General features: G+C 68.1%; 51 protein-coding genes (1 of these 51 cut by a window edge). 34 read left to right on the top strand and 17 right to left on the bottom strand.

All coding sequences use genetic code 11. From position 1 onward, the window contains the following. Positions 1-240 precede the first annotated feature (240 nt). The gene (locus ABNF93_RS27050; RefSeq protein WP_349331013.1) at positions 241-4,062 is read left to right on the top strand and encodes an ABC transporter ATP-binding protein; all 3,822 of its coding nucleotides are present in this window, start codon (positions 241-243) and stop codon (positions 4,060-4,062) included. 70 nt (positions 4,063-4,132) lie between these two features. Then, positions 4,133-4,786, top strand: coding sequence for a hypothetical protein (locus tag ABNF93_RS27055; RefSeq protein ID WP_349331014.1), 654 nt, complete (start codon positions 4,133-4,135; stop codon positions 4,784-4,786). 52 nt (positions 4,787-4,838) lie between these two features. On the opposite strand, the gene ABNF93_RS27060 is transcribed toward ABNF93_RS27055, so the two are convergent. Continuing rightward, the gene (locus ABNF93_RS27060) at positions 4,839-7,655 is read right to left on the bottom strand and encodes an AfsR/SARP family transcriptional regulator (RefSeq protein ID WP_349331015.1); all 2,817 of its coding nucleotides are present in this window, start codon (positions 7,653-7,655) and stop codon (positions 4,839-4,841) included. A gap of 243 nt (positions 7,656-7,898) precedes the next feature. Here ABNF93_RS27060 and ABNF93_RS27065 point away from each other — a divergent pair, with 243 nt between their 5' ends. Next, positions 7,899-9,020 (top strand): hypothetical protein, encoded by a 1,122-nt coding sequence (locus ABNF93_RS27065; protein WP_349331016.1) that lies wholly within the window; start codon positions 7,899-7,901, stop codon positions 9,018-9,020. Between the two features lie 26 nt (positions 9,021-9,046). On the opposite strand, the gene ABNF93_RS27070 is transcribed toward ABNF93_RS27065, so the two are convergent. Then, a complete protein-coding gene (locus tag ABNF93_RS27070; protein WP_349331017.1) occupies positions 9,047-10,174 on the bottom strand; it encodes a hypothetical protein in 1,128 nt (375 codons plus the stop codon). Positions 10,175-10,619: 445 nt separating this feature from the next. On the opposite strand from ABNF93_RS27070, the gene ABNF93_RS27075 reads away from it, so the two are divergent. The 3 genes from ABNF93_RS27075 (at position 10,620) to ABNF93_RS27085 (ending at position 14,042) form a co-directional block, all read left to right on the top strand. Next, positions 10,620-11,141: a DinB family protein gene (locus ABNF93_RS27075; RefSeq protein ID WP_349331018.1), complete on the top strand. Its 522-nt coding sequence runs from the start codon at positions 10,620-10,622 to the stop codon at positions 11,139-11,141. Positions 11,142-11,234: 93 nt separating this feature from the next. After that, on the top strand, positions 11,235-12,443 hold the full coding sequence (locus tag ABNF93_RS27080) for a winged helix-turn-helix domain-containing protein (RefSeq protein ID WP_349331019.1): 1,209 nt from the start codon (positions 11,235-11,237) through the stop codon (positions 12,441-12,443). A 309-nt stretch (positions 12,444-12,752) separates the two neighbouring features. After that, positions 12,753-14,042, top strand: coding sequence for an ArsB/NhaD family transporter (locus ABNF93_RS27085; protein WP_349331020.1), 1,290 nt, complete (start codon positions 12,753-12,755; stop codon positions 14,040-14,042). Here ABNF93_RS27085 and ABNF93_RS27090 read toward each other — a convergent pair. Beyond that, the gene (locus ABNF93_RS27090; protein ID WP_349331021.1) at positions 14,030-15,223 is read right to left on the bottom strand and encodes an MFS transporter; all 1,194 of its coding nucleotides are present in this window, start codon (positions 15,221-15,223) and stop codon (positions 14,030-14,032) included. The genes ABNF93_RS27085 and ABNF93_RS27090 overlap by 13 nt on opposite strands. A gap of 102 nt (positions 15,224-15,325) precedes the next feature. On the opposite strand from ABNF93_RS27090, the gene ABNF93_RS27095 reads away from it, so the two are divergent. The 10 genes from ABNF93_RS27095 (at position 15,326) to ABNF93_RS27140 (ending at position 22,099) form a co-directional block, all read left to right on the top strand. Further along, positions 15,326-15,955: a nucleoside/nucleotide kinase family protein gene (locus tag ABNF93_RS27095; RefSeq protein WP_349331022.1), complete on the top strand. Its 630-nt coding sequence runs from the start codon at positions 15,326-15,328 to the stop codon at positions 15,953-15,955. A gap of 240 nt (positions 15,956-16,195) precedes the next feature. Then, positions 16,196-16,522, top strand: coding sequence for a gas vesicle protein GvpO (gene gvpO, locus ABNF93_RS27100; protein ID WP_349331023.1), 327 nt, complete (start codon positions 16,196-16,198; stop codon positions 16,520-16,522). A gap of 38 nt (positions 16,523-16,560) precedes the next feature. Next, positions 16,561-16,926, top strand: a complete 366-nt coding sequence (locus tag ABNF93_RS27105) for a gas vesicle protein (protein WP_349331121.1) — start codon at positions 16,561-16,563, stop codon at positions 16,924-16,926. Further along, the gene (locus ABNF93_RS27110; RefSeq protein WP_349331024.1) at positions 16,919-18,106 is read left to right on the top strand and encodes a GvpL/GvpF family gas vesicle protein; all 1,188 of its coding nucleotides are present in this window, start codon (positions 16,919-16,921) and stop codon (positions 18,104-18,106) included. Before ABNF93_RS27105 ends, ABNF93_RS27110 begins: the two co-directional genes overlap by 8 nt. Next, a complete protein-coding gene (gene gvpJ / locus ABNF93_RS27115; RefSeq protein ID WP_349331025.1) occupies positions 18,103-18,909 on the top strand; it encodes a gas vesicle protein GvpJ in 807 nt (268 codons plus the stop codon). The genes ABNF93_RS27110 and gvpJ overlap by 4 nt, the downstream gene beginning before the upstream one ends. Next, positions 18,906-19,349, top strand: coding sequence for a gas vesicle structural protein GvpA (locus tag ABNF93_RS27120; protein WP_502877630.1), 444 nt, complete (start codon positions 18,906-18,908; stop codon positions 19,347-19,349). Before gvpJ ends, ABNF93_RS27120 begins: the two co-directional genes overlap by 4 nt. Further along, positions 19,342-20,097, top strand: coding sequence for a GvpL/GvpF family gas vesicle protein (locus ABNF93_RS27125; RefSeq protein WP_349331026.1), 756 nt, complete (start codon positions 19,342-19,344; stop codon positions 20,095-20,097). The genes ABNF93_RS27120 and ABNF93_RS27125 overlap by 8 nt, the downstream gene beginning before the upstream one ends. A gap of 7 nt (positions 20,098-20,104) precedes the next feature. Further along, positions 20,105-20,350, top strand: coding sequence for a gas vesicle protein GvpG (locus tag ABNF93_RS27130; protein ID WP_349331027.1), 246 nt, complete (start codon positions 20,105-20,107; stop codon positions 20,348-20,350). A gap of 28 nt (positions 20,351-20,378) precedes the next feature. Continuing rightward, entirely contained in the window at positions 20,379-20,990 is a 612-nt protein-coding gene (locus tag ABNF93_RS27135; RefSeq protein WP_349331028.1) for a hypothetical protein, read from the top strand. Positions 20,991-21,010: 20 nt separating this feature from the next. Further along, entirely contained in the window at positions 21,011-22,099 is a 1,089-nt protein-coding gene (locus ABNF93_RS27140; protein ID WP_349331029.1) for an SRPBCC family protein, read from the top strand. A gap of 19 nt (positions 22,100-22,118) precedes the next feature. Here ABNF93_RS27140 and ABNF93_RS27145 read toward each other — a convergent pair whose 3' ends face one another. Both ABNF93_RS27145 and ABNF93_RS27150 read right to left on the bottom strand, forming a co-directional pair. Further along, entirely contained in the window at positions 22,119-23,144 is a 1,026-nt protein-coding gene (locus tag ABNF93_RS27145) for a VIT1/CCC1 transporter family protein (protein ID WP_349331030.1), read from the bottom strand. Between the two features lie 123 nt (positions 23,145-23,267). Further along, entirely contained in the window at positions 23,268-24,605 is a 1,338-nt protein-coding gene (locus tag ABNF93_RS27150; protein ID WP_349331031.1) for an Nramp family divalent metal transporter, read from the bottom strand. Between the two features lie 242 nt (positions 24,606-24,847). On the opposite strand from ABNF93_RS27150, the gene ABNF93_RS27155 reads away from it, so the two are divergent. Next, on the top strand, positions 24,848-25,348 hold the full coding sequence (locus ABNF93_RS27155; protein WP_349331032.1) for a GAF domain-containing protein: 501 nt from the start codon (positions 24,848-24,850) through the stop codon (positions 25,346-25,348). Between the two features lie 61 nt (positions 25,349-25,409). On the opposite strand, the gene ABNF93_RS27160 is transcribed toward ABNF93_RS27155, so the two are convergent. The 5 genes from ABNF93_RS27160 to trpB all read right to left on the bottom strand — a co-directional run bounded on the left by ABNF93_RS27160 (position 25,410) and on the right by trpB (position 29,922). Then, positions 25,410-25,904 (bottom strand): NUDIX domain-containing protein, encoded by a 495-nt coding sequence (locus ABNF93_RS27160; protein WP_349331033.1) that lies wholly within the window; start codon positions 25,902-25,904, stop codon positions 25,410-25,412. Between the two features lie 53 nt (positions 25,905-25,957). Then, positions 25,958-26,872, bottom strand: coding sequence for a helix-turn-helix domain-containing protein (locus tag ABNF93_RS27165; RefSeq protein ID WP_349331034.1), 915 nt, complete (start codon positions 26,870-26,872; stop codon positions 25,958-25,960). Positions 26,873-27,072: 200 nt separating this feature from the next. Next, positions 27,073-27,828 (bottom strand): GntR family transcriptional regulator, encoded by a 756-nt coding sequence (locus tag ABNF93_RS27170; protein WP_349331035.1) that lies wholly within the window; start codon positions 27,826-27,828, stop codon positions 27,073-27,075. Between the two features lie 40 nt (positions 27,829-27,868). Next, complete coding sequence (trpA, locus tag ABNF93_RS27175; protein ID WP_349331036.1) at positions 27,869-28,711, bottom strand: tryptophan synthase subunit alpha; 843 nt, start codon at positions 28,709-28,711, stop codon at positions 27,869-27,871. After that, entirely contained in the window at positions 28,708-29,922 is a 1,215-nt protein-coding gene (gene trpB, locus ABNF93_RS27180; protein WP_502877631.1) for a tryptophan synthase subunit beta, read from the bottom strand. The genes trpA and trpB overlap by 4 nt, the downstream gene beginning before the upstream one ends. 265 nt (positions 29,923-30,187) lie before the next feature. Here trpB and nuoF point away from each other — a divergent pair, with 265 nt between their 5' ends. Continuing rightward, the gene (nuoF, locus tag ABNF93_RS27185; protein ID WP_349331037.1) at positions 30,188-31,486 is read left to right on the top strand and encodes an NADH-quinone oxidoreductase subunit NuoF; all 1,299 of its coding nucleotides are present in this window, start codon (positions 30,188-30,190) and stop codon (positions 31,484-31,486) included. Positions 31,487-31,693: 207 nt separating this feature from the next. Next, positions 31,694-32,488 carry a phosphotransferase family protein gene (locus ABNF93_RS27190; RefSeq protein WP_349331038.1) on the top strand — a complete coding sequence of 265 codons (795 nt, stop codon included), beginning with the start codon at positions 31,694-31,696 and terminating at the stop codon, positions 32,486-32,488. 117 nt (positions 32,489-32,605) lie between these two features. On the opposite strand, the gene ABNF93_RS27195 is transcribed toward ABNF93_RS27190, so the two are convergent. Further along, positions 32,606-32,959: an MmcQ/YjbR family DNA-binding protein gene (locus ABNF93_RS27195; protein WP_349331039.1), complete on the bottom strand. Its 354-nt coding sequence runs from the start codon at positions 32,957-32,959 to the stop codon at positions 32,606-32,608. Between the two features lie 314 nt (positions 32,960-33,273). On the opposite strand from ABNF93_RS27195, the gene ABNF93_RS27200 reads away from it, so the two are divergent. Continuing rightward, a complete protein-coding gene (locus tag ABNF93_RS27200; protein ID WP_349331040.1) occupies positions 33,274-34,836 on the top strand; it encodes a globin domain-containing protein in 1,563 nt (520 codons plus the stop codon). Positions 34,837-34,857: 21 nt separating this feature from the next. On the opposite strand, the gene ABNF93_RS27205 is transcribed toward ABNF93_RS27200, so the two are convergent. Continuing rightward, the gene (locus ABNF93_RS27205; protein ID WP_349331041.1) at positions 34,858-35,610 is read right to left on the bottom strand and encodes an SAM-dependent methyltransferase; all 753 of its coding nucleotides are present in this window, start codon (positions 35,608-35,610) and stop codon (positions 34,858-34,860) included. Between the two features lie 144 nt (positions 35,611-35,754). On the opposite strand from ABNF93_RS27205, the gene ABNF93_RS27210 reads away from it, so the two are divergent. Further along, the gene (locus ABNF93_RS27210) at positions 35,755-36,477 is read left to right on the top strand and encodes an HAD family hydrolase (RefSeq protein ID WP_349331042.1); all 723 of its coding nucleotides are present in this window, start codon (positions 35,755-35,757) and stop codon (positions 36,475-36,477) included. Between the two features lie 32 nt (positions 36,478-36,509). Here ABNF93_RS27210 and ABNF93_RS27215 read toward each other — a convergent pair whose 3' ends face one another. Beyond that, positions 36,510-38,318, bottom strand: coding sequence for a DUF429 domain-containing protein (locus ABNF93_RS27215; RefSeq protein ID WP_349331043.1), 1,809 nt, complete (start codon positions 38,316-38,318; stop codon positions 36,510-36,512). A 186-nt stretch (positions 38,319-38,504) separates the two neighbouring features. Between ABNF93_RS27215 and ABNF93_RS27220 the strand changes: the two genes are divergently transcribed. The 6 genes from ABNF93_RS27220 (at position 38,505) to ABNF93_RS27245 (ending at position 45,645) form a co-directional block, all read left to right on the top strand. After that, positions 38,505-39,305 (top strand): class I SAM-dependent methyltransferase, encoded by an 801-nt coding sequence (locus tag ABNF93_RS27220; protein ID WP_349331044.1) that lies wholly within the window; start codon positions 38,505-38,507, stop codon positions 39,303-39,305. A 175-nt stretch (positions 39,306-39,480) separates the two neighbouring features. After that, positions 39,481-42,546, top strand: a complete 3,066-nt coding sequence (locus tag ABNF93_RS27225; RefSeq protein ID WP_349331045.1) for an alpha/beta fold hydrolase — start codon at positions 39,481-39,483, stop codon at positions 42,544-42,546. Beyond that, positions 42,540-43,343, top strand: coding sequence for an ABC transporter permease (locus tag ABNF93_RS27230; RefSeq protein WP_349331046.1), 804 nt, complete (start codon positions 42,540-42,542; stop codon positions 43,341-43,343). The genes ABNF93_RS27225 and ABNF93_RS27230 overlap by 7 nt, the downstream gene beginning before the upstream one ends. Before the next feature lie 206 nt (positions 43,344-43,549). Further along, the gene (locus ABNF93_RS27235) at positions 43,550-44,032 is read left to right on the top strand and encodes a VOC family protein (RefSeq protein ID WP_349331047.1); all 483 of its coding nucleotides are present in this window, start codon (positions 43,550-43,552) and stop codon (positions 44,030-44,032) included. Positions 44,033-44,101: 69 nt separating this feature from the next. Continuing rightward, positions 44,102-44,443, top strand: a complete 342-nt coding sequence (locus ABNF93_RS27240) for a YciI family protein (protein ID WP_349331048.1) — start codon at positions 44,102-44,104, stop codon at positions 44,441-44,443. After that, a complete protein-coding gene (locus ABNF93_RS27245) occupies positions 44,440-45,645 on the top strand; it encodes an RNA polymerase sigma factor (RefSeq protein WP_349331049.1) in 1,206 nt (401 codons plus the stop codon). Before ABNF93_RS27240 ends, ABNF93_RS27245 begins: the two co-directional genes overlap by 4 nt. A 17-nt stretch (positions 45,646-45,662) precedes the next feature. Here the strand turns inward: ABNF93_RS27245 and ABNF93_RS27250 are convergent, their stop codons facing one another. Further along, on the bottom strand, positions 45,663-46,367 hold the full coding sequence (locus tag ABNF93_RS27250; protein ID WP_349331050.1) for a M15 family metallopeptidase: 705 nt from the start codon (positions 46,365-46,367) through the stop codon (positions 45,663-45,665). Positions 46,368-46,454: 87 nt separating this feature from the next. Between ABNF93_RS27250 and ABNF93_RS27255 the strand changes: the two genes are divergently transcribed. Both ABNF93_RS27255 and ABNF93_RS27260 read left to right on the top strand, forming a co-directional pair. Continuing rightward, positions 46,455-47,150, top strand: coding sequence for a response regulator transcription factor (locus ABNF93_RS27255; RefSeq protein WP_349331051.1), 696 nt, complete (start codon positions 46,455-46,457; stop codon positions 47,148-47,150). After that, a complete protein-coding gene (locus ABNF93_RS27260) occupies positions 47,143-48,285 on the top strand; it encodes a sensor histidine kinase (RefSeq protein ID WP_502877633.1) in 1,143 nt (380 codons plus the stop codon). Before ABNF93_RS27255 ends, ABNF93_RS27260 begins: the two co-directional genes overlap by 8 nt. Before the next feature lie 9 nt (positions 48,286-48,294). On the opposite strand, the gene ABNF93_RS27265 is transcribed toward ABNF93_RS27260, so the two are convergent. Next, positions 48,295-48,744, bottom strand: a complete 450-nt coding sequence (locus ABNF93_RS27265; RefSeq protein ID WP_349331053.1) for a pyridoxamine 5'-phosphate oxidase family protein — start codon at positions 48,742-48,744, stop codon at positions 48,295-48,297. A 120-nt stretch (positions 48,745-48,864) separates the two neighbouring features. On the opposite strand from ABNF93_RS27265, the gene ABNF93_RS27270 reads away from it, so the two are divergent. Further along, positions 48,865-49,809: an AraC family transcriptional regulator gene (locus tag ABNF93_RS27270; RefSeq protein WP_349331054.1), complete on the top strand. Its 945-nt coding sequence runs from the start codon at positions 48,865-48,867 to the stop codon at positions 49,807-49,809. A 116-nt stretch (positions 49,810-49,925) separates the two neighbouring features. Then, positions 49,926-51,068: an FAD-dependent oxidoreductase gene (locus tag ABNF93_RS27275; protein WP_349331055.1), complete on the top strand. Its 1,143-nt coding sequence runs from the start codon at positions 49,926-49,928 to the stop codon at positions 51,066-51,068. Between the two features lie 122 nt (positions 51,069-51,190). On the opposite strand, the gene ABNF93_RS27280 is transcribed toward ABNF93_RS27275, so the two are convergent. Further along, entirely contained in the window at positions 51,191-52,171 is a 981-nt protein-coding gene (locus ABNF93_RS27280; protein ID WP_349331056.1) for a sugar-binding transcriptional regulator, read from the bottom strand. A 91-nt stretch (positions 52,172-52,262) separates the two neighbouring features. Then, a complete protein-coding gene (locus tag ABNF93_RS27285) occupies positions 52,263-53,720 on the bottom strand; it encodes an FGGY family carbohydrate kinase (protein WP_349331057.1) in 1,458 nt (485 codons plus the stop codon). Positions 53,721-53,908: 188 nt separating this feature from the next. Here ABNF93_RS27285 and ABNF93_RS27290 point away from each other — a divergent pair, with 188 nt between their 5' ends. From ABNF93_RS27290 to ABNF93_RS27300, 3 genes are all read left to right on the top strand, one after another. Further along, a complete protein-coding gene (locus tag ABNF93_RS27290; RefSeq protein ID WP_349331058.1) occupies positions 53,909-54,799 on the top strand; it encodes a nucleoside hydrolase in 891 nt (296 codons plus the stop codon). Positions 54,800-54,870: 71 nt separating this feature from the next. After that, positions 54,871-56,166 carry an ABC transporter substrate-binding protein gene (locus ABNF93_RS27295; RefSeq protein WP_349331059.1) on the top strand — a complete coding sequence of 432 codons (1,296 nt, stop codon included), beginning with the start codon at positions 54,871-54,873 and terminating at the stop codon, positions 56,164-56,166. Between the two features lie 123 nt (positions 56,167-56,289). Further along, positions 56,290-56,362 carry the 5' portion of a carbohydrate ABC transporter permease gene (locus tag ABNF93_RS27300; protein WP_349331060.1) on the top strand. 755 nt of this gene lie beyond the right edge of the window, so only the first 73 of its 828 coding nucleotides appear in the window; the start codon lies at positions 56,290-56,292; its stop codon lies off the right edge, out of view.

A 56,362-nucleotide genomic window follows, 5' to 3' on the forward strand; every position in this document is an offset into this window, starting at 1 on the left:
CTGCCGCGGCTGCTCCGGCAGCAACGGCTCCAGCCGCTGCCACTCCTCATCAGTCAAGTCATGACGATCAAACACACCAATGATCTATCGAACTTCGACCACCAAGATCTACGGGACACGCCCTAGTGTGGGCGCGCCGACGACACCGGGTGAGACGACACAGGGTGAGACGGCATTGCGGGAGCCTGCGGACGCCGTTCTGCTGCGTACGCGGGAAATCGAAGTGGGGGGAGACAAATCATGGGATGGATCCGTCGGCTCACCGGCTACTGCTGGCGGTCGCGCCGCGCGGTGTTGCTGGGCCTGGTCGGCTCGCTCGGCGTGACCGCGATCGCCGTGCTGACGCCCTTGGTCGTGCGGCAGGTGGTCGACGAGGTCATCCTGGCCGAACGACAGCCGCTCGCTCCATGGTTGGGCCTGCTCATCCTCGCCGGCGTGGGACGTGGAGTGTTCGCCTTTCTCCGCCGGTGGTACGTCGGCAACGTCCAGTACGGCCTCGAGTACGACCTGCGGATGGATCTGTTCAGGTCCCTGCAGCATCTCGACGGCGCCCAGCAGGACCGGCTACGCACCGGACAGGTCGTGAGCCGGTCGGCGTCGGACGTCACACTGGTCGAACGGCTCATGTCGATGGTTCCGCTGCTCCTGGCGAGCGCGGTGCAGTTCGTCGCAGCGCTGGTCATCATGGCCGTGCTGTCGCCGATCCTGACGAGCGTGGCGTTGCTGATCACACCGATCGTGATCTTCGTGACCAGACGCGGCAACAGTGTCTTCTTCCCCGCGACCTGGGACCAGGCGCAGCGCCGGGGTGAGGTGGCCGGGGTCGTCGAAGCGGCCGTGTCGGGCGTCCGCGTCGTCAAGGGTTTCGGTCAGGAACATCGCGAACAGCGCAAGCTCGAACGCGCCGCGACCGATGTGTACGCCGCCGGCATCCGGGTCAACCGGCTGGTCGCGCTGTACATGCCGTTCTTCCGTGGGATGCCGGCGTTGGGCCAGGTCGGCATCCTGGCGGTGGGTGGCTACCTCGCCCTGCGCGGTGACATCTCGCTCGGGACCTTCATGGCGTTCGCCGCCTACCTGGGCTCGATGATCGGTCCGTTGATGATGTTGACCGGCCAGATCACCCAGGCGCAGACCACCAAGGCGGCGGCGATCCGGATCTTCGAGATCATCGACGCCCGGCCGACGATCACGGACGCGCCGAATGCCGGCGACGCGCCTGCGGGCGCGGTCCCGATCGAGTTCGACCGCGTGACCTTCGGCTACGACCCGGACAACCCGGTGCTGCGCGACGTGTCACTGCGGGTCGACCCCGGCGAGACGCTCGCGCTGGTGGGCGGAGCGGGCTCGGGCAAGTCCACGGCCGCCATGCTCCTGGCGAGGTTCTACGACCCGTGGAGCGGCTCCGTCCGGCTCGGTGGTCAGGACATCCGCCGGCTGTCGATGAGCTCGCTGCGCGGGCGTATGGGCATGGTCTTCGAGGACAGCTTCCTGTTCTCCGACACGATCCGCGCCAACATCGCGTTCGGTCGTCCGGACGCCACCGACGACGACGTGAGAGCGGCGGCCCGGGCCGCGGAGGCGGACCGGTTCGTCCGCGCCCTGGACGACGGCTACGACACGGTGGTCGGCGAGCGCGGCCTCACCCTGTCCGGCGGGCAGCGACAACGGATCGCACTGGCGCGGGCGATCCTGGCCGACCCGCACGTCCTTGTGCTCGACGACGCCACCTCGGCGGTCGACGCGGGAGTCGAGGCCGAGATCCATGCCACGTTGCGACAGGTGATGCAGGGACGGACGACGATCCTCATCGCCCACCGGCGCAGCACCCTGCAGTTGGCCGACCGGATCGCGGTGTTCCACCATGGCGAGGTCCTCGACGTCGGGACCCACGAGGAACTGGTCGGACGCTGCGCGCGCTACCGCCTGCTGCTCACCGGCCATGACGACGAAACCGATGGTGTCGTACTGGACGCCGCACTGGATGGTGTCGGCCGAGCCGACGATCAGCTGCGGCCGGACGCCGAGCAGACGACGCCGGCGCACACACCGGAGCTGTGGTCCAACCCGCCGGCGGAGGACCTGGTGGGAGTCGGAGCGCTGGGCCAGGCGACGCTGCCGCCCGACCAGCAGGCGAAGGTCGCGGCCCTCCCGGCGGTCGAGGCGACGCCCGACGTCGACGTCGACGAGGCCCGACAAGCCGAGCCGACGTTCAGCCTGCGGCACCTCTGGCGCCCCTTCCGTACGGGCATCCTGGTCAGCACGGCGCTGGTGACGGTCGAGGCCGCGCTCGGCCTCGCCGTGCCGTGGCTGACCCGCGCGGGCGTCGACCAGGGTGTCACCCAGGGCGCCGCCGACGTGTTGTTCGGCATGTCAGGGCTCGCGCTCGTGACCGTGGCCGCCGGGTGGCTCGTCACCATGGCGAACGTCGGGACCGTCGGGCGAAACGGCGAGCGCGTCCTCTACTGGTTGCAGGTGAAGATGTTCGCGCACCTGCAACGCCTCGGACTCGACTTCTACGAGCGGGAGCGGGGCGGTCAGGTGATGACGCGCCTCACGAGCGATGTCGACGCGGTGCGGGCGTTCATCCAGGGCAGCCTCGGCATGGTCGTCGTCGCGGCGCTGACCTTCGTCGGCGTCCTGGGCGTGATGGTCCAGATCAGTCCGCCCCTGACCCTGGCGACCGTGGCGCTCCTGCCCGCCTTCGCCGTCGCCGTCGCCGTCTACCGGAAGGTGTCGACCAAGGCCTACGACGAGGCGCGTGACCAGCTGAGCTCCGTCAACGCCAACTTCCAGGAGAACATCGCGGGGATCCGCGTCGCGCAGGCGTACGGCCGTGAGGGTCGGAACATCGAGATCTTCGACGACCTGGCGACGGGGTTGCTGGCGCGGCGTCGCCGCTCCCAGATCCACCTGGCGTGGTTCTTCTCCGTCACCGAACTCGCCTACGAGGTCGCGGCCGCGATCGTGCTCGGCGTCGGTGCCGGGTTGGTCGCGGCAGGAGAGCTGACTGTCGGCGGGATCATCGCCTTTCTGCTGTACGTCACGATGCTGTTCTCACCGATCCAGCAGTTCTCGCAGGTCGTCGACGGCTACCAGCGGGCCAAGGTCGGGCTGCGCCGGATCGGAGAGTTGCTGCGTACGCCGACGTCGACCCCGCTGCCCACCGAGCCGGTAGCGCTCGGCCGGATCGCCGGTCAGATCGAGTTCGACCAGGTCCGGTTCAGCTATGCGATCCGCGACGCGGACCCTGCCGATGGTGACCCTGCCGACGGGGACCCTGCCGATGGTGACCCTGCCGACGGGGGCTCTGGCGACGGGGACCCGGCTGATGCGAGGAGCCGCCTGGTCGAGGCACTTCGCCATGTCGACCTGCGCGTCGAACCAGGCGAAACCGTCGCGATCGTGGGCGAGACCGGCGCCGGAAAGTCGACGATGGTCAAGCTGGTCGCGCGGTTCTACGACCCGACGGCAGGCGCAGTACGCATCGACGGGCAGGACCTGCGCGACCTCGACCTGCAGGCGTACCGGCAGCGGCTCGGGGTCGTCCCGCAGGAGGCGTACCTCTTCGACGGCTCGGTTCGGGACGTCATCGCCTACGGAAGGCCGGACGCCGCACCGGCGGAGGTCGAGCGCGCCGCCCGCGCCGTCGGAGCCCACGAGATGATCGCGACGTTGAAGCACGGCTACCTGCACCCGGTGGGCGAACGCGGGCACAGCCTGTCGGCCGGACAGCGGCAGCTCCTCGCCCTCGCGCGGGCCGAGCTGACCGATCCGGCGATCCTGTTGCTGGACGAGGCGACGGCCTCCCTCGACATCGCCACCGAGGCGGCGGTGTCGGCGGCGACCCAGCGGCTCGCCTCCCGGCGTACGACGCTCGTCATCGCGCACCGGCTCACGACTGCCCAGGCGGCGGACCGGATCGTGGTGGTCGACGACGGCGTGATCGTGGAGTCCGGTACGCACGACGAACTGGTCGCCGCCGACGGCCGTTACGCCGACCTCTGGCACACCTTCTCCGGCGACGCCGACGACAGGGTCGTACGGACTGCACCCGTCTGACGGCGGACGGGCCACCCGCTGATGCTGATCTGAATCCACAATGAGGCCGGCCGTCGGTAGAAGTACGCGAATGGTCCACCCCCCTCACCAGCCCCACGGGCCGGGACAGCAGCAACCCGGTGGCCAGCAACCCGGTGGCCACCGGCACCCGGGCTTCCAGACCGGCCAGGACGGCCACGGTCATGCGGGCGGCCCCTCGCAGCGGAAGCGCACTGGTGCGGTCGTCGCGGTTGTGGCCAGCGTGGTGGGGCTGCTCGCTGGGCTCGGCGTCGCCGGGTTCGTCGAACCCGGCTTCTTCCTCAGCGACGGAAAGGCCCCCGTCGTCGGCGGCGCGGCTGACCCGACCACGACGCCGAAGGAGAACGTGCAGCACTCCGCCAGCGGCTCCGACGGTCCGAGCGCGGGCAGTGACCTGCCGACGCCCCACGACGGCGCCGAGGGGCAGGCACTCATCCGGACGTTCCTCGACAAGACGAATGCCGGGGACGCCGCCGGAGCGATGCGTCTGCTCTGCGCGGACAGTGACAGCCAGGTCGAGCTCGCCAGCGCCATCCAGGGCAAGGCGAACCTCGAGATCAACACCGCTGGACAGGTGCTGAGCAAATCCGACTTCGCCGCTGCCGACCTGAAGGGCACGGTCAACGGCGAGCCAGTCTCCGTGGGACGGATCAGCGCGTTCTACCAGGACGGCGGGTGGTGCGTCTTCACCTTCTACACGGCCTGAACCTTCACGACCTGAGCCGTCAAGGTCAGGCCGGGTGTTGCGTACGGAGAAATCAGTGGGGCAAGGCGTCGAGCAGTGCGCGGACCTGCGCGGCGTCGGGATGGTCGATCTGGTCGAGGATCGTCAACGACTGCCGCCACGCGGCCCCAGCGGCGCTCGGCTCCCCGGCGGCAAGGTGGGCGTCACCGAGCCGGCGGAGCGTGTCAGCTTCGGAGTAGCGCACCTCGAGCTCTCGAGTCAGTCGAAGGGAGGTCTGATAGCAGGTGATGGCGTCGGTGTGGTTGCCGCTCCGGTGGTGCGCGAGGCCGATGCTGTCCCACGTGTTCGCCTCGCCGCTCCGGTTGCCCAGCTCCTGGTGCAGGGTGAGCGCCTGCCGGCAGTGCACCAGGGCCTCGTGCGTGTTGCCGAGTTCCAGGTGGTCCCAGCCGACCGCGTTGAGCGCCCTGGCTTCGAGGACCCGGTCGCCCGCGGCCCGCGCGAACGCGAGGGACTGTTCGGAGTGGTGGAGCGCCTCGGTTCCGGCGTCCTGTTGCTCGAAGAGAAGGGAGAGATGCCAGTGGACGTCAGCCTTGCCGGCGGGGTCGTCCAATCGGTCGAAAAGGTCGAGAGCGCTCACGAGATGGGCACGTGACTCCTCCGTGTGGCCGAGGAGCGCTTTGACCGAGCCAAGATTGCGGTGGGCCATGGTCTGCGCGGGAGAGTCGCCGACCCGCACTGCGGCCTCGAGGGCAGCCTGCTGGGTGATCCTCCAGTCGTGCCAGTACCCCCGGCGGTAGCAGAACTCGGCAACCGTCCAGGCGATCTGCCAGGCGTGGACGTCGAAACCGTGGTCGCCGGCGACGCCCACGGAGGCGAGCAGGACCTCACGTTCGGCGGTGAACCACTCCATCGCCTGCTCGTGACCGTCGAGAGTGTCGACCGTGACGCCGGACAGGGGTGGTGTGGGGGTGAGGGGTTTGCGGTGCGGATTGAGCAGCGTGGCCGCGGCGTGACCGGTGTGGACGTGGTGATCGAGCAGCCGGTGCATGGCGGCGCGTCGTTCCGTGGTGGAGTCGTGGGTGTCGGCGAGCTCCGCGGCGTACGCGCGGAGCAGGTCGTGGAACCTGTACCGGCGGCCGCGGTGTTCGGTGAGCAGGTGCGCACGACAAAGCTCGGCCAGCAGCGGTTGGACGAGATGTCTCGACAGTGCGGAGAGGCTCGCCGCCGCCGATGTCGAGATGTCCGGGCCCGCATGCAGGGCGAGCAGCCGGAACAGCCGTGCCGCCGGCGGGCTGAGCGTGCGGTAGGACCAGGAGAACACCGCCCGCGCGTCCGTGGTCGGGTCGCCGATGGTGAGTGTGTCCAGGCTCGACCGGGACTCGCGGATGTCAGATGCCAGGGCGCGAAGGGGTGAGTCGCGCTGAGTGGCGGCCCGTGCGGCGACCACCGCCAGGGCGAGCGGCAGGCGTACGCACCGGGTGATGATCTCGTCCGTCGGCTCCGGCTCGGCGTCGATCCGATCGGTCCCGAGCCGAAAGGCCAGCAGGTCCCGCGCCTCGTCCGTGGTCAGGAGGTCGAGGGTCAGCTGGTGGGCGGCGACGCCGGCGACGAGGCCGGTGAGCTGGTCGCGACTCGTGATCAGGGTGAGGCAACCGGGCGTGCCCGGCAACAGGGCGCGGACCTGGTCCGCGTCGCGTGCGTTGTCGAGTAGCACGAGCATGCGTTTGTCGGCCAGCAGCGAGCGATACAGCGCGGCCTGGGCGTCCAGCTCGGAGGGAACCCGGTGGGGCGGTATGTCGAGACCTTCCAGGAACCCGCGGATCGCATCCGCCGGCGTCATGGCCTGGCCGGACGCATGGTAGCCGCGCAGGTTGACGTAGAGCTGGCCGTCGGGGAACCGCGCGGCCACGCGGTGTGCCCAGTGCAACGCCAGCGAGGTCTTGCCGACGCCGGCGGTGCCGGCGATCACGGCGACCGCCGCGTTCGCGGCCTCGCCGTTCAGGTCGGTGAGCAGGTTGTCCAATGCCTTCAGCTCGAAGGCACGGCCGACGAACCCGTCCACGCGGGCGGGCAGTTGCCGTGGTGCGACGTGCGGCGCGGCCGGGGCGTCGCCGGGCGCGATCGGGGCGACCGGCCCGACCGGCGTCCCTGCCAGCAGGTCGGCGTGGATCTGCCGGAGCTCCGGTCCCGGTTCGGTACCCAGTTCGTCGGCGAGGCGTACGCGGATCCTTTCGTACTGCTCGAGTGCCTCGGCCTGTCGACCGCAGCGGTCGAGGGTGGTGAGCAACCGGACCCACAACGGTTCCCGCAACGGGTGGCGCGCCGTCAGCTCACTCAGCTCTCCGATCAGGTCACGGTGTCGGCCAACGGCGAGATCCACGTCGATCCGCCGCTCGATCGCGACCAGGCACTGCTCGACGAGTCGCGGTGCCTGGGTGTGCACCAGCCAGTCCGAACGCACGCCGTCGAACGGGCTGCCACGCCACAGGGCCAGCGCCTCCTCCAGCAGGGTTCTCTCGGTGGACGTGTCAGGCGCTCGCCCCGCGGCGTCCAGCAGCCGCATGAGCCGGAGCGTGTCCACGCTGTCCGGATCGGTGCGCAGGACATAGCCGTTCGCGGTGCGGCCGATGTGGTCTTTGCCGAGCACGGCGCGGAGTCTCGTGACGTATGTCTGCGCAGCCCGCCGGGCGTTGTCCGGCTGGTCGTCGTCCCACAGCGCGGTCGCGAGTCGCTCGGTGGAGACCGGCTGGCCCGCCGACATGGCCAGGACCGCCAGGACGGTCCGGAGGCGGCCGGTGGTGAGCGTGACCTGCTGGCCGTCGAGCAGCACCTCGAAGGGTCCCAGCAGCCTGACCGTCAGCACGCCGTCAGCCCGATCGTCACTGCGCACGGCACGGCCCCCTTCGCGACGACCGGCTCGTCGGCGCCCGCAAGGCCCGGATCGTCGCAGCCCACCCGTGGCGCCGCCGACTCATTGTGCCAGGTCAGCTGGGCAACCACGGTCGGCCGTCGCCCCCGTCGTCGGCACAGCACATGAAGCTGAAATGAAGCAGGCGCTTGCCACACTGTCGCAGGCAGGACAGCCCGCACCCTGCCGCCTTGGCATGTGGTGGATTTCGTACTGGCAGGGGTTATGTCTCATCAGCTGTCGCCCGACGGTAAGTGGGTCTGGGATGGTCACCAGTGGCGGCCGAGGCCGAAATGGTGGCGACGTCCCGGCTGGGTGGTGTTGGTCGCGGGCCTCGTCGCCTGCCTCGTCGTCGCCACCTTTGCCGTGCCTGTGGCCAGCTACCTGATCCGGGTGAACGGGTCCGGCGCTCCTGCCGCGGAGCCCGCTGCCACCCAGACCGGATCACCGGAGCGGTCGCGACAACCTCGCCAGCAGGTGCCTGAGACGATCCGGCCGGGCGAAGAAGTGACGAAGGAGCGGTTGGCACAGGTGTCGCCATCCGAGTTCTACTGGGAACTGCTGGAACGCCAGATGACTCGGCCCATCAGCCTGATCACGAGCACCTACTTCGCCAAACCTCAGGACTTCGAGCAACACAAGTCGTACTACGTCAATCAGCTGGGCATCGATCGCCGTACCGGCGAGTTCACCGCTGCCAAGACTTCCTACCAGGAAGGCCGTACGTCGACGATGAACCGGTGCGTCGACGGCAAGTACTACTACTGGAGCAGCTACGACGAGGAGTGGTCCCACCTCCAGTCCAGTGACCAGGACTGTGCGGAGATCCCTACGCTGATGCACTCGGCATCGACCGACGGCGTGGTGACCAGTGGGCTTTCCGGGAAACAGGCAGACAAGGTTGTCGCCGCTCTGCGCGACGAGTTCGACGGCTTCGCCCATCCTGGGAAACCGGTGTTGATCACCATCGACGGAAAGACCTACGTTCGACAGGTGGTCGACTACACGCCACTGAAGCTCGAGGACGGCAGGTACTGGGGAACGATGATCTTCACGCTTGCCTTCGAGGAAACGGGCCTGGATCCGGAGACCTGGCCTTGGTACACAGGGCTTGGCCCTGGTGAGGGTCTGCACGTCGTCTACTACATCGACCCGCACACCCTCCTACCCGTGGCGTCGGTCATGCGGTCGACACCGGTCCTTGATGACCAGGGCAAGGAAAAGGTTCGGTACGACCAGACAATGGCGTTCAACTACCAATTTCCGGCGAAGCTTCCTGAGCAGACACTCAAGGGCGCGAAGCCGCTCACGCTGACGTTGCCCGAAGGGTGGCACATCACGAAGTGAGGCGAGCATGAATGGGCGACCGACCTTCAGGTGGAGAAGTTGAGCCCTCGGACCGTGACGCTGACGCTGTTCGGAAACTCCTCGTGCGCCCCTGCACCGGGTTCGAAGTCCACGTGCATTCGCTGGAAGTCGGCGCGGTGCACTTTGGCGTCGCTGATGCTCTGCAGAAACCACTGACGCGCCTGGTCGGTCATGCCGCCCATGGAGTGGTCGGTGCTCTGGAGCAGGAACGCGACGAGATCCTCGTACTGCTTGTCCGAAAGGCCGGCGCCGAAGCCGACGCTGGCGCTGATCTCGGTGGCTTGGCGGCCCTTGCAGATCAGTTCGTACTTCTCGCCCCGCCCGAGGCACGGGTCGATGGCGAAGATGGTGTAGACGGCGTCCGGAACCCGTCGCTGACACTTCAGCGCCTGGAGTTTTCGGTCGAGAGTGCAGCGGAAGCCCTGACCCGTGTAGTGCTCCCGGGTTTCGACGATCCCGGCCTCGGTGTCGCCGGAGGGAATCACGCGAGGTTTCGCGCCGTGTGCGACCAGCTCGAGCTGATAGGCATCCCGAGGCTCGGAAACGAACAGCGCCGAGGTTCCCCACGAAAGCCGCGACGAGCTGTGCGTGCCGGGGGTGTCTGGTGCCCTGTCCTTGTCGCGACCATCCACGATCGCGCGCGCCTCGCCGGCCTTCAGGATCGTGCCGTCGAGTGCCTCGACCGTCGTACGGAAGAGTTTCAACGACGCTGCCGGATTGTCGAAGTAGTCGATGCTGAGATCGACCACGGCGACCGAGCCGTCGGGGGCGGTCTGGATCCGGGCTGTCTGCTCGTCGAGGCTGCTCGAGCCCGGTTCGAGATAGCAGCTGTGCACGACAACTGGTTCCGTCAGCGACTCGTAGCACGCATAGCCCGCGCTGGTCAGTGCCGCGGTCACGCTCCTGAGTTCGCGCAGGGTCGGTGTGGGCTTGGTGGTGGGTGAGTGGGCGGGCTCGGAAGCGGTGGCTTTCCGATCTGGCCGGTCGGCGCTTCCGCCGGTGATGCTCTCCTCGCCCGAGCGGAGGATGCGGTCCAGAGCTGCCGACGCCCCGCCGAGGGCGAGAGAGCCCACGACGATCGCGGCGAGGACGATCAACGCGTGCTTCCTCGGGTTTACTCCGTCCGTACGCATGACGGCTGCCTCCGCTGGAGTGTCACTGGTGTCGTTTCGCCCCCCGGACGCGGCGCAGTCCCGGTCCGGAAGCGTGCGGTGTCTCGGTGTCTCCCGGGGTGCCAGCACCTGGAGGCGGGCGTCGGCACGACCGTACGGACCTGCTGCGTCAAACCTGCTTCAGCTCAGCGTCGGTGGGCCGGGGAGGTCGGGCGTGAGATGCGGCCCGCATCCGTCGGCAGGGACGGCGGACCTTGACACCAACCATCCGCGGGCGAGCTGAAACGCCATGGTGTCTCACAGTGGTTGTTCCTGGTCGGGTTCAGCCTGAAGGACGCCTACTTCGGGTGGGGGTTCTTGCTGCCCGGCGTGCCAAACGGGGTGACACCGGAGTCGTGCCGACGTGGTTTGACGCGGCACGTGCTCGGCGTCTTGGATGGTGCGGGACCATGAGGGGGAGGGATCGGTGTCGATCAAGCATCTTCGTCCGTCCGGAGCCGCCGACGAACGTAGCCAGCTGACCGGATGGCTCGACCTGCAACGTGCCGGCGTACGGATGAAGTGCGAGGGCCTGTCCGAAGCGGACGCACATCGTGCCGTCCTTCCGTCGTCGCCGCTCATGACGATGGCCGGCATCGTGGCGCATCTGCGCTGGGTGGAGTACTCCTGGTTCCACCTCGATCTGCTCGGCGAACCCGACACGGGCCAGACGCCTTGGCGCGACGACGGCGACCCTGACGCCGAGATGCGGGTCGACGGCCGGAAGCTTGCGGACCTGCTCGACGAGTACGACGAGGAGTGCGCGCGCTCACGGGCGATCACCGCGAGCCACACCCTCGACGATCTCGAGAAAGGGCAGCACGGCGGCGACAATCCCGCCTCCCTGCGGTGGATCCTGCACCACATGATCGAGGAGACCGCGCGTCACCTCGGCCACATGGACGCGATCCGCGAGATCCTCGACGGCCGGACCGGCTACCTGGGCTGAGCCGGCGCAGGGAGTTCGGCGATCGCCTGGGGTGTCGGTGGGCGGTTCTAGGCTGTCGTCCGCATCCCCTCTCCGGCCAGGGCAGGTTGCCTCGTGCGTACGTCGACTCCCCTCTCGGCTGCGGCCGCGCGGCGGATCGCCCTGGCCGCACAGGGGTTTCTCGATCCGCGACCGGCCGGCAGAGTCGACGCCCGGCACATCAAGCGGGTGATGAACCGGGTCGGCTACCTCCAGCTCGATGCGTTGAACGTGCTGTGCCGGATGCACTACGCGACTCTGTTCGGTCGCCTCGGGCCCTACCCACGAAGGCTCCTGGATCGCCTCGCCTGGGGTGATGGACGACAGCGCGCGTTGTTCGAGTACTGGGGAAACGCCGCGACCCTGCTACCGGTGTCGATGCACCCACTCTTTCGTTGGCGGATGAAGCGTGCGGCGGAGCAGGAGTGGTCGGGCAGCGCCCGGATCGCTCAGCTGCCGGCGGGCTACGTCCGCGAGGTCCTCGCCGTTGTCGCGGAGCGTGGACCGATCAGTGCCGGTGAGATCGGTACGGAGGGGCGTCGCCCCGGCGGCGGTGGGATGTTCAACTGGAGCCACGCGAAGGTCGCGCTGGAGTGGCTCTTCATCACCGGCCAGGTGAGCATCGCCGCCCGCCCCCACTTCACCCGGATGTACGACCTCACCGAGCGCGTGCTGCCACCAGAGGTGTTGGCGATGCCGACGCCCACCGAGGAAGACGCCCAACGCGAGCTCATCCGGTTGGCGGCCCGGGCACTCGGCGTCGCCACTGCGGCCGACCTGCGTAACCACTGGTTCCTGCCGGCCAGCGAGTCGAAGGTCCTCGTCGCCTCGCTGGTTGAGGCGGGGGAGCTGCTGCCCGTGCGGGTGGAGGGCTGGCGCGGGCCGGCGTACGTCTGGCACCAGGCACGGATACCGCGCCGGGTCCACGTCCGTACCCTGCTGTCGCCGTTCGACCCGGTGTTCGGTGGGCAGTTGCGGTGCCCGCGCCTGTTCCAGTTCGACCACCACATCGAGTTCTACAAACCGAAGGAAAAGCGGGTCTACGGATACTTCGTCCTCCCGTTCCTCCTCGGTGACCGCCCGGTCGGTCGGGTCGATCTCAGGGCCGACCGCACCGGGTCCGCCCTGGTGGTCCAGGCCGCACACGCCGAAGCCGGCGTCGACGAAGCCGAGGTGGCGGCAGAGCTTGCCGTCGAGCTACGGCACATGGCCGACTGGCTCGGCCTCGATCGCATCGTCGTCACAGGACGAGGAAGTCTGGGCTCCGCTCTGGTGGGTTCATGAGCAGGCCGGTGCCCGAATGTCGCTCTCCGCACCGGTCAATCCGCTGTACGTGACTCATGGTCATGGCCTGGCCCCGTGCTCCGGCTGGCCCGGTGCGGGGCGGCGGCCGCGATCTCGGTAGGCTCCCGGCAGGTGTGCCGGGAAGTCTGGTCGGCGGTGCCCATCACCGACCGCCGAGGAGGATCCCCACATGCCTGTTGGCTCGCTGAGCGCCGCCTTCGTGACCAGTAGCCAGACAGCCGGCCAGCCAGCCCCTCAGTCAGGCGCCGCGCCTGTTGTCCGGCGGTGCGCTGAAGGCGAGTTGTCGCGATGACCGGCTGGATCCTGCCGGTCGCGGTCTTCGCCCTCGCGTACGTCCTGATCGTGCACGACCGGTTGCCGCGGACCATGATCGCGCTGGTGGGCGCGGGAATCGTTGCCGCCGCGGGCGTCGTCGGTGCGCACGACCTGTTCTATTCCGAGCACACCGGCATCGACTGGAACGTCATCTTCCTGCTGCTCGGGATGATGATCATCGTCGGTGTGCTGCGGCAGACGGGCGTCTTCGAGTTTCTCGCGATCTGGGCGGCCAAGCGGGCCAGAGGTCAGCCGTACCGGCTGATGGTCCTTCTCTGCGTGCTGACGGCGGGGGCGTCCGCCATGCTGGACAACGTGACCACGGTGCTGCTGGTCGCGCCGGTCACCATCCTCGTGTGCGTACGACTGGGCCTGCGTCCGGTACCGTTTCTGATCGCCGAAGTGCTCGCCTCCAACATCGGAGGTACGGCGACACTGGTCGGCGACCCGCCCAACATCATCATCGCGAGCCGCGGCGGGCTGTCCTACAACGACTTCCTGATTCACCTGGCGCCGTTGGTCGTCGTACTCCTCGCGGTGTTCCTCCTGATGGCGAGAGTGCTGTTCCGTAAGGACTTCGTCGCCGATCCGGCCCGGGTCGCCGAAATGATGGAGCTGAACGAACGGGAGGCCATCGGCGATCCGAAACTCCTCGTCCGCAGCCTGATCGTGCTCACCGCCGTCCTCGCCGGCTTCGTTCTCCATCCGGTGCTGCACATCGAGCCATCGGTCGTTGCCCTGCTGGGTGCTGGCCTGCTGGTACTGGTGAGCCGGCTGCCGACCGGTGAGTACATGGAGGACGTCGAATGGGAGACGCTGCTGTTCTTCGCGGGGCTGTTCATCATGGTGGGTGCACTGGTCAAGGTCGGCGTGATCGACACCATCGCCGACGCCCTCAGTGTCGCCACCGACGGTGAGGCGACCCGCGCCGTTCCGCTGCTGCTGTTCGGGTCGGCGGTCCTGTCGGCGATCATCGACAACATCCCGTTCGTCACGACGATGAGTCCGGTCGTCGCCCAACTGGTAGCGCCCGACGGCCCGCTTGCGGGCGAGACCGTGCTGTGGTGGGCGCTCGCCCTCGGCGCCGACCTTGGCGGCAACGCGACCGCGATCGGGGCCAGCGCCAACGTCGTCGTCCTCGGCATCGCCAAGCGCAACGGGCACCCGATCAGTTTCTGGGAGTTCACGAAGTACGGCCTGGTCGTGGCGGCGGCGACGGTCCTGCTCAGCCTGCCGTACCTCTGGCTGCGCTATCTCATCTGACCGGGCCCGTTGCCGCGTGGGCTCGCGAGTGCCGCGGCCGCGGCGAGGACGCCGGCCGCGATCGAGACGACGAAGCCCGCGCTCGCACCAGCGTGGTCGATGACCTGGCCCGCGACCGCCCCACCCAGGGCGATGCCGCCCACGACGGCGCTGGTCGTCCAGGCGAGCCCTTCGGCGAGGCGGGAGGTCGGAACGGTCTCCGATACCCGCGCCGTGCTCGCGATGAGCGTGGGCGAGATCGTGAACCCCACTCCGAAGACGATCACCGCGAGGACGCCGAGGTGGTTGATGAACGGCAGCGGCAGTATCGCGACCGCAATGGCCACCGTCCCGATGCGGAACCGCGCCGAGGCGGATCTCCGCAACCGCAGGCCGCCGAGGATGGCGGCGGCGAGCATGGAGCCGGTGGCGGTGATGGCGAGGAGTACCCCGGACCACGCCCGCGCGTCCTGCTCGGAGGCGAGGGCGATGACCGAGATGTCGAAGGCCCCGAAGAGGGTCCCGATCCCCACACTCGCCGCCACCACCGGAAGGAGGAGCCGCCACCCGAGCGGCTGCAAGGCGGTTCCGGCCCCGCTCCGACCGTGCGCCGGCGGTTCGGTGCCGCGGAGCGAGGCCAGCAGGAGCGTCCCGACGAACCCGGAGGCCAACGCCACCAGGATTCCGGCGCTCGGGTTGACCGCGGTCGCGAGAAGCGTCACGACGGGTGGGCCGATCATGAACAGCAGCTCGTCCACCACTGCCTCGAGCGCGAACGCGGTCTGTAGCTCCGGCGTGTTGCCGAGCAGGTGGTTCCAGCGGGCTCGTACGTACGATCCGATCGTCGGTGAACTGCCGCCGGCCAGCGCGGCGAGGACGTGGAGGACCGGAACGGGCAGGTCGAGGTCGACCACGACGACGAGCCCGCCGAGCGTCGCCGCGTGGACGAACGCGATCAGCGGAAGCATCCGCCGCTGGCCGTACCGGTCGACCAGCCGGGCCTGCAGTGGCGAGCAGGCCGACCTGGCGATCACGTACGCCGCGGCCACCGAGCCGGCGATGCCGTAGGAGCCCGTCCTGGCCGAGACCAGGATGATGATGCCGAGGGCGACCATCGAGATCGGCAGCCGGCCCAGCAGTCCACTGGCGGAGAACTTCAGCGTTCCAGGAAGGCGAAGGAGCGCGCGATACGGCTCGAGCACACCCGCGACGATATCCGGACGGCAGGTAGCGCAGGTCGAGCGTGGCCGGCGAACGAACTGGCCGCGCGGGATCCGGCCCAGATGGTCGACGAGAATGGGGGCATGCACGTCCGTCCGCTCACCCCTGACCGGCTCGTCGCGGAGGTCGTGGACGCCATCGACGACCGGCCGCGCGACAGCTGGGTTCGGGTGCTTGTCGATGGCAGCCCGCCCACGCGGCCGCGGGAATGGGCCGGCGCGCTGGTCGACCCCCTGCGCACGCGGGGGCGCCCCGTCGTGCAGGTGTCCGCCGAGGACTACCTCCGCCCGGCGTCGCTCCGGTTCGAACGCGGCCGGGACGACCCCGACGTGATGTACGAGGACTGGCTCGACACCGGCGCGCTGGTCCGGGAGGTGTTCGCACCGTTGGCGGCGGGCGGCACCGGGCGCATCCTTCCGGCGCGCCATGATGCGGCGCTCGACCGGGCGTACCGCTCGGAGTATGTCGCCGTTCCACCGGGCGGTGTGGTCCTGGTCAGTGGTTCACTCCTGCTGGGATGTGGCCTGCCCGCCGACCTGAGCGTGCACCTGGCGTTGTCGCCGTCCGCGCTCGCCCGCGGTACGCCAGAGGAGGAGCGGTGGACACTGCCTGCATACGGCCGGTATGAGGTCGAGGCTGAACCGAGCCGGCAGGCCGACGTCGTGGTCCTGCTCGACAATCCGCGCCACCCCGCACTCGTCGAATGCCGGTGAACTTCACCACGCCATAGCGAGGAATTTCCGGAAGAGTCGCCAAGCAAAGACATGTCCGGTCCCCGCGACCGCTTTCCCTATTTTCTCGCTGTCCCGGAGATAGTTAGCGGGAAGCGCCGGTCGAAAGTTCACTACCTGCTGCGTAACGTGGGTCGAAAGAGGTAGAGGAATTCCTCAGGCGCATCGCGGGCGGAAACGTCGAAGCGTACGTCGACGAGCCAACGCGGAAGAGGGCTTGCGATGGCGGACGGACGGAGGCATGACACCGGTCGGGAGCACGAACGTGGACGACGTGGTGGTACGTCTGGTGATCGCAGTCCGGTGACAGTGTCCCGGAAGGCGATGGACCAGCTCTCCATGCTCACCAGTCGTGCGGTCGAAGGCGTCTCCCGCCTGGAACACGACGAGGATGGGTGGCTTTTCCAGGTCGAGATCGTCGAACTCGACCGGATACCTGACTCGACAAGTGTGCTGGCGAGCTATGAGACGCGAACCGACGAGGACGGCAATGTCCTCTCCTATCACCGCACTCGCCGCTATCCGCGTAATCAGGCGGGTGAACTGTGACTGCTCGGCCCGAATACCGCAGAACCGGCACGGCGCCCGTGTCGCGTTCCAACGACTCGTTGGCCGACATTCTTGAAAGGGTGCTCGACAAGGGAGTCGTCATCGCCGGCGACATCATGGTGAATGTTCTCGACATCGAGCTTCTGACGCTCAAGGTACGGCTGTTGATCGCCTCGGTCGACACTGCTCGGGACATGGGGATCGACTGGTGGACCGCCGATCCCTTCCTGACCGGAAACAACCAACTGGAACGGGAAAATCAGGAGCTGAAGAGCCGCATCGAGCAGTTGGAACGCCAGGTGGCGGCGGCCGGCCTGCCCGAGCCGGAGGGGTCGTCGACCGGCGAGCACCGGCAGGTCCGGGCGGCATCGACGCGTCGTGGGAACGGAGCGTCCGATGGGTGATGCTCATCTGACTGGACGGCCGCCCTCCGTGCAGGAGATCGAGTCGCTCGTGGCGGACGCCGATCGGCGTGCCAGGGACCTCGTGTGCGACGAACTCGCCCGTCAGCTCGCCCAGGAGTACCGTGCCGCCGTCGCACAGTGGCTTGCGGCGCGACCTTCCACGGCGCCGCCACCGCAGCGTTCGCCGCCCGCGCCGGCCGCTCCAGCCGCACGGGCCGCTCCAGCCGCGCCAGCCGCGCCGGCCACTCAGGCCGCTCCAGCCGCATCGGCCGCTCCGGCCGCTCCGGGCGAACTCGCGGGCGAGACCGCCTGGTACCTCTACGCCATCGCCAGAAAGGACGACGTGGCAGGCGTGATCGCGGACGGTATCGCCGGCGTCGAAGCGCGACCTGTGCAGTTGGTCACCACGGACGATCTCGCCGCCGTCACCGCCGAGGTTCCCCTCCGCGGGTTCCGCGCCAGCGGCGACGAACCGGACCTCAGCGCGGAAGGCTGGCTGAACAAGTCGGTCCGCGCGCACGAGAACGTGCTGGACCGCGTGTGCCGCCATGCCACCGCGCTGCCGTTCAGGTTCGGCGCGCTCTATCCGAGTCGCGATCATGTGCGTCGCGTACTGCACGCCCGGGCAGACGAAATCCGGTGCGAACTCGACCGCCTCGACGGTGCCGCCGAGTGGGGCGTCAAAGCTCACGCCACGGGTCCGCTGGCCGATGACTCGAGTGCGGAATCCGTTGCGACGGGCGGGCCGGAGGCGCCGGACGGTACGCAATGGATGAGGCGCAGGCAAGCGGCAGCGGAGGCGCGCACGCACTCCCGCGAACTGCGCGCAGAGATGGCGGCCCAGATCGACGATGCACTGTCACCGCATGCCAGAGAGACGGTCATCCGCGCGGCCTCACGGCAGGGAGATTCCGCTGCTCTGGCGTTCGACGCCGTCTATCTCGTACCGCACTCGGCGGAGACCCGTTTCCACGAAGCGTTGGACCTCCTCGGTTCGCGCCACGCGGAGGAGGGCCTGCGCCTGGAGGTCACCGGTCCGTGGCCGCCGTACCACTTCGTATCGATGCGTACGGATGAGCCGGTACCGGTGGAGGAGAAGGCGTCGGGGATCCCCTCCAGGCGAGAGCCCGGAGACGCCGGAGCAACGAAAACACCTACCCGGCAAGGGGTGGTGTCATGAGCGACCGCCGGCTCGCGCTCGACGACGGCTCGCTGGTCGACGTTCTCGACCGGCTCCTCGACGCGGGTGCCTACCTCGACGGGACGGTGCTGCTCACCCTCGCGGGTGTCGACCTGGTGAGACTCGATCTCCGGCTCCTGCTGGCATCGGTCAACACGTTGCGCCCGGACAGTTCCGCCCAGCAGAGCCGACACCTGGCAGCCGGGCAGCGACGCGAAGCGGTTCCCCGCGAGGCAGAGGTCCGCGCCAGCGATGAGGTCCTCGACAGCAACGCACCGTTCCGCGAAATGCCCGCGTCCGTAGGGCCTACGTCCGGTCGGCCTGTGCCCGAAGGGACTGTGCCCGAACGGACTGTGCCCGAACGGACTGTGCCCGAACGGACTGTGCCCGAACGGACTGTGCCCGAACGGACTGTGCCCGAACGGACTGTGCCCGCCATGAACGGCGAAGAGACCGCCTCTCTGATTCGTACCGCGAACGATCTCACCGGTGGCGACTCGTCGGGAAACCGGGCGGAAGGAGACGACAACCGCCAGGCAGGCATCGCCGGGCTCGTCGTCGTTCTCGTCGACATCGTGCGACAGCTTCTGGAACGCCAGGCGTTGCGTCGGATGGATGCCGGCACCCTCACCGAGGCCGAAGTGGAACGGCTTGGCCGGTCATTGATGGCGCTGGAGCAGCAGACGGCGGAACTCACCGACTTCGTTGGTCGGCAACGTCGCCATCCGCCCCCCATTGGTTCGGCCCGGGATCTCGACCTGGGCATGCCGTTGACTGATTCAGGAAGAAGGGCTCACCCATGACTGTCATGCCGCACCAGGGCTCAGGAGGGGTCGGCCGGGGCCACTCGAGCAGCCTGTACGACGTTCTCGAACTCATCCTGGACAAGGGTCTTGTCATCGATGCCTACATCCGGGTGTCGCTCGTGGGCATCGAACTGCTCACCATCGACATCCGGGTCGTCATCGCGAGTGTCGACACCTATCTGCGCTTTGCCGAAGCGGTGAACCGTCTTGATCTCTCCGAGAAGAAACCCCGGCAGCTTCCCGAGTTCGTCGGCGAGCTGTCAGAGCAGGGGGCGAGCGGCAAGACGAAGGGTGCACTGAGCGGAGCCGCCGAGACGTTCACCGAGGCGTTCCGCAAGGGCCGCGGCGGCGGCGAGGACGAAGACGAACGGGAACGTGAGGAGATCCCGCGTCCGCGCGGGAGTAGCCGTGAACGATCGGAGCGGCGCGATGACTGACCCGACCGAACCGCGCGCGACCCGGTCAGAAGCCACGTACGTCTACGGCATCGTCGGCGCCGAACACCCCTGCCACTTTGAGGAGGTCGAGGGTGTCGGCGAACCACCGACAAGGCTGCGCAGGCTGGATGCCGGGCAAGTGGCAGCCGTCGTCAGCGACGCACCCACCGAACTGCGGGCCAAGCGCAGAGACGTGACGGCTCACCAACGCGTCCTTGATGCGATGACCACGCAGGGCACCGTCCTGCCGATGCGGTTCGGTGTGATTGCCCGGGACGAGGAAAGCCTGCGCGAAGAGCTGATCGAGGACGGCGAGGCACACCTCGCCCTGCTCGCCGAGCTCGAGGGTCGGATCGAGATCAACATCAAGGTGTTCTGCGACGAGGACGAGATGGTCCGGGAGGTCGCGACCACCGACCCGACGATCCGCCGCCTCCGCACCCAACCCGCCACGTCGATCGAGGACCGGATCCAACTGGGTGAGTATGTCGCGCAGGCCATCCAGACGCGGTATGACCACATCGGAAAGCACATGTACGAAGCGCTCGAACCGTTGGCCGAGCGGAGTGTTCCGGGTCCGCCGGTCAAGGGGGCCGCCGTCAATGCGAGCTTTCTCGTGGACCGGAACCGAACGGCGGAGTTCGTCGACGCGGTGGATCGGCTCGACGCGTGGCTCGGTCCGGACGTCCGGCTGCAGCGGATCGGCCCGCTACCTCCGTACAGCTTCGTAGGTGCGCAGGAGGGGTGAGCAGCGGATGGGACTGGTGACGGGACTTCTTACCCTTCCGTTGGCACCGGCGCGGGGGATCGGCTGGGTGGCGAGGCGAATCGCCGACGTGGGTGAGGACGAGTACTACGACCCGGCGCGGATCCGAGCCGAGCTTCAGGAACTCTCGCAAGCCCTCGATGACGGCGTGCTCACCCCGGAGGAGTTCGACGAGCGAGAGGACGAACTTCTCGACCTGCTCGAGGAGGCCGACGCACGCGCAGCGGGGGAATAGAAACGAAGCGTCAGGAGGAGGAGCGTTGATGAACACCTCGACGAAGATTGGCGCCGCCGTGGTCGGAGGGTACGTGCTCGGCCGGCGCAAGAAGGCGAAGATGGCTCTCCTGTTGGGATCTGTGCTGGTCGGTAAGCGGCTCAACGTACGTTCCCTCGGCAGGGAGGCGATGGAACGGATCGCGGAGTCAGCGCAGTTCGGCCAGATCCGCGAGGAGATTCGTGGCGAGTTGGTGTCGACGGGGCGCTCGGCCGCGGGTGCGGTGCTCAGCGCACCACTCAACAAACTGGCGGACGGGTTGCATCAGCGGACGTCGAAGCTCACCGGCGCCGAGTCCGAGGAGCCCTCACCGGACGGCAAGTCGAAGCGGTCGGCAGAGGACGAGTCTGAGGACACGGAAGGCCGCGCCGAGCGTGAAGGCGACGAGGGGGATCGCGACGAGCGTGAAGGTGATGAGGGGGATCGCGGCGAGGACCGCGGGCAGCAGGGCGAGGAACGGGAGGACGAGCAGCGCCCGCGGCGGCGCCGTCCACCGACCCAACCAACCCGCCCGAAAACCCGGAGCGCGGCGGACCGCATGTCCCGTACCCGAGGACGTCGTACGCCCGCGGGTGCCGGCTCTCGCGGCGACCGCGACTGAATCCGAATGAGGGGGACGACATGAGCGAGACAGCGGCCAAGGGGAAACGTGGTCAAGCCAACCTGTCCGACATCGGCGACGGGGTACGCAAGGCCGCGGCGAAGAACCCGGCGACTCAGCGACTGCTCGACGAAGGTCAGCAGTACGTCTCCGCGAAGGCGCAGCGGATGATTCAGGGTCTCGGCGGCAAGATCGGAGGGATGACGCGTGGGCTCTCCGATGTGGCTGAGGGCAAGGCGAGTCCCGGCGGTCTGCTCGCGGGAACGTTGAAGGAGACCCTCGGTGGTGCGTCACCTGGAAAGGCGATGGCGAAGGCCGGCGTGAAAAGTGTGGGGGAGAAGGTGAAGTCCATGTTCAAGGGCGGCGGCAAAGGCGGCGGATCCGGGCGGAAGTCGATGAACATCGTCGAGGACCTCAACGTCGGCGTCCCCCTGAGAGTGGCGTACAACCACTGGACGCAGTTCGACCAGTTCCCGCGCTGGTCCAAGGGTGCTCAGAGCGTCGACGTGGACGAGGGGGACCGTACGCAGAGCAACTGGAAGGCGAAGGTCGCCTGGTCCAACCGGAGCTGGAAGGCCACGATCACCGAGCAGATACCCGACGAACGCATCACCTGGCGGACGGAGGGCCAGACGGAAGTCAACGGGACGGTCAGTTTCCACCCCCTCGAGGACGAGCTCACCAAGATCCTTGTCGTGCTCGAGTACACTCCGCACGGATTCTTCGAGAAGACCGCCAACCTCTGGCGGGCACCAGGTCGACGAGCACGCCTGGACCTCAAACTCTTCCGTCGCTACGCGATGATGCAGGCCGAGGAAGAGGATGCCGACAACGGCTGGCGTGGCGAGGTCCGCGACGGCGAGATAGTCCGCGACCACGACGAGGTCGTCAAGGCGGAGAAGGAACGCGAGGGTGGCGAAGAGCCGGAAGGTGAAGGCGAGGAGCGCGAGGAGCCGACCGGCGAGGAGGAACGTGAGGAAAGGGAACCTCGCGCCGAGGAAGAGGAGGAGCAAGAGGGCGAGGAAGAGCCGGACGAGAAGCGTCGGGCACGTCCACCGCGGCAGCGGCGCTCAGAAGAGCGTAGGAGCAAGGAAAAGGCCCGGCGGTAGGCCGCTCGATCCGACTCGTTCAGCCGACAATCGTGCCGAACGCCAGGCCCAGCAGATAGGTCGCTGTCGCCGCGGTGACTCCGATCGCCAACTGGCGCAGGGCGCGTCGCAGTGGGGACGCGCCCGACAGCACCCCGACCGTCGCGCCCGCGATCATCAGCGCGACACCGGTGAGTACCCCGGCGACGAGCACGGCCGTCAGTTCCTGCATTCCGAGCAGGAACGGGAGCACCGGTATGAACGCGCCGACGGCGAAGAAGACGAAACTCGAGATCGCTGCACCGAGGCCACTTCCCACGACATCGGTGCCGTCGATTCCCGCACGGGTCGGCGGTGCCGGCCCAACGGACTGGCGATGCAACACCGCGTCCGCCCGGCGCTCCGCTTCGTCGGCGGGGATACCCCTGGCCCGGTAGACGAGGGCGAGCTCATTGGCGTCGACGTCGAGCTGTGCCACGGAGATCCTTGCCTGGTCGTCGGGTCGCGACGCGGCCAGAAGCTCACGCTGGGAACTCACCGAGATGTACTCGCCGGCGGCCATCGACAGCGCGCCCGCGAGCAGCCCGGCGAGTCCTGCGAGCAGGACGCTCCGGCTGCTCGCACCGCCGCCGATCACGCCGAGGACAAGGGAGATGTTGCTCACCAGGCCGTCGTTGGCTCCGAAGACCGAGGCGCGCAACGTGCCGGACAGTCTGGCCCGCCCCCGGGCGGCAAGACCCCGGACGACCTCGGCGTGGATCCGTTCGTCGGCCGCCATCGCCGCCGGGACATCGGCGTCGGCCGCATAGCGCCACCGGCTCTCCGCATGCTGCATGAGGACCAGGACGAACAGCCAGCCGAACCGCCGCGCGAGGTGGGCCAGCAGCCGCATCCTGGGTGAGCCACGTTGGGGCGGGCCGACGTCCTCGCCGAGGAGGCGTTCCCAGTAGGCCGCGTGGCGTGTTTCGGCGTCTGCCAGACCGAGCAGGATCTGGCGTTCCTCACCGTCGCTGCGGCCGGCCAGCTCACGGTAGACCCTGGCTTCCTCCCTTTCGTCAGCCAGCATGCGGCGCCACCGGCGAAGTGTCGCAGGCGAGCGGCCGGCCGGAGACCGAGGAGTGCCATCGCCCATGAGGCGCATCCTGCTCGAAACGCCAGAACACTGTACGCCGTTCAGGCAAAATGGTCCTCAGCCGAAGAAACTCCTGATCGTGCCGAACGTCGCCCACAGGCCGATGGCGCCGATGAGCAGCAAAGCCAGCGTCTCCCACCACTTGTTGACGTACGCAGCCATCATGAACCGGCGACTGCTGGTGAGGATGATGATCCCGACGATGATGATCGGCCCGGTCAACGCCTGGAGGGCCTGACCGGCGATCGTCAACACGACGAAGTTCGGCGCCATCGGCAACGAGAACAGCAACGGCAGGCAGAGGAGCACACCGATCTGGAGCCACCGGAACCCGGGTATGCGTTCCAGGTCATCCGCGGGGTCCGACACCCGAGGGAACGTGTGGCGAACGCCGTCGAGCAACACCTTGGTGAAGCCGTACGAATATGCGGGAAACGAGTTGAAGGTCACGAAGAACAGCCCCAGCCACAGCAGAACCGGCCCTGGCGCGCCGATTCCCAGGTGCATCATCTGGGCCAGGTCGTTCTCGTCCTGGATGCTGAAGTCACGGCCCTGCAGGGTTTCCGCCGCCATGATCCAGACGGCGAGGTTGATGATGACCATGGCCACGATGCCGATGAGCAGGTCGACGATCTGCAGCTTGCGGTACTCCGGACGGTTCCAGCCCTTGTCGCGCAGGAAGTACGGATAGAGGAGGTTGGCGGCCGATCCGCCGACGGCGCCGATGATCGCGGCCACGATGACGATTGACCGGAAGCCTCCCGCGTCCTCGGGAACCTGGAAGACCAATCCACGCAGCAGCTCCATGGCGTCGAATCCGCGCAGCGCAACGATGATCATGAATGTCACGAGCAGCGCGACCACGGACAGCCGGGCCAGGAGTTCGAGCACCTTGTACTGGCGTCCGGCCAGGAGCATCGCGGTCGTCAGCCCGACCAGCAGAATGGCGACGACGAAGACGCCCCATCCCGAGTCGCCCGGGCGTCCGGCCAGGTTGTAGAGAGCAGCGGCGGCGCCCTTGATGATGTAGGTCTGGACGATGAAGCCGACGACGAAGGCGACCGCGCCCATGAGGATCGGCAGGCCACGCCAGAGGCGGCGGAAGCCGGCCATGATCGAGTCGCTTTCCTCGTTGTTGGCGAGGATGTATTTCCCGATCGCCGAAACGAAGAAGTACCGCGCGACCAGGGATATGACGAGCGCCCAGATCAGGGCGTAGCCATAGTCCGCGCCGGAGACGGAGGCCGTCACGAGGTCACCGGCACTGAGCCAGGCCATCGCCACCAGCAGGCCGGGGCCGGTGAACTGTACGTATCCCTTGAAACCCTTGGGAATCGACGGGCCCTCGGGAACCGACGGGCTCGACGGCCCGGCCGACGTTTCCTCTGCTGCCATGTGACGCAAACCCTTCACTTGGCGTTCGCGATCTCCATCGATCCGGTGACTTCCGTGCCGGCGTTGCCGTCCGAGGAGAGTCTTTCGCTTTCGTGGTGGGGCAAATGTGCGTTCTGCGGCGTCCCCACGCTGCCCGCACCGAGGGCGGGGCGTCAAGGGTTGCGGTCCGATTCCGGACGACCCGCAGGTGAGGGTTATTGTCGGAAGCGATGGTGGGTTCAGCTTGTGAGGCAGGGTTCGTGATGACCGAGAGTGTGGTGCTCCTCGACCATGTCGCCCGTCAGCTCGATGCGGCAGAGCGTCTCGAGGATGTTCAACAGATCGTGAAGGTGTCCGCGCGCAGGGCTGCCCGCGCACAGGGAGCCACATTTGTTCTCCTTGAATCGGACATGTGCTACTACGCCGACGAGGACGCGATGAGTCCTCTGTGGAAGGGGCAGCGCTTCCCCGTCACCGACTGCATCAGCGGTTGGGCGATGCTGGCCAAGGAGACCGCGATCGTTCCTGACACCGAGAAGGATGAGCGGATTCCGCAGGAGGCCTACCGGCCGACCTTCGTGCGCAGCATGCTCATTACTCCGATCCTGATGCCGGCGCCGGTCGGCGCGATCGGTGTCTACTGGGCGCGGGTGGGGTGGCCGACGAGCCACGTGGTCAGTGCGGTGGAGCGGCTCGCCAACCTCACGGCGGAGGCGCTCGTGCGGTTCCCAGAGGGGATGCCTGACCCCGGCTTCATGCGGTAACGCACGAAAGCACCGGCCTGCACCACTTGCCGCAAACCTCCAAGGAGCCAACCGGGTCGGTTCACCTCACCGGATAGCCGTCATCCAGGTAGACCGCTGTCGCATCGTCGCGAGCGCGCATCGCTGCCGACACCCGGCGCCAGAGATGCGCCGGGAGCAACTCAGCGGCTTCGGCGGGTGTGAAGAAGCCAAAGCGATGCAGTTCCTCTGCGGGAAGCCGGATCCGAGCGATCTCGTCGTCGGACAGCACCCCGCCGTCGAACACCACTCCGAAGCCTTCCAACGGGATCTCGTCGCGGGCGGGCTCCCAGTCGGCGGCCAACAGTGCGCCCAGCTTCGTGGAGAGTCCGAGCTCCTCCTCGATCTCCCGGCATGCCGCGACGTACGGGGTCTCGTTCGCTTCCACGACTCCGCCGGGATAGTCCCAGCCCGGGGTATAGGTGGGCTCGACGAGCAGTACCCGGCCATCCTTGTCGAAGAACAAGGCGCCGGCGGCCATCCGCTTCTTCGGAAGTCTTGCCGTCCAATGGTCGCTCGTCTGCTCCACCTCGGACATGCCCCCGAATCTAGTGGGCCCGGCGGCGGACGAGGCGTTGCGCGCCATGGGTGTCAGGCATGCTGGGTGATCCACCGAATGGGATCGCCGCTGTCCAGGTCGGTGAAGCCCGCATCGTGCAGCGCGCCAGCCGCGAGCGTGCGGCGATGGGCGGCGAAGGTCAGGACGTGGGCGATGACGGCGCCGAACGTGTAGACCTCCACCCGGTCACCGGGGCACACGATCGCCTCGTCAAGGCGACCTTGCGCGCAGGTCTCGCGTACCTGCGCAAGAAACTCCGGGCCCACGTCGGCCAGGCGGGTACGCATGTGTGGGATGCTCTCGCCGCGTTCGACGGCGAAGTCGTACGCCCGTCCCTGTATCGCGGCACTCCACATCTCCAGTTGACCGACGAGCCGCGACAGCAGCGACCGCAGGGACGGCTCGTCGTCGACGCCCTCAACCGAGATCTCGATCGGTGCGTCCAGTTGGTCGTCGCGGAGCGTTTCGGCACGGGTCAGCATCTCCCCGAGCAGCCAGATGTGATGTTCGACCATGCGGACAAGGAGGTCCATGGCACTCACCTTCGTCTGAGCCGGCAGCCGCAGGCTGTCGGATGGATGGAAATGCACGCCGTTGGGCGCCTCGATCCGGATCCGGGTGGGGCTCTTGCGCCAGTGGGCGGGTGGCGATCCGTACGCCCTGGCAAAGGCCCGGGTGAACGACTCATGGGTGGAGTACCCCGCCTCCACGGCGACGTCGAGCACTGTCCGGGCCGTGGTCACCAGGTGGTAGGCCGCGCGTTCCAGCAGCACGCGTCGGCGTAGCCGCGCCGGCGGCTCCCCGGCGGCCGCCGCGATCACCCGGTCAAGGTGGAATCGCGACAGGTGCATCCGATCCGCCAGGTCGGCACCGGTCGCCTCGTGATCGTCCAGCGCCTCCGTCAGGACGTCGAGGAACGCCGCGAACACGTCCGGCCGGGAACCCATGACCCCATCCTGCCGAGTGGATCGACCGCCGGCTTGACCGAATTTGCTGTCAGGCGCTTGTGGGGCGCTTGACGCGAACCTGCCTTGGATGAGGGGCACCTGCCGCGAGCCTGCACTGGATGAGGGGCGCCCTCATGCGAACCTCCATCGGATGAGGGGACCTCATGCGACCCGCCACCGCCGAGGGCGTTGGCTGCGCGTCAGCCGGTGGCCGCCCAGTGGAGGGACAAGCCGTTCGCGGCGCGCTGGGTGGTGATCTGCATCATGCTGCCGAGAATGGTCGCCCGGTCGGCGACGATGGCGATGCCGTCTGCTGTGTAGGTGATCCGTTCGCTGATGAGGACCGGCACCCCCGGTGGCTCGTCGAGGTGGCGGGCAACATCGTCCCCGAGCACGTCCGGGCCGATCGTCTCCGACGCCTGAGCGACCGCGACGCCCAGATCGGCCAGGGACGCGTAGAGGGAGACGGCCGTGAAGTCGACCTCGCGGAGATCCTGGGCGTGTGGTGGACGCACCCAGGAGACCTGATGGATCGCCCGGCGGCCGGCGAACTCACGGACCCGCTCCAGTCGCAGACCGGTGTCGGTGACGCGGGCGCGCAGTTGCCGGGCGATGCGGGAAGGCAGGCGACGCACCGCTCGCTGCACCACTGTCGTACGCAGGTCATGGCCCTGGTCGCGGAGGTCGTCGGCGAAGCTGCGTAGGGAACCGAGCTGGTACGCCAGCTGGGGTGGCGAGACGAAGGTCCCGCGACCGGGCCGCTGCACGATCAGTCCGTCGTCGCTGAGTTGCCTCAACGCCTGACGCAGCGTCATGAGGGTGACTCCGTAGGTGCTGCTGAGCTCACGCTGCGGCGGCAGCGCCTCCCCGGGTGCATAGTGTCCGGCCCGGATCTTTGCCTCGAGGTCTCGGGCGATCCTGCGATACCTCGCCTCGCGTCTGACGTCGTGGGTCATCCTCGTCCGGTCCGTCCCCAGTCCATTTCAAAAGCCTGTCTCAGCCGCGTCGATCCGCGGCTCCCACAGGTCCGTCCGCGGTGTCCAGCGCGACGCGCAACGCCCCGATGTACGCTCCTGTCGCCGCAGGACCGGCTCCGTCGAGCACCCGGCGCATGATCGCCGCGCCGACGATCACGCCGTCGGCGTACCGGGCGGCGGCGGTGGCCTGTTCGGGCGTGGAGACGCCGAAGCCCAAGAGTACGGGCCGATCGGTGGCCTGCCCGATCCGCGTCGCAAGGTGCGCCGCCGAGGCCGGGAGTTCCTCCCGTTCGCCCGTCGTACCCATCACTGAGACCGCATAGACGAACCCCCGGCTGCGCGCCGCGATCTCACCCAACCGCTCGGCCGGCGTGGCCGGAGTGGCGAGCAGGGCGAGCTCCACGCCGGCTCCGGCCGCGGCCCTCTCGACGTCGCCGGCCTCCTCCAGCGGCAGGTCGGGAACGATCAATCCACTCACACCGGCTGCGCGCAGAGCCGTGCAGAACCGGTCGGCACCAGTCCGCAGGACCAGATTGGCGTAGGTGCTGACGACGATCGGCACGCCCACGCCTGCTCGCGCGAGTGCGTCGAGGATGCCGGACGGCGTGGCTCCGCGGGCGAGAGCCGCGTCCGACGCCTCCTGGATGGTCTTGCCGTCCAGGGTCGGGTCGGAGAACGGAATGCCGACCTCGATGGCGTCGGCGCCGGCGTCGGCGAAGGTCTGCAGGTATCCCACCCAGTCCTTCGTGATGCCGCCGGTCAGATAGGGCATCAGCAGCTTGTGGCCACTGTCGCGGCGGGCACGCAGGTGCTGCTCCAGGGTGGTGCTGTGTTGGTTCATGACCTCACTTCGTTCGGTCATGCGGTCACGCCCGTACGCGTCATGAGGGTGGTGACGTCCTTGTCACCGCGGCCGGAAAGGGTGAGCAGCACGGTCGATCCGGCAGGCAGCTCGTCCGACCCGGCGGCGCGCAGGACCCACGCCACCGCATGCGCTGACTCGAGAGCGGGCACGATGCCCTCGGTACGGGACAGCCGCACAGCGGCCGCCACCGCGTCATCGTCGCCGGAGGTGACATAGCGGGCCCGGCCGATGTCGCGGAGATGGGCATGCTCGGGACCGACGCCTGGATAGTCCAGTCCGGCCGCGATCGAGTGCGCCTCCCGGACCTGCCCGTGAGCATCCTGCAGGAACAGCGACCGGAACCCGTGCAGGATCCCGACCTCGCCGCCGGTCGCGCCGGCACCGCCCACCGCCTCGACACCCACGAGCCGCGCGCCGGTGTCGGCGAATCCGGCGAAGGTGCCGGCCGCGTTGGAACCACCACCCACGCACGCCACCACGTAGTCAGGGATGCCGGTGGGCAGCTCGGCGGCGCACTGGGCGCGGGCCTCCTCACCGATGATGCGCTGGAACTCCCGGACCATCCACGGGTAGGGATGCGGCCCGGTCACCGAGCCCATGCAGTAGTACGCCTCGTCCGCCGCCCCCACCCAGTGGCGCATCGCTTCACTGGTCGCGTCCTTGAGCGTGCGGCTGCCCGCCCTAACCGGGACCACCTCGGCGCCGAGCAGCCGCATCCGGAAGACGTTGTGCGCCTGCCGCTCGATGTCGCGCTCGCCCATGAACACCATGACCGGCAAGCCCAGCAACGCTCCCGCCGTAGCGGTGGCCACACCATGCATGCCGGCACCCGTCTCCGCGATCAGCCGCCTCTTGCCCATCCGCCGGGCGAGCAGCACCTGCCCCAGCACGTTGTTGATCTTGTGTGAGCCGGTGTGCGCCAGATCCTCACGCTTGAGCAGGACGGTCACACCCAGCTCGGCCGACAGGCGTACGGCCGGTGTCACCGGCGTGGGGCGACCCACGTGCACGGCCAGGAGCCGCGTAAGGCTGCCCCGGAATCCCGGATCGCTCCATGCCTCGGCGAACGCTTCAGCCACGTCCTGGCACGCCGGCACCAGCGACTCCGGCACCCAGCGGCCGCCAAAGCCTCCAAACCGCCCCGCTGGCCCGGGATCGCGCATCGCGAACCGCTCGCCTTCCTGCGTACGCGCCAGTACGCCCGTCATGGTCGCACCTCACTAACGTTATAGAACTGTCGTTCCAGTTATAGAACAGATGGGAAGTGGCTGGCAAGTCCAGCGGCAGTCAGACGCGCCTCGCATTCGAGGTGGCCGCGGCCGGCCAGTGGCCTTCGACATGAGGGCGATTTGTGATTAGCTTCACAAGCAGGCTGGTCGCCGCGACAATTGGTGGCGACAGGCGACAGTGACCCGCACGGCTGATCAGCGACGAGAGTGCTGTCGGGTGCAGGCTCGGCGAGAGGGGTGACGGATGACGGCCTTGCTGGCGCCGGCGCTCACCGCCAACTGGGACCAGGACCGCGCCTGGACGCACGACGCGTACGTCGACCAGGGCGGTTACGACGCGCTGCGCAAGGCGGTCAAGCTTGACCCGGATGCCATCGTCGAGATGGTGAAGGACTCCGGCCTGCGTGGTCGTGGTGGCGCAGGTTTCCCGACCGGAATGAAGTGGGGCTTGCTGGCGCCGCTCGGTGACAAGCCGCGTTACCTGGTGGTCAACGCTGACGAGTCCGAGCCTGGAGCGTGCAAGGACATCCCGCTGATGATGGCCAGCCCTCACACGCTGGTCGAGGGCGTCATCATCTCCTGCTACGCGATCCGGGCCCGGTGGGCGTTCGTCTATGTGCGCGGCGAGGTTCTTCATGTCGTACGACGGCTGCAGCGCGCCGTCGCCGAGGCCTACGCGGAGAGCTACCTGGGCGCCGATGTTCTCGGCACCGGGTACGAACTCGACCTGATCGTCCATGCCGGTGCGGGCGCCTACATCTGTGGCGAGGAGACCGCACTGCTGGACTCGCTTGAAGGCCGTCGAGGACAGCCGAGACTGCGGCCGCCGTTCCCCGCCGCGGAGGGGCTTTACGCGTCGCCGACGGTGGTCAACAACGTCTGCACGATCGCGACTGTGCCGTCGATCATTCGCGGCGGGGTGGAGCAGTTCCGGAGTCGGGGAACGGAGAAGGCCCGCGGCACGGTGATCTACTCCCTGTCGGGGCATGTGAAGCGCCCCGGTCAGTACGAAGCCGGCCTGGGCACGACGATGCGTCAGCTGCTGGAGCTTGCCGGGGGCGTCCGCGAGGGGCATCGGCTGAAGTTCTGGACGCCGGGTGGGTCGTCGACACCGATGTTCACAGCCGATCATCTCGACGTCCCGCTCGACTACGACGCGGTCGCCGCGGCCGGATCCCAGTTCGGTACCGGGTCGCCGATGGTGTTCGACGAGACCGTGTGTGTCGTTCGCTGCGTGCTGCGCTGGATGGAGTTCTACAAACACGAGTCGTGCGGCAAGTGCACGCCATGCCGTGAGGGCACGTACTGGCTCACTCAGATTCTCCAACGGCTGGAGAACGGTGATGGGAGCGAGGAGGACCTCGACACTGTGCTCGACCTGTGCGACAACCTCGCCGGACGATCGTTGTGTGCTCTCGCAGACTTCGCGACCGGTCCGGTCATTTCGTCGATCAAGCACTTCCGCGACGAATACATCGCGCACCAGACGAACGGCGGCTGCCCGTTCGTCCCGGCCGCGTCGACCCTATTTCGAAAGCCCTGAGCCGGAGACCAGGCGAGAGCCAGCCGGGCGTGGACACCTTCGGTAAATTCCGTAGTCATGCACCAAGGCTGTCGACCAGACTCGTGCGATGTGGCCGACAGCTACAGACAACCGTCCGGGCAGACTCTTGGGTGGGTAGAAGCCGCTCTGGGTCCAAATGCCCGGGTTCTTGCCATGTCAAGGCTCGTCGGTGGGCTGACCGCCGACATGGACCGGCTGACGATCGCTGCCGGTAGGGGCCCGTTCGACGTCGTACTGCGTCGGTGGTCGGACAACAAATGGGCAACGTGGGCAACCGGGTTGATCGATCGCGAGACGGCCGCATTGCTGGCGCTCGCCGAGCATGATCTGCCGGTGCCACGACTCTTGGCCGCTGACCGCACGGGCGAACAGGCGGGCGTGCCGTGCCTGTTGATGACGGCGCTGCCTGGCGAGCCACTGTTCGAGCCGTCGGATCTGCCCGGTGTCGTGCGTCAGATGGCGAACCTGCTCGTCCGCATCCACGACATCGTGCCGACCGGGCTGGAATCGACCGATCCTCACGGCTTCTGCAAAGAGGTCGATCGCGGTTGGATCGGCGACCCCGCGCTTGCCCACGCTGTGACCGAAGCCGCAGCGGCCGCCCCGCCCGGGGGGCAGCAGGTGCTTGTGCACGGCGACTACCTGCCCCTCAACGTCTTATGGGTCGATGAGCGGTTGTCGGGCGTCGTCGACTGGACCTACGCCGGCAGCGGTAAGCGCGAAGTCGACGTTGGCAGGTGTCGGCTCGGGCTAGCTGTGCTGTTCTCGCCCGAGGTTGCGGAGGCCTTTCTGCGGCGGTACGAAGCCGAGGCGGGCCTGCACATCGACCCGCGCGCAGACATCCGAGCCCTGCTGGCCTTCGGCCCCAGCTGGTTGCAGTTCATTCCCCGCCAGGTGGCCGGACGTGCACGGGCCGACGGGCGAGGAATAGTCGAACGGGTTGAGAGCGTGCTGCGAACGGCGGCCGCGCGGCTTGGCTGATCGACTTCATCCGCCTCGACGTGTCCCTTTGGGGATGCGCCATGCGTACACCGCGTTCGGGCGGCGCGCGTAGGTCAAGCCCTCGGGCGGTTGTGGTCAGGGATACTCCGCGTGTCGTCAGGCGTTTGCGGGACGTTCTTTCCTGGGCAGCTTGCTGACCACCGTGTCGTACGAAGCGTCGATCGCTTCGAGCAACTCGTCCTCGGGAATCGCCCCGCCGACGTTCAGCGTGTTCCATCCCGAACGTCCGATGTAGGCCATGACCGTCGCGTCGTCGGGGTAGCGCACCAGCCACTCGTCGGCGATCTCCCGGTTGGGGCCGCACTTGACTCCGACCGAGGACCCGGCGTCACCGCCCAGGAACGCGAAGATCTTGCTGCCGACCTTGGCGACGACATCGCCCTCCCACGGTTCGTCCCGCCAGGCTCCGGGCTTGGCGAGGCAGTAGGCCAGCAGATCATCGCGCGTCATCGGCTGCTCCTCGGTTTCGGCTCCTACCCTAGATGGCCAATTCCAAGGGGAGTCGCCTGACTCGCGGCTCCCCGCATCCCGGAATTGGCTGTCAAGGCGGAGGCATGGACAGCGTGTTGACAACGGTTGTTATCGTGCCGGCTACGGCATGGTCCGTACGCCGTACGCCGTACGCCGTCCGCCGCCGCCACCCGCGCCCACGCCCACGGTGGCATCGCCGGTCAAGGTCTCTCGGGGCCCGGGATCACCGCTGTCTGGCCGGCATGCCTTCGTTCGGCGGAACGCGTGGGGTCCTGCCGGAAATGGATGTAGCCATGCCGAAGCAGCCCGCTCCCTCTCACGCGGCCCTCGAGCACCGCTGGCTGCTGGATCATCCGCCGGGTTTCCGGCCTTTCCGAGGTACTGATCTGTTCGACCGGATCGGCGGCCAGCCGGCGATAGACAGACTGGTCGACCTGCTCTACGACGGTTTCGACGACGACGAGCAGCTGCGACCCCTGTTCCCGCGCGACCTCGCCGATGGTCGGTCGATGCAGAAGCTCTTCTTCGCCGAGTGGCTGGGTGGTCCCCGTCGTTACAGCGAGCAGTCGAACGCGGGTCTGAGGCACCGCCACGACAGCCTTCCGATCACGTCGGCGCTGGCCGGCAGGTGGCTCGGGCACTTCCGCCGGGCGCTGGAGGCGACGATCGCGGCGGAGAACGACCGCTCGGCGATCTTCGCGCAGGTCCGCTCGCTGGCGCTGGCTCTCGTCAACGAGCAGGTGGCCCCGGCCAGACGGAGGCAGAGGAGTGGAGAGAGCGGCGACCCGAGCGCGACGAGTGGCGTCGCCCGGGAGGTGGCCTGGTGCGGATCCGGCGCCCGGACGGTGAAGAAGGCGATGGATCTCGCTCGTCGCGGTGATGTCGCCGGGGTCGACGCGGCCGTGGTGGAGGCGCCGGATCTGCTGCGTCCCACGTACGCCGCGGCGATCATGCAGGCGGCCACTCTGGCCGGCCGTGCCGAGGTCGTCCGGACGCTGCTGGGTCGCGGCGTCGGGGCCGACCACCCCTACTACCTTCCGGTGGGCGTGACGGGTGTGGCGTACGAGCGGGTGCTGTTTGTGACGCCGCTGTGCGCGGCGCGGATGAAACGTCGTTCCGCGGTCGAGACGCTCCTCACTGCCGCCGGCGCGAGGGAGGACGTCTTCACCGCCGCGTTCCTCGGCGACATCCCCACGCTCACGGGGATGCTCGCGGCCGATCCGGACCTTGCGCAGGCGGCGGATCCCGCGGTCGACGTTCTCGACATCACGCCGGTCGACCATGCGGTCGCGGGCGGGCAGATCGAGGCGCTGCGCCTCCTCCTCGGCCACGCCCCACGCCCGCGCCCGGCTGGCGTGCGAGCGTTGCGCGGTGCCGCCGCAAGGGGCAACGTGGCGATGGTCGAACTGCTGCTGGCGTACGGGGCGGACGCGACCCGGATCGGCGTCGGACGCTGGGTCCTGCATCCCGAACTCGCTCCGCTCCTTGCCGGTCGGGGCGCGTCGATCGACTCCTCAGGTTCGTGGATCGGCGCCAGTTGTACCGGAAACCAGGGCCGCAAGGACGATCCGGAGTATGTCCGCGCGCTCCTGCGCCACGGTGCCCGCGCCGATGATCGCCGTACGAGCGACTCCGGAGGCACCTCCGGCGTCGGGGCCCTCAACGCGACAGCTCTGCACTACGCCACCAAGGCAGGGTTCCTGAACACCATCGAGGTCCTCCTCGAGCATGGAGCCGACCCACACGCCCGTGACAGCCACGGCCGCACGTCGCTGGACTGGCTGGAAAAGGCGGCACCATCGGTCCGGCGGGCGGCCGTCCGACGCCTGCTCACGTCCGGACGGCGACGGCGGTGACCAGGGTCGAGAAGATCCTTCTCATCTGCGGTGAGCCGCGACCCGCGTGAAGCCGAGTAGCCGGCCGGCATCCTCGCGAAGCATGGCCGCCTCCTCGCCTGGTTCTCCTCGGTCGCGGTCGCACGCAACGTTCCATCGCAGCCAGTCGTGCCAACCGTCGGCGACCCAGTCGGCCACGTCGACGCTGACCTGGCCGGTCTTCTGCCAGTGATACCTCCACCAGGCAGGACTGTGGAAACTGCAGAAGTCCCACTTCCAGTAGCGCTCGAGATGGCTCGGCGGCAATGTCTCGGGCTCTTCGGCCAGGCCGGGGACGACGATTCCGATCTGGCCACCGGGCTTGACGAACCGCGAGTAGTAGCCGATGTAGAGATCGTCGGTCCCGAAGTAGTGGTAAGCGTCAATGCTGACCAGGGCATCGAAGAAGCCCTCGGAAAAGGGCAACGCGTGGGCTTCGGCGTGGAGGGGATGGACCTGGTCGTGGAGACCTGCTTCTGCCACCCGGGACCAGTTTTCCGTGGGCTTGACCCACAGATCGGCCGCCCACACCTCGACGTCGAACTCCTTGGCGAGGAAGATCGACGTCAGGGCCGTGCCGCATCCCATGTCGAGAACCCGCATGCCGGCTTCGAGCGGCATCACCTGCGTCAGCGCTTCAGCCAGCCAGACGGGGTTCGGCCCCATGGCGTTGTCGACCATCCAGCGGATCGAATATCGAGCGGACCGTGGGTAGCGCTCGTTGGCCAGCAGCGTGGCGAGTTCGTCGTCGTCCATGGGACGAAACTCTGACCGCGCCGGATCAGCCAGGCAACCCGATATCAGTCGTTCCCGCCCTTTCCTCACATGTGACGGGTAGGGTGACCTGATCAGCATCTGGCACAGGACACTGGGGGACCGCTCGGCGATCATGTGGACGTCATGACCACTACCATTCCCAGCGCTCTGGTGCATGTGCTTGCGAAGACGCGCTGTGTCCTCCTCGACTTCGACGGCCCGATCTGCGCCGTCTTCGCCGATGGTCGAGATGCGGAGGTCGCGGACGAGATGCGCGCGATCCTCCGCCGCCATGAGATCGAGCCACCAGGCGAGGTCAACAGTGCGTACAACCCCCTGCGCATTCTGCGTTACGCGTACGAGCTCGGGCAGGCCGACGTGATGACCGAGATCGAAGACTTTCTCCGGGAGGCCGAACTCCGCGCCGTCGCCGACGCGCTACCGACGCCCGACGCGGCGGACACCATGTTGGCCTGCCACGAAGCAGGTCGTCCGCTCGGCATCGTCAGCAACAACTCCGCGCCGGCCATCGAGGCATTCCTCGATGCCCATGGGCTCAGCCACCTCGTCCTCGCGGTCGTGGGGAGAAAACCCATCCGGCCAGACCTGATGAAGCCACATCCCGACCCGGTGAACCGAGTGCTCGCGATCCTCGACACCCCTGCGTCGGACTGCGTACTCGTCGGCGACTCACTGACCGACATCGAGGTAGCACACGCCACAGGTGTACGGAGTATTGGCTACATCAGGTCGCCCTCGCGGCGGAGGGCCCTGCTCGCCGCGCTACCCAACGCGGTGACCCAGAGTATGGCGACGCTCGCTGCCGCCATCCGAGCGAGTCAGCCCGCAGCCCGTACCTCGTCCTGACCATACGGGGCCCAACGGGATGGACGCGCCAGCTAACGATCGACGTCTGGCTGCTCCTTGGGCGTACGCAACTTTTCCAGGCGGGTCCGCAACAACATCGTGCGGTGCGCATTTCCGTGCAGCTCGAGGTACCGGGTGCCGAAGATTGCCAGCAGAGCGTCGTCGAGCCTGCGTACGGCACCCGGTGGATACCGGTATCCCATCCGCGCATTGAGGGCCGCGCTGTCCACGGAGCTCAGCAGTGCGGCGAGCTCGTCCAGCGACGTCACCCCCAGCTCGAGCAGCAGCCCGGAAACCCATGCGTAGTGGTCGGTTCGGGACCAGCCGGCGTCGGCGTACTGCCCGGCGAGGAACGTCGCGAGGTCCTGTGCGCTGATGCGTGGGTCGCCGACGTCCTGCTCCGGCGGCTGGCCAGTGGCCGTTGTCTGTAAGCGATCCTGGATCAGGGAGAACTCACGGTCGGCGAGTTCCAGGAGCCCGGCGGCGAGAGTGAATCGCCGGTTGAGGTCCGGCACATGTTCTTCCGGAATCGTGCCCTTGTAACGGATGGCGTGCTCGAACTCCGCCCACGCGTGCTGGAGAACCGTTCGTACCTGCACCTGAGCACGCCGCTCACGAGGCGCCTCGTACGACGGATCCGGTTCCCGGCCAGCCTCGAGTGCGACGAGCAGATGCCTGCTGGCGTAGCCGAAACGGCCCTCGCTCGCTGTTTCCTGACCCATGTCCCGGTCGTCGAGGACGAAGAACTGATCACGAAGCAGGTCCGCGACCGCTGTGACGTCACCGTGCACGTAGGTGATGACACGGATACCGATCTGGTCGGTGATCTCCTTAAGAGGATCGGCGTAGAGCGGTTCGCCGGCGACGTTCCGATCGGCCTTGGCCGCGAAGGACGAGACACTCTTCGCCCGTCCGGTCACGCTGAGGTAGTTGATCCCGGCGTCATCGAGGAGGGTGGTGACATGGGCGACCAGCCGGTCGGTCTCGGCACGTAGCGTCGGCTGCAGTGCTGCGTACGCCTGAACTGCCCGCCGGACCGGATCCTTCTGCACCACAGTCGGTTCGGCCGCCTGCTCATGAACCCGTGCCGCGCGGGGTGCGGGCTGGTGTCCCTCCGGGAGGGTCGGCGTGACGATGTAGCCGGCGGCGAAGTCGCCATAGATGGTGATCATGCTTGGCAGTTGCTCGGCAAACATCGCGACGTACGCACACACGACCGCGTCGATCTGGTCCTCGGCTCGTCGCAGGTCACTCTTACGGGCGGCCGACTCGACCTGTGCGACCAGCGCCTTCCAGGCGTCGTGCTCGTCGACGACCAGAGGGACAGATGAGTCCCTGAGACCTTCGAGCAACACCATGAGTCGCAACAGTTCGGACCGGAGCTGTGCGAGGGGTCGGCCGGACTTGTGCTTGTACTTCAGCGTCCGCCCCAGGCGGAACAGCGCCACCGTGGCGGGATGCGGGTAGACCTCGATCGCTCGCTGGCGCGACCGAGACGACGGGTCCATGTCGAGACCGAGGATGGCGGCCAACCGCGCCCCGCGAGGGACCTCCGCGAACTCGCGCCTGCCGGTGTTGGACGGGTGTGCGCCGGCGTCGAAGCGGGCGAAGTCGCGGTTGAGTGCCGTCTCGCACGGCCTGCTGCCCGTGGAGTTCTTCACCACAAGGGGGGCGTCGATCGCGACAAGGCAGTCGCGGTCGACGTATGGCTTCAGGACACCCACGATGGCCTCGTCGCGTTTCTGCGCGGACAGATGGACCAGCCGCCCGTCGGAATCCACGACGGCAAGGCCGCTTTGTCTCTCCTGACCCCACGCGAGGTCGACGCCGACGTAGTACATGTGCACACCCTGCCCTCTCGGCGCGTCCGATGCACACCGTCGGGTGTTTCCAGGAACTGTGGCGCATGTGCCACGCTCCATCGACTTTCGGGATCGCCAGGTGGGGGCAGGCTCGTCGGGCGATGTCGAGGAGTCTGGCGAGCGCGGGCGAGTAGGTCGCTCGCGCACACGACGCGGAGGACGATCATGGGATGTACGGAGGATGACCCGAGGCGTCACGGCTTGCGTGGCGGATTCGACCGGGCAGCCGAGGACTACCAGCGCACCAGGCCAGTCTGTCCGCCGCAGTTGTTCGATGACCTCATGGACCTGGCCAAGCTCGAAGCGGGCGACCGGGTGATCGAGGTCGGCTGTGGCACCGGCCAGGCGACGGTGCCGCTCGCCGAGCGCGGGCTGGCCGTCACCGCTGTCGAGCTGGGTGCCGAGCTGGCAGCCATCGCCCGCCGCCGATTGACCGGATTCCCTGCTGCCGAAGTGGTCACCTGTCCATTTGAGGACTGGCAGCCACAAGGTCCCCCGTTCGATGCGGTGGTCGCGGTCAACTCCCTGCACTGGATCGACCCGCACCTTCGTTACGCCAAGCCCTATGAGCTCTTGCGATCTGGAGGTGTCCTGGCCGTGGCAGGGTGCCAGTGGGCACGGCCGGCAGACGCAGATCGCTTCTGGACGGACGTGCAGGAGGACTACCGGGCCGTGGGATTCGAGGGCTGTCCGCCGCCTCCGCCCGAACAGCTGGGCCCGCGGCACCTCCCGCTCGAGGCGGGGAGTCTCTTCGAGGAGGTGGCGAGCCAGCGCTACCCCTTCCAGGTCCGCTTCAGCGCTGAGGACTACCTCGCCAACCTGGCTTCGCAGTCTGGCACCCATGCACCCGGCGAGGATCGAAGCACGGAGTTCCTCGCCCGGGTGAGGCACCGACTGGAGACACTCGGACGGCCCCAGCTGACCGCCACCTTCGTTGGCTATCTGACCGTCGGCCGGCGGGCGTGACGGCGAGCGTGAGCGCGGCCGAGGATCGCGACTCGACGCGCGATCTTGTGCCTGGAAGACCCAACTGGGCTTGGGAAATCCCGAAAGCTGGGCTGATCCACCCCTGTCAGTAATGGGCCGGTAGCCGAAATGAGCGAAACTACTCGCTTCTCCCGTATCTGGTTACCGTGGCCCGATGGTCGCACCTCGCCGGCGCATCCACATCCCGGCGCTGGTGATCGTCATCTCCACCGCGGTCGCCGGCCTCGGCCTGAGTCTCTTCCTGCCGGCGGGCGATTCGCCTACCTCGACCAGGTTCTCGAACACCGCCGTCTCGAACACCGCCGTCTCGAAAACCGTGATCACGAACGCTGTGGTGACGGTCTTGTCCGGCCCGCGGCGCGACCGGCCGGTGCGGTTGGACACGCGCCTGTACGTTCCCCGGGCTGCGAGCCCGGACGATCCCGCTCCTGCGATTCTTCTCGCGCACGGCCTCGGCGGTACCAAGACGAGCGTGGAGGACCAGGCCCTGGACCTCGCCGACGAGGGCTACGTGGTGCTCACCTGGACGGCGCGGGGCTTCGGCCGCTCTGGCGGCCATATCCACCTGAACAGTCCTGACCACGAGGTCGCCGATGCCCGTGCCCTGCTCGATCTACTGGCCGAGCGTCCCGAGGTGCGCCGCGATTCTCCGGGCGACCCGAGGGTCGGCGTCGTCGGATCGTCGTACGGCGGCGCGCTCGCCCTCCTGCTCGCCGGACATGACCAACGGGTCGACGCGATCGTGCCGCAGTCGACCTGGAACGACCTGGGACGCTCGCTGTTCCCGGAGTCGACGGGCAAGGGTCCCGAGGCCGGCGTGTTCAAGCGGGCGTGGGCGGGCTGGTTGTACGCATCCGGGCTCGGTGACCGTGGTTCGCTGCCCCAGCTCGCCCCCGACCTCGGCGAGGACCAGTCGACGGACTCGGGCGGCCTGGCCTCGACCATGCCGAACGGAGCGAGCGGACCGAACGGACCGCAAGGAGCGGACGGAGCGAACGGACCGGACGGAGCGAACGGGGCTGGCGCGTCCCGCGTGTTCCGCACGACTGGCGGGGCCACGCCCGCGGCGGACGGGAGCGCCGGCTGCGGGCGGTTCGCGCCCACGGTCTGCCGGATGTACCAGCGGGCCGCCCTCACCGGGCGGGCCGACCCGGCGACCGTCCGGTTGCTCGACAGGTCGAGCCCCGCCGGCGTTCTCGACCGCATCACCGCGCCGACCCTGCTCGTCCAGGGCACCCAGGACACGTTGTTCCCGCTTGCCGAGGCCGACGCCAACCTGGCCGGCATCCGTGCGAACGGCACCCCGATCTGCGCGATGTGGTACTCCGGCGGCCACGACGCGGGCGCTGGCTCCGACGTCGACCGGTGGCGGGTCCGGATGGCGACCCTCGTCTGGCTGGACCACTACCTCGGCGCGGCCGACCAGCACGACGCGGGACCGCCGCCCGTCCGTCCGTTCGCGTTCACCCGGATCACCGGCGTCGATGACGAGAGCGGTTCCGTGCGGGCGCTCGGCCTCCTCGCGCCGTCCGCCTACCCAGGGCTTGACGGCGACCTGCCAGCCCGTGAGGTCCGGCTGGGAGGCGGTCCGGGTCAGATCAGTAACCCTCCGGCCGGTACGCCGGCCGCGATGTCGTCAGTGCCTGGACTCGGCGCTGTCGCCGGCCGCCTGCTCACGCGTGTCACCCTCGACGTGCCTGGACAGGCGGTGTCGTACGACTCGGGCCCGCTGTCAGGTCCGGTCGATGTCACGGGCTCGCCGACGGTCCGCGTCCGCGCCGCGTCGCGGTCCGGGGACGCCGTGCTCTTCGTCAAGGTGTACGACGTGGCGCCCAACGGCCTCACCGAACTGCCAGGCGGCGCGGTGGCACCTATCCGGCTGCACAACCTTCCCGCCTCGCTCGACCAGGCCCAGCCTGTCGACGTCACCCTGCCCGGAGTCGTCCACCGCTTCCAACCCGGCCACCGGATCCGCGTCACCGTCGCGACGTCCGACCAGGCGTACGCCGGCCCCGCCGAGCCGCGGACCTATGTCGTCGGCCTGGCGGGGAACTCCATCCGGCTACCGCAGGTGCGGGCCACGACCTCCGGCATGACCGCGGGGCCGTGGCTGGACGCCGCCATGGCCCTCGCCGCCGCACTCGCTGTCACCGCAGCGGCTCTCTGGTTGCTCGCCCGGCGGCGAACCCGGCGCCGGGATCGCGGCGTCGACTCGGTCCATGCCGAGACGCCCCTGGTGGTGCGCGGAGTGTCCAAGAGGTACGGCCACGACCGCTACGCCCTGCGCGACGTGGACTTCACGGTCGGGCGAGGCGAGGTCGTCGGCCTGCTCGGACCGAACGGCGCCGGCAAGACCACCTGTCTGCGGATTCTCGCCGGACTCATCCGGCCCTCCGCGGGCCGGGTCCTGGTGTTCGGTCGCGACGTCGTGCCGGGCGCCTCCGTCCTGTCTCGTACGGGCCTGCTCGTCGAAGGCCCGGGCTTCCTCCCGCACCTGTCCGGACGCGCCAACCTCGAACTGTTCTGGGACGCCACCGGCCTTCCGCGCGAGCAGGCCAAGTTCGACGACGTACTGGAGATCGCCGGTCTCGGTGCCGCGGTCGATCGGAAGGTCAGGGAGTACAGCCACGGGATGAAGCAGCGCCTGGGGATCGCTCAGGCCATGCTCGGCATGCCGGACCTCCTCATTCTCGACGAGCCGACAGACGGGCTGGACCCGCCGCAGATCGCGGCACTGCGCCGGGTCCTGCAGGCCTACGCCGAGGGCGGCCGGTCGGTGCTGGTGTCGAGCCACCTGCTGGCCGAGGTCGAACAGACGTGTACGCATGTCGTCGTCCTCCACCTCGGCCACCTGCAGGCCGCCGGACCGGTGGCCGACATCGTGGGCGGGGCGGCTTCGGTCGTCGTGGACGTCACCGACGTCAGCCGAGCCGAGACGCTGCTCGCGGGGCTCGAGGTGGGTGCGGTGGCGCGGCACAACGGCGGCCTCGTCGTCGACCTGGACGGGGTGCCCCGCACCCGGCTGGTCCGGACTCTCGTGACCGGGGGCGTCGACGTGTCGCGGGTCGCGCCACGCGGGGGACTCGAAGACGTCTTCCTCGGCCTGGTGGCGCAGCGTCCGGAACAGCGGGCCGGACACGTTCCGGACGAGGAGTCCGGTGACCAGAGCGCGGGTGTCGCGACTCGGGGGCGGGACGGAACGAGCGGACCGCCATGCTGACCGTACGGACAGAGATCCGCCGGCAGTTGTCGCTCCGGCGGACCAAACTCGCCCTCGGCCTCGCGCTGGCGCTGCCCGTCGTCCTGGTCGCGGCGTTCGAACTCGGTGGCAACGACCAGGACGACACCCTCTCCTTCGCCGCGCTGGCGACGGCCAGCGGCGGCAACTTCACCGTCTTCACCCTCGGCGCAGCGGCCGGCATCCTCCTGACCGTGATCGTCGCTCTCGTGTGTGGCGACACGGTCGCCAACGAGGCGAGTTGCGGCAGCCTGCGGTACCTGCTCGCGGTTCCGGTACCCAGGGCCCGCCTGCTTGGCGTCAAGCTCGTCGTGAGCCTGCTGATGTCCTCCCTCGCCCTCGTGATCCTCGCCGTCACGTCGCTGTGCGTGGGCGGGGCCGCGTTCGGGTGGGGTTCCCTGCGTACTCCGTACGGCGGCAACCTCGTCGGGGCTGACGCGGTGTGGCGACTCGCCGGCACGGTCGGCTACCTCGCCGTGACGCTGGTTCTCGTCGCCGCTCTGGCGTTCTGGCTGTCCACCGCCACGGACGCTCCGCTGGCCGCTGTGGGCGGCGCGGTCATGGTGATCATCGTCTCGAAGATCCTGAACCAGGTCGACGCCCTCGGCGTGATCCGAAGCCTGCTGCCGATGCACTACGCGAGCCAGTGGAGCGGGCTGTACGTGGATCCCGTGCGACTGGACGGGATGGCGAAGGGTGCGTTCTCCACCGTCGTCTACTCGGCCATCTTCTTCGCCTGCGCATGGTGGACGTTCCTGCGCAAGGACATCCTCTCCTGACCGGCCGGAGGGCTCGAGCCCCGGCCGTGCCCCGTATGTTCGATACCACCGGTAGATCCCGAAAATACTTGCCGGTCGACCTCCACTGATGTCGTATCCGATGGGCCGCCGATCGTCTTACCAGGAAAGGCCACGCGGAGGTGCAGGAGCGGACTCCACTGAGTCCGCCCCCTCGCAGGCCACAGCTCGACGTAAGGAGAACCCGGATGTCCTCGACAGCCAGCCCCAACCCGATCCCGGATTCCTACCGGAGAGTCACGCCAGCACTCGTCGTCCGCGGCGCCGCCCAGGCCCTGGACTTCTATGCCGAGGTGTTCGCAGCGACCGAACGGATGCGTTTTCCAGGTCCTGATGGCACGATCGTCCACGCCGAGATCGAGATCGGCGACTCGGTCGTCATCGTCGAGGACGAATCGCCACAGATGGGGACCAAGGCGCCGCCGGTCACCGGGCTCGATGGATCCCCCGCCTTCCTGTTCGTCTACGTTGAAGACGTCGACGCCACCATCGAGCGCGCGGTGAAACTCGGCGCGGAACTCAAGCGGCCTCCGCAGGACCAGTTCTACGGTGACCGGGACGGCTACCTCATCGATCCGTTCGGCCATGGCTGGACCATCGCCACGCATGTGGAAGACGTCTCGGCTGAGGAGATGATGCGCCGCATGGCCGCCTTCTCCGATCAGACCTGACCCACACCACGCCGTCGTGGTGGCGTCCACGCGCCACCTGTCCAGGACTCGTAATGGAGTGAAGACCAGATGAAGTATGTGCTGTTGTTCGTCGAAACCGAGCAGTACATAAACGAACTGCAGGCCATGGGGCAGACCGAGCGCGAGCGGGCCTATGCCCGCGTCCACGAATGGTTCGCCGACCACGCCGATGTCGTCCGAGGAGGCGCCAAGCTGCAGTCACCGGCCACCGCAACCACGGTCCGGCTTGGTGGCGGTGAGCCGATCGTCACCGACGGCCCCTTCGTCGAGGGCAAGGAAGTTGTCAGCGGCTACACCGAGATCGAGGTCGACGACCTGGACGCAGCGCTTCGGATGGTCAGGACCTGGCCGGGCTGCCCGACCGTGGAAGTGCGCCCGCTGGAATCATGAACCACCTGCCCGAGAAGGCCTCGCATGCCGAGCTGGCCCGCGTCGTACGCGAGCACGCGGGCCAGCTCGCCGCCGCCCTGGTCCAGGTCACCGGCGACTTCGCCACCGCGGAGGATCTGGTCCAGGACGCCGTCGTGGCCGCCCTGCAGCGCTGGCCGACCGACGGAATTCCGGCCCGACCGGATGCCTGGCTGTTCACCGTCGCCCGGCGGCGCGGCGTCGACCTGCTCCGCCGCGATGGCAACTACCGGACCAAGCTGGCGCAGGTGCAATGGCCGGTCCAGCCCGAACCCGACGACCGGCTTCGGCTGATCTTCACCTGCTGCCACCCGGCTCTCCCACAGGAGGCGCAGATCGCCCTCACGCTGCGGGTGGTGTGCGGACTGACCACGGCGCAGATCGCGCGTGCCTTCCTGATCCGGGAGACGACCGTTGCGCAGCGGATCACCCGGGCCAAGCGAAAGATCAGCCTGGCAAAGATTCCGTACCGGATGCCGGCTGAGGACGAACTCGCCGAACGGCTGAGCCAGGTGCTCGCGGTCATCTACCTGGTTCTGAACGAGGGCTACCTGTCGACCGCCGACCACGCGCACTCACGTGACCTCGTTGACGACGCCGACTGGCTGGCGTCCCTGCTGCACCAGCTCGTCCCCAACGAGCCCGAAGTAGCCGGCCTGCTCGCCCTGATCCGCCTCCACCGCGCCCGCGACGCTGCCCGCTTCGGAGTGGGCGGCGACCTGATACTCCTGCCGCACCAGGACCGGTCCCGGTGGGACCACAAGGCGATCGCCGACGCCACCCGGCTGTTGAGCATCGCCGCCAGACAACATCGTCCGGGCCCGTATCAGCTCCAGGCAGCGATCGTCGCCTGCCATGCCGAAGCACAACGTTGGGAAGACACCGACTGGGAGCAGATCGTCCTGCTCTACGACATGCTGCTTCATCTCGCACCCTCGCCGGTCGCCCGCCTCCACCGGGCGATCGCCCTGCGCTACACCGCAGGGCCCGCGGCCGCGATGAAGGAACTCGACACACTCGGTGAAACGCTGCAGCGCTACCACCTCTACCACGCCACTCGCGCCGAGCTACTGCGCGAACTCGGTCAGCTCGACCAGGCACACGCCGCGGACGTGCAAGCCCTCCAGCACACGACCAACCCCGCCGAACAAGCCATCCTCCAGCAACGGCTCACCTGGACCTAGCACCATGCGCGTGCTGGTCACTGCCGCATCCTTGGATCGTGCGTGGGGTCGGCGAACATGGGCGGGCAGCCGTCATCGATGGCTTCGGGGCGCAGTTCGTAGTGCCACGGTTCATTGCGGTAGATCTGGCACAGCCCGTACTCCGCGCCGTGCTCGGAGAGCCACGTCGTGGCATCGGAGGGCCCGATGTCGATCGCGTCCCCCGACACGTGAGGAGAGGTGTCCGCGGTGGCCACCCACCGGGCAGCTTCCTCTTCCGAGCCGTACTCGGAGATGGCCTCACGAAGCAGCTGATCCTGGTACGCAGGGGTTCGCCAGCCACTCTTGACGTGGAACTCGACCCCGTCGTCTGCGGCGGCGGCTGCGGCTTGGCGGAGGGCAGCGAGCAGATCGGGATCAAGGTTGGCCACGGCCGGAAACTCGTCCTCGAAGATCGTCACGCCACCAGGGACGGCGCCATCTGCCACATCGCGGTCGCCAAGCGCAGGACGGTGGTCGCCGCGAGGGTGCATAGGTCTCCGCTGACGATCCGCAGCCGCCGAAGGGGTGTCGGTGGCCGCCGCGTCGGTGGGTTGTGCTGCGCCCGAGGAGGAGGCCAGCGACTGGCAGATGAGAACGCCGAAAAGCGTCGCGCTGAGGGTGACAAGGGCGACAATATGGGCGGCGAGGATGGTCGATCGGGTACGGCGGGCCGGTGTTCGTGCTGGTTCGCTGTAGGCCATGCCCGCAGTCAACGCAGCGTGGTGTTCTCACCACGTATGTGGATTTCGATATGCCGACGATATGCTCCGGCTCGTAGCATCGAGAGTGTGCGTGTGTTGATCGTCGAGGACGAGCCCTTTCTGGCAGAGGCCATCCGCGACGGCCTACGCCTGGAAGCGATCGCGGCCGATATCGCCGGTGACGGCGACACCGCTCTGGAACTGCTGAGCATCAATGCCTACGACATCGCCGTCCTCGACCGGGACATTCCTGGGCCAACCGGTGACGAAGTCGCCAAACGCATCGTCGCCTCCGGCAGCGGCATTCCGATCCTCATGCTCACCGCTGCCGACCGGCTCGACGACAAGGCCTCCGGGTTCGAGCTCGGTGCCGACGACTACCTCACGAAGCCCTTCGAACTTCAAGAGCTCGTCATGCGGCTCAGGGCGCTCGACCGCAGGCGCGCCCACAACAGGCCACCCGTGCGAGAGATCGCCGGTCTGCGGCTGGATCCGTTCCGCCGCGAGGTCTACCGCGACGGCCGGTACGTCGCGCTGACCAGGAAGCAGTTCGCCGTGCTCGAAGTCCTCGTCGCCGCCGAAGGGGGAGTGGTCAGTGCCGAAGAGGTCCTGGAGCGTGCATGGGATGAGAACGCCGACCCGTTCACCAACGCCGTGCGCATTACGGTTTCGGCCTTGCGCAAACGGCTCGGCGAACCCTGGCTGATCGCCACGGTGCCCGGCGTCGGCTACCGCATCGACACTGCACCCGGCCCCGGACGTGCGGGATCCGACCGTGAATAGGGCGCCTGGATTGAGCGTTCGCCTCAAACTCACCCTCAGCTATGCCGGATTCCTCATGGTTGCGGGTGCCCTGATGCTCGCCGCCGTGTGGGCGGTCCAGGCGCGGTATCTGGACGACGGTGTGACCATAGGCGGGCTCCCGTGGCTCGGAGGACCGAGCCGCTCCGACCCCCTGCGTGGTTTCGGCCTGGCTGCGGCCATGGTCATGGCGTTCCTTCTGGTGTTCGGTCTGCTGGGTGGGTGGATTCTCGCCGGCCGCATGCTCGCGCCCCTGGACCGCATCACCGACGCCGTCCGCTTGGCCGCGAACGGTTCGCTCTCCCACCGAATCCGGCTACCGGGCCGCGGAGATGAGTTCCGCGAACTCGCCGACACCTTCGACGCCATGCTCGCTCGGATCGAGACAAACGTCGCCGAACAACAGAGATTCGCGGCCAACGCCTCCCACGAACTGCGCACCCCGCTGGCGATCACGCAGACCCTTCTCGACGTGGCCCGCAACGATCCGAACCGCGACGCCGGCGAACTCGTCGAGCGTCTCCACTTCGTCAACGCCCGAGCGATCGACCTCACCGAAGCACTGCTTCTGCTGAGCCGTGCGGACCAGCGATCCTTCACCCGCGAGTACGTCGACCTGTCCCTACTCGTAGAAGAGGCCACCGAAACGCTCCTCCCCCTCGCAGAAAAACGCGGCCTCGCCATCGAGACCTCCGGCGACCTCACCCCCACCATCGGCTCACGCGCGCTCCTGCTACAGCTGACGACGAACCTCGTGCACAACGCGATCGTCCACAACCTGCCTGACCAGGGCAGAGTGTGGGTCACCACCAGCGTTCACCCCGGGACTGTGGTGCTCAGAGTCGAGAACACCGGCGAGAAGCTCCTCCCACAATTGGTTTCCACGCTTGTCGAGCCGTTTCAGCGCGGGACCGAACGCATACGCACCGACCACGCAGGTGTCGGCCTCGGCCTGGCCATCGTCAAGAGCATTGCCCAAGCCCACGACGGGACCCTCGCGCTCACACCCCGGCCCGCTGGCGGGCTCCGCGTCACGGTGCAACTACCCGCCGCACCACCGCACACTGAGGGTTTGCGAGGGGACGCGTCGCCCCTCCCAACCATTGTTCAAAACTGAGAGACACGCCTAGAGAGAGGCCGCGGCGACGGCCGCTTCGAGCTCCTCGAATGCCTCGGACAGGTCGCTGCTCAGCCAGTGTTCGGGCTGGAGGTGGACGACGACGGAGGTGGGGCCGAGGGTCCGTTGCACGTACACGGCGAGCTCGGCCTCCTGCAGGTACCGAGCCGCGATCGTGGTGACGTCATCGCCGGTCGGCTGCTCGTTCCAGTGCGCGGGGCCTTCGACGGTCACATAGCGGTAGGGGCGGTCCTCGGCCTGGACGCTGAGGCTGAACCGTCCGGCGGCCCGGAGCAGGCGGTCCTTCAGCGTTCCTCGCTCCATCCAGACACGCACGTCGCCGCCCGGGCTGTAGTCGTACCAGACCGGCACCGCGAGTGGGGCCCGACCGTCGCGGGCGACCGCAAGTGTTCCGACGCGGGGCTCGGCGAGGAACCTCTCACGTGCTTCGGCTGTCATGGGCATCGGCTGATCTCGCTTTCGCTCGTGGGTGGTTCGAGATCCAGCCAACCGAGAAGGTTCGAGACAGACGATGGCTGTACGTCTGCATTCGATGTCTGTGCGTCTACGCTGGACGGCGTGGATGCGTTGACGGACCTACTCGACCGCACACGTGCCCGCGGTGCTGTGGTGGGACAGAGCTATCTCACTCCGCCCTGGTCGTGGCGCTTCGCGGACGCCGCACCACTCACGGTGGTGGCCATGGTGCGCGGAACGTCCTGGATCGACGTCGGCGACGGTCCGGCCAGGATTGCCGCCGGGGGCATCGCGGTGGTCCGTGGGCCGGAGTCCTTCGTCGTCGCCGATCCGCCGGAGACGCCGGTGCAGGTCGTGATCAGCCCGGACGACACGTGCCGGGACCCTGAAGGTCGTGACATCGGTGCGGCGCTGGCGCTGGACACCCGCACCTGCGGGGATGGGCCGGGCAGCCCGGCTCTCCTGCTGTTCGGGGAGTACCGCGTGCGCGGTGAGGTCGACCGGCGGTTGCTGGCGGCGCTGCCGCGACTGATCACCGTCGCCGGGCACGAGATCACCGACTCACCCCTTGCCCTCGTGGCCGCAGAGATCGCCCGCGACGAGCCCGGTCAACAGGCCGTCCTCGACCGGCTGCTGGACCTCCTTCTCATCCGCGGGCTGCGCGCGTGGTTCGCCCGACCGGATGCGCAACCTCCGTCGTGGTACGCCGCCCGTACCGACCCGCTGGTGGGCGAGGCGCTCCGGCTTCTGCACGACGACCTCGCGCATGCGTGGACGGTAGGCGAGCTCGCGACCAAGGTCGGCTTGTCGCGCGCGGCATTCGCTCGGCGCTTCGACCAGCTCGTCGGCGAGCCGCCGATCGCCTACCTCACCGGATGGCGGCTCTGCACTGCCGCCGACCTGCTCGCCGACACCGACCACACCGTCGACACGATCGCGCGGCAGGTGGGGTACGCGAACGCGTACGCCCTCAGTGTGGCGTTCACCCGCCACTACCAGGTCCGGCCGAGCGACTACCGCCGGTCGAGGCGGGCCCGCTCCGACTGATCGCGGCGCCACGGGCGTTCGTCGTCGCCGTGGCGGCGACCGTCGACTTTTGTCGCGCACCGCCGAGTCACCACGCGACCATTGTCATTCGATAGCAAGTGAGCGATAATCGATGGATGCAGGCTGCTCTTCGATTGGTCGAGGCTGCCGACGTGCTGGTCGTCGGAGCCGGGTTGGCGGGGCTTCACACTGCGACGCTGCTCGCCCAGCGAGGCCACGAGGTGCTGCTCGTCGAACGGCGTCCCAGCCTCACGGGCGCGATTCGTACCACTGGGATCTTCGTTCGCAGAACGCTCGACGATTTCCCGTTGCCTCCCGAGTGCCTCGGTCCTCCGATTCGGCGAGTGGTGCTCTACCCACCTGGGCTGCGGCGCCCGGTGACCCTCGTCAGTGCGCGCGATGAGTACCGGGTGGGCGACATGGGGCCCCTCTACGCAGCGGCGGCCGATGCCGCGACCGACGCCGGCGTCCGGATAGCGCTGGGCACTCGCTATGCCGGTCGGCGAGACCGCACCTACCTCCTGACCGGCCGGGACGGACCGACCAGGGTGCGGGCACGGTTCGTGGTCGGCGCCGACGGAGCCCGCTCACGGGTCGCCCGCGACCTCGACCTGGACCGCAACCACCATCTGCTGATCGGTGCCGAAGAAGTCTTCGAGATCCCGCGCAGCGAGGAACCGCCGACCTTCCACTGCGTGCTCGACCCGTCGCTCGCTCCCGGCTACCTGGCGTGGGTCGTCAACGACGGGCGGCATGCCCACGTCGGCACGGCCGGCTACGCCGACCGCTTCCCCGACGGTCTCCGCCGGGCCCTGGAGCGGTTCGGCACCTCGGCACCTGGGCTGCCGAGCACGCCCCGCCCTGACGAGGTGGAGCGACGTGGGGGTCCCATCCCGGTCGGTGGCCTGCTGCGCCGGATCAGCTGTGCCGACGGACTTCTGGTGGGGGATGCGGCGGGTGCGGTCTCGCCGCTCACCGCTGGCGGCCTCGACCCGTGCCTGCGACTGTCGGACTTCGCTGCCACGATCCTGCACGACTCCCTGCGATCCGGGCGGACGGACGCGCTGACTCACTTCGACGGAGCCGCACTGCGTGCCCGTTTCCGCGGAAGGCTGATGCTGCGCAGGGGATTGGCCCAGGTCCGCACGCCTGCCCTTGCAGCGGCGGCGTTCACCCTGCTGCGTACGCCGATGGGGCAGGCCGCGGCCCGCCGCATCCTGTTCGGCGACAGGTCGTTTCCGGCACCCGGACGTGGATGAAGACAGCCACATGGCCTACTGCAGCCAGGTCAGAGGCCGTGCCGCCGGTGGGCTCGGTCTGAGCGCCGGTCTCAGGTGGGCGCTGCGCTGCGGTCGTTGACGGCTCGACGGCCGCGGTTGTTTCACTCCTTCAGCAGGGCGCGGGCGGTGGCAACGTCGGTGACGATGACATTCACCCACCCGCCAATGATCGCCGCACGAATCGCCTCGTGCTTGCGTTCGCCTCCGGCCAGCCCGACCCGCCGGGGGATCGCCCGGAAAGTGTCGGGGTCGATGCCGACGACGCGGCTGTTCAGATCGCTGCGGATCAGATCTCCGGTCGCGGTGAAGAAGCGGTGGCAGACATCGCCGACGGCGTGCGCGGCCAGGAGCTGCTCCTGGTCATCCGGCGCGATCGCGTTGCCACTCTGCCGCAGCAGGGGAGATGGTTGGACGCTGCCGATACCCACCAGTGCCATGGTCAGGTTGGCCCACTCCTCGGCCATCGATTCCATCGCCGGGTCGTTGAGCAGGCTCTTGCGGATGGCCGAGGTCTGCACCAGCCCAGGGGCCTGCACGTACGTCGGTGCAGCACCGATCAGCTCGGCGAGCTGACCCAGCAGCCGGTTGGCCTGGGCCTGGACGGCGGACACGCCGACACCGCCGACCAGCTGGATGACACGCTCCGCCCCTGCGACGCGGAGCGGGCGCAGCCGATCCACCGCCGCCAGCAGGGTCTGACTCCACGACGAAATACCGATCCGCTCCCCGCCGGTCAGGGTGGCCTCGAGATAGGTGGCTCCCGCAGACCCGATGCCGGTGAGGATCTCCTGCTCCCCACCGTCCACGTCGACAACGACCGCCTCGCGCAGCCCGTACCGATGCTCGAGGGCCTCTTCCAGAACGGTGTGCACGCCCTGCGAGACCACGACAACGGTCCGCACGATGCCCATCTCGGTGGCTCGTTTCAGCAGCCGGGACACTTTTGCCTGGGAGACGTGCAGGGCGTCGGCGATGTCGGCCTGCCGGATCCCCTGCTCGTGGTACATGTGTGCGATCTTGGTGATCAACCGCACCTGCGCATCGGGGGCCAGTCGACTGCCGCTGGACGCGTGCACAGCCATCACGATCCGCCCCACTTCACGGTTGCTGGAGAGTCATCATCGGCCATTGTCCATCCTGTCGTTCACCGGTATGGGTCGCGGCGCCGCCGGGTCAGCGCTTGCGGGCTCTGACTGCTGCCACCTCGTCCGCCCAGTGCTCGCGGCGTCTCCTACGAGTCTCGTCGTCGAGCGTCGATGTGAAGATCCGGGCTGGTATGCGCTGCTCGGCCCAGCTGGTAGTGCTCCCCAGACTCTGCCAGGCCAGCTGCGCCGCACCCAGCGCGGAGAGCTCGGCGACGTCGGCCACCTCCACCGGGTGGGCAAGGAGGTCGGCCTGGGTCTGCATCAGCAGGCCGGCGACAACGGCGCCGCCGTCAGCTCGCAGGACGCTCAGCGGGGGGTCGGTGCCTTCGATGGCATCCGCGATGTCGCAGACCTGGTGCGCGACGGCGTCGACGGCCGCTCGCGCCAGGTGCGCTCGGGTGGTGCTACTGCTCATCCCGGTGAAGGCGGCGCGCGCGTTGCGGTCCCAGTGCGGCGCGCCGAGGCCGGAGAAGGCGGGCACCAAGGTCACGTCACCGGCGTCGGGAACCGTCCCGGCCAGGTCGACCAGCTCGGCGACGCTGCCGAGCCCGAGCATCGAGCCCGTCCAGGCGAGAGCCGCGCCAGAGGAGACGATGTTGCCTTCGCGGGCGTAGACCGGGCGGTCGGTGAGCCAGGCAAGCGTCGTCGGTACGGGGGATTGGCCTGGGTCGAACTGATGGATGGGAGTCATCAGCGATGATCCGGTGCCGTAGGTGGCCTTGGCCATGCCCACCTCCGTACACCCCTGTCCGTACAACGCCGCATGGGAGTCGGCGAGTACGGCGGCGATGGGGGTCCCGTCCGGCACGCCGGGGACACCGACCGTGGTGCCGAAGTCGCCGTTCGAGGCGACGACCTTCGGAAGGCTCCCGCGCGGCACGTCGAAGGCGTCCAACAACGGGTCGGACCATTCGAGGTCGATGACGTCGTAGAGCAGCGTGCGGCCGGCGTTGCCAGCCTCGGTCACGTGTCGGCGGTGGCCGGTCAGGCACCAGATCAGCCAGGAGTCGACGGTTCCGACACAGATGTCGGCCGCGGGGGTAGCGGCCGCCGTTGAGAGTAGCCAGTTGATCTTCGGGGCCGAGAACATCGCGTCGACTCTGAGCCCGGTGCGGTCGCGGGCAAGGTCGCCGATGCCGGCCGGAAGTCTTTCGCACCACGCGGACGTCCGGATGTCCTGCCAGCCGATCAACGGCCCGAAGGGCCGGCCGGTGCTGCGCCGCCAACCCACCACGGACTCGCGCTGGTTGGTCAGAGCGACCGCGACGACATCGGTGGTCCCCGCGGCCGCTCGGCAGCGTTCGACAGCGGTCACCACGCTGGACCAGAGCTCTTCCGCATCCTGCTCGGCCCAGCCCGGACGAGGGAGGGAGAGGTTGACCGGTGTCGAGCCGGTGGCGAGCACCGTTCCGGACTCGTCTACCAGGATCGCCTTGGAGTTGGTCGTGCCCTGATCGATGGCCAGCACGGCTTGTTTCGGAGCCATCCACCTTCCCTTCGTTCGTACGCGCAGGCTTCCCCCGACGGCATATCTGCGGCCGCATCACTCGATCGCCTCGACTGGGCGCCGTGCCTCCCCCGGATTCTGCAGTGGCCTATTGACATCACGCCAGCCGTAATTGATAGATTATGCGGCCTTGAATCATTATTCAATCCTTCAAGGGTGGTTATCTGATGAGGCCGACGCGGCGCCGCGTGATCATCAACACCGATGCCAAGAACGAGGCGGACGACCAGTTCGCGATCGTTCACGGGATGTTGTCGCCGACGCTCGACGTGCGCGGGCTGATCCCGGCCCACTTCGGCACCCGGCGCTCGGACCGGAGCATGGAGGAGTCGCGCGAGGAGATCGACCTCCTGCTGGACCTGCTCGACCTCACCGGCAAGGTCACTGTCGCCAATGGCGCGCCGACCGGCATCCCGGACGAGCAGACCCCGCTGGACTCGCCGGGCGCCCGGCTGATCATCGAGGAGTCAAAGCTGGCCTCCGAGGGCGATCCGCTCTTCGTGGCGTTCCTCGGACCGCTGACCGACATGGCCTCGGCGATTCTGCTCGACCCGGAGATCGTGGACCGAGAGGTGATCGTGATCTGGATCGGCGGCCGCGGGTACGACGGGATGGCGCCGGGATGGCGTGGGATCGAGTTCAACCTGTCCAACGACATCCACGCCGCCAACGTGGTGTTCGGCTCCGGCATCACCATCTGGCAGGTGCCTAGCGATGTCTACAGCAAGGTGTCTGTGAGCTATGCCGAACTCGACGAGAAGATCGGCGACGCAGGTCCGCTCGGGCACTACCTGATCAAGCAGCTCCACGAGTGGAACGCTACCTATCACCCCGAGCCGATCGAGTCTCGCTCGCTCGGCGACTCGCCGGCCATCGCCCTGATGCTCTACCCGACCAGCGGCGCCATGCGGGTCCGGCCGGCGCCGCGGTTCGGGGTCGACGGCTGGTACCTGCCTGGTTCCAACAACCCCATCAGTGTGTGCGAGTACATGGACGTGCGCTTCCTGTTGGAGGACATGTTCGCCAAGATCCGCGCCTTCGGCCGCAAAACCCGGTGACCCGACTCACATATCGGTGACTCCCGACCCATACGAGGACGCCATCGCCCTTGCGCATAGAGGAGAATGACATGACCGCCAGGTCGCTTACTCGACGGGGATTCCTCGGACTGTCGTCCGCCACCGTGGCTGGACTGAGCCTCGGTGCCTGCACCGGCGCCTCCACCACCAGCAGTGGTTCGTCGGCGCCGGCCTCGAACAAGCTCCGCGTCTTCACCTATGAAGGCGACGAGACCATCGGTCTCTTCAAGGCCCAACTGAAGAAGTTCGACGAGCAGAACGGCACCACCACGACGGTCGGAAGTCTGCCCGGCTCGGGCGCGGCCGTGTATCCGGACAAGCTCCGGACCGAGCTGCTCGGCGGCAGCGGCCCGGACGTCTGGCGGATCTGGGGCGGACAGATCGGTGCGCCGTTCGCCACCGCCAAGCAGGCGCTGGATCTGGCGCCGTACTACCAGAAGTACGGCTGGGACTCGTTGATCAACACCGCCGCGATCGACGGCATGACGTTCGATGGTGTCAAGGCAGGGTTGCCGTTCATGTCGCTCGGCCTCGGCGCCTGGTACAACAAGGCGCTACTGGAGAAGGCCGGCGTCACCGCCACCCCGACCAGCTACGCCGAGCTGGAAGAGATGAACGACAAGCTCGTCGCCGCCGGCACCACGCCGTGTGGCCTGGCCGGCAAGTACGGCTGGAACATCATGCGCCTGTTCGAGTACCTCCTCGAGCACACGGCAGGTCCCGAGCTGCACGACAAGCTGCTGGTCGGCGACGAAAGCTGGGACCGTCCAGAGGTCGTCGAGGCGTTCACGCTGTTCAAGAAGTGGCAGGACAAGAAGTGGGTGCCGGAGGGTGCACTCGGGATGGACCCGGCCGACGTCGAACCTGGTTACGTGCAAGGGAAGAACGGTTACACGATCATCGGCCCATGGACGGAGTCCGTCGCCATCCTGTCGGCCGAGAAAGATCCCGCCGACTTCGGCAACTTCGAACTGCCCACCGACCACAAGCCGGCGCGCCATTCCGGCTTCGTCGAGGGCTACATGATCAACGCGAAGTCCCCCAACGCAGACAAGGCGGCTGCCTTGCTCGACTTCCTCGCCAAGCCGAAGACGCAAAAGGCACTGCGGAACACGGCGTCGACGGTGAAGGGTGCCGAGCCGGACCCGAAGGAGCTGCCGCTGGCCTCGGAGTGGTCGCAAAAGTACGGCAGCAATCCCTTCTACACGATCCAGGACCAGGCCTTCCCCAAGAAGCAGGCTGACGAGTACTTCACCGTGCAGAGCGACATCCTGCAGGGTTCGGTGACACCAGCGGAGGCCGCCGCGAGGATGCAGGAAATCGTGTCCGCCTGGGCCAAGGGCTGATCTGGGCACCTCATGGCGACGCTCACAGCCGATCGTGCCGCCGCCGCAGGGCGGCCGCGACGACAACGATCGAAGGGAAGCGGGGGAGGCTGGTGGCATGCGTGGCTGTTCGCTGTTCCGGCCTTGGCGGTCTACGTCGTCTTCCTGGTCTATCCGTCCCTGTCCTCGTTGTGGTTCAGCTTCACCGACTGGGACG

It is taken from the genome of Actinopolymorpha sp. B9G3 (genome assembly GCF_040120725.1).
Taxonomy (GTDB): domain Bacteria; phylum Actinomycetota; class Actinomycetes; order Propionibacteriales; family Actinopolymorphaceae; genus Thermasporomyces.

What these genes read in the sequence shown, in the direction of transcription:
- ABNF93_RS27050 (WP_349331013.1), top strand. Translation starts at nt 241, where the DNA reads ATGGGATGGATCCGTCGGCTCACCGGCTACTGCTGGCGGTCGCGCCGC.
- ABNF93_RS27055 (WP_349331014.1), top strand. Translation starts at nt 4,133, where the DNA reads ATGGTCCACCCCCCTCACCAGCCCCACGGGCCGGGACAGCAGCAACCC.
- ABNF93_RS27065 (WP_349331016.1), top strand. Translation starts at nt 7,899, where the DNA reads ATGTCTCATCAGCTGTCGCCCGACGGTAAGTGGGTCTGGGATGGTCAC.
- ABNF93_RS27070 (WP_349331017.1), bottom strand. Translation starts at nt 10,174, where the DNA reads ATGCGTACGGACGGAGTAAACCCGAGGAAGCACGCGTTGATCGTCCTC.
- ABNF93_RS27085 (WP_349331020.1), top strand. Translation starts at nt 12,753, where the DNA reads ATGACCGGCTGGATCCTGCCGGTCGCGGTCTTCGCCCTCGCGTACGTC.
- ABNF93_RS27095 (WP_349331022.1), top strand. Translation starts at nt 15,326, where the DNA reads ATGCACGTCCGTCCGCTCACCCCTGACCGGCTCGTCGCGGAGGTCGTG.
- gvpO (WP_349331023.1), top strand. Translation starts at nt 16,196, where the DNA reads ATGGCGGACGGACGGAGGCATGACACCGGTCGGGAGCACGAACGTGGA.
- ABNF93_RS27110 (WP_349331024.1), top strand. Translation starts at nt 16,919, where the DNA reads ATGGGTGATGCTCATCTGACTGGACGGCCGCCCTCCGTGCAGGAGATC.
- gvpJ (WP_349331025.1), top strand. Translation starts at nt 18,103, where the DNA reads ATGAGCGACCGCCGGCTCGCGCTCGACGACGGCTCGCTGGTCGACGTT.
- ABNF93_RS27120 (WP_502877630.1), top strand. Translation starts at nt 18,906, where the DNA reads ATGACTGTCATGCCGCACCAGGGCTCAGGAGGGGTCGGCCGGGGCCAC.
- ABNF93_RS27125 (WP_349331026.1), top strand. Translation starts at nt 19,342, where the DNA reads ATGACTGACCCGACCGAACCGCGCGCGACCCGGTCAGAAGCCACGTAC.
- ABNF93_RS27130 (WP_349331027.1), top strand. Translation starts at nt 20,105, where the DNA reads ATGGGACTGGTGACGGGACTTCTTACCCTTCCGTTGGCACCGGCGCGG.
- ABNF93_RS27135 (WP_349331028.1), top strand. Translation starts at nt 20,379, where the DNA reads ATGAACACCTCGACGAAGATTGGCGCCGCCGTGGTCGGAGGGTACGTG.
- ABNF93_RS27140 (WP_349331029.1), top strand. Translation starts at nt 21,011, where the DNA reads ATGAGCGAGACAGCGGCCAAGGGGAAACGTGGTCAAGCCAACCTGTCC.
- ABNF93_RS27145 (WP_349331030.1), bottom strand. Translation starts at nt 23,144, where the DNA reads ATGCTGGCTGACGAAAGGGAGGAAGCCAGGGTCTACCGTGAGCTGGCC.
- ABNF93_RS27150 (WP_349331031.1), bottom strand. Translation starts at nt 24,605, where the DNA reads ATGGCAGCAGAGGAAACGTCGGCCGGGCCGTCGAGCCCGTCGGTTCCC.
- ABNF93_RS27155 (WP_349331032.1), top strand. Translation starts at nt 24,848, where the DNA reads ATGACCGAGAGTGTGGTGCTCCTCGACCATGTCGCCCGTCAGCTCGAT.
- ABNF93_RS27160 (WP_349331033.1), bottom strand. Translation starts at nt 25,904, where the DNA reads ATGTCCGAGGTGGAGCAGACGAGCGACCATTGGACGGCAAGACTTCCG.
- ABNF93_RS27165 (WP_349331034.1), bottom strand. Translation starts at nt 26,872, where the DNA reads ATGGGTTCCCGGCCGGACGTGTTCGCGGCGTTCCTCGACGTCCTGACG.
- ABNF93_RS27170 (WP_349331035.1), bottom strand. Translation starts at nt 27,828, where the DNA reads ATGACCCACGACGTCAGACGCGAGGCGAGGTATCGCAGGATCGCCCGA.
- trpA (WP_349331036.1), bottom strand. Translation starts at nt 28,711, where the DNA reads ATGACCGAACGAAGTGAGGTCATGAACCAACACAGCACCACCCTGGAG.
- trpB (WP_502877631.1), bottom strand. Translation starts at nt 29,922, where the DNA reads ATGACGGGCGTACTGGCGCGTACGCAGGAAGGCGAGCGGTTCGCGATG.
- nuoF (WP_349331037.1), top strand. Translation starts at nt 30,188, where the DNA reads ATGACGGCCTTGCTGGCGCCGGCGCTCACCGCCAACTGGGACCAGGAC.
- ABNF93_RS27190 (WP_349331038.1), top strand. Translation starts at nt 31,694, where the DNA reads ATGGACCGGCTGACGATCGCTGCCGGTAGGGGCCCGTTCGACGTCGTA.
- ABNF93_RS27195 (WP_349331039.1), bottom strand. Translation starts at nt 32,959, where the DNA reads ATGACGCGCGATGATCTGCTGGCCTACTGCCTCGCCAAGCCCGGAGCC.
- ABNF93_RS27200 (WP_349331040.1), top strand. Translation starts at nt 33,274, where the DNA reads ATGCCGAAGCAGCCCGCTCCCTCTCACGCGGCCCTCGAGCACCGCTGG.
- ABNF93_RS27205 (WP_349331041.1), bottom strand. Translation starts at nt 35,610, where the DNA reads ATGGACGACGACGAACTCGCCACGCTGCTGGCCAACGAGCGCTACCCA.
- ABNF93_RS27210 (WP_349331042.1), top strand. Translation starts at nt 35,755, where the DNA reads ATGACCACTACCATTCCCAGCGCTCTGGTGCATGTGCTTGCGAAGACG.
- ABNF93_RS27215 (WP_349331043.1), bottom strand. Translation starts at nt 38,318, where the DNA reads ATGTACTACGTCGGCGTCGACCTCGCGTGGGGTCAGGAGAGACAAAGC.
- ABNF93_RS27220 (WP_349331044.1), top strand. Translation starts at nt 38,505, where the DNA reads ATGGGATGTACGGAGGATGACCCGAGGCGTCACGGCTTGCGTGGCGGA.
- ABNF93_RS27225 (WP_349331045.1), top strand. Translation starts at nt 39,481, where the DNA reads ATGGTCGCACCTCGCCGGCGCATCCACATCCCGGCGCTGGTGATCGTC.
- ABNF93_RS27230 (WP_349331046.1), top strand. Translation starts at nt 42,540, where the DNA reads ATGCTGACCGTACGGACAGAGATCCGCCGGCAGTTGTCGCTCCGGCGG.
- ABNF93_RS27235 (WP_349331047.1), top strand. Translation starts at nt 43,550, where the DNA reads ATGTCCTCGACAGCCAGCCCCAACCCGATCCCGGATTCCTACCGGAGA.
- ABNF93_RS27240 (WP_349331048.1), top strand. Translation starts at nt 44,102, where the DNA reads ATGAAGTATGTGCTGTTGTTCGTCGAAACCGAGCAGTACATAAACGAA.
- ABNF93_RS27245 (WP_349331049.1), top strand. Translation starts at nt 44,440, where the DNA reads ATGAACCACCTGCCCGAGAAGGCCTCGCATGCCGAGCTGGCCCGCGTC.
- ABNF93_RS27250 (WP_349331050.1), bottom strand. Translation starts at nt 46,367, where the DNA reads ATGGCCTACAGCGAACCAGCACGAACACCGGCCCGCCGTACCCGATCG.
- ABNF93_RS27265 (WP_349331053.1), bottom strand. Translation starts at nt 48,744, where the DNA reads ATGACAGCCGAAGCACGTGAGAGGTTCCTCGCCGAGCCCCGCGTCGGA.
- ABNF93_RS27275 (WP_349331055.1), top strand. Translation starts at nt 49,926, where the DNA reads ATGCAGGCTGCTCTTCGATTGGTCGAGGCTGCCGACGTGCTGGTCGTC.
- ABNF93_RS27280 (WP_349331056.1), bottom strand. Translation starts at nt 52,171, where the DNA reads ATGGCTGTGCACGCGTCCAGCGGCAGTCGACTGGCCCCCGATGCGCAG.
- ABNF93_RS27285 (WP_349331057.1), bottom strand. Translation starts at nt 53,720, where the DNA reads ATGGCTCCGAAACAAGCCGTGCTGGCCATCGATCAGGGCACGACCAAC.
- ABNF93_RS27290 (WP_349331058.1), top strand. Translation starts at nt 53,909, where the DNA reads ATGAGGCCGACGCGGCGCCGCGTGATCATCAACACCGATGCCAAGAAC.
- ABNF93_RS27295 (WP_349331059.1), top strand. Translation starts at nt 54,871, where the DNA reads ATGACCGCCAGGTCGCTTACTCGACGGGGATTCCTCGGACTGTCGTCC.